Source organism: Cyanobium sp. Cruz CV13-4-11, assembly GCF_024346055.1.
In the GTDB taxonomy this organism is placed as follows: domain Bacteria; phylum Cyanobacteriota; class Cyanobacteriia; order PCC-6307; family Cyanobiaceae; genus Cyanobium.
This window is the reverse complement of the sequence record NZ_JAGQCH010000007.1, coordinates 1-54,189: the sequence shown is the minus strand read 5'-3', so window position 1 is coordinate 54,189 and position 54,189 is coordinate 1. Positions and strand designations below refer to the sequence as shown.

The 54,189-nt window shown below is 70.5% G+C and carries 59 protein-coding genes and 1 pseudogene (1 of these 60 only partly in view); 24 read left to right on the top strand and 36 right to left on the bottom strand.

The window, feature by feature from the left end:
• On the top strand, nt 1-390 hold the final stretch of the coding sequence (wecB, locus tag KBZ12_RS07205) for a non-hydrolyzing UDP-N-acetylglucosamine 2-epimerase (RefSeq protein ID WP_254957240.1). Its footprint begins 732 nt before the window's first position; the window shows 390 of its 1,122 coding nt (coding positions 733-1,122); the start codon falls outside the window, past its left edge; it ends in the stop codon at nt 388-390.
• Here wecB and KBZ12_RS07200 read toward each other — a convergent pair.
• Nucleotides 387-1,493 carry an efflux RND transporter periplasmic adaptor subunit gene (locus KBZ12_RS07200; RefSeq protein WP_254957239.1) on the bottom strand — a complete coding sequence of 369 codons (1,107 nt, stop codon included), beginning with the start codon at nt 1,491-1,493 and terminating at the stop codon, nt 387-389. The genes wecB and KBZ12_RS07200 overlap by 4 nt on opposite strands.
• A gap of 170 nt (nt 1,494-1,663) precedes the next feature.
• Here KBZ12_RS07200 and ychF point away from each other — a divergent pair, with 170 nt between their 5' ends.
• The 6 genes from ychF to KBZ12_RS07170 all read left to right on the top strand — a co-directional run bounded on the left by ychF (nt 1,664) and on the right by KBZ12_RS07170 (nt 8,495).
• On the top strand, nt 1,664-2,755 hold the full coding sequence (gene ychF, locus KBZ12_RS07195) for a redox-regulated ATPase YchF (RefSeq protein WP_254957238.1): 1,092 nt from the start codon (nt 1,664-1,666) through the stop codon (nt 2,753-2,755).
• Nucleotides 2,756-2,767: 12 nt separating this feature from the next.
• Nucleotides 2,768-3,658 (top strand): NAD(P)-dependent oxidoreductase, encoded by an 891-nt coding sequence (locus KBZ12_RS07190; RefSeq protein ID WP_254957236.1) that lies wholly within the window; start codon nt 2,768-2,770, stop codon nt 3,656-3,658.
• 62 nt (nt 3,659-3,720) lie between these two features.
• Nucleotides 3,721-4,440 (top strand): ABC transporter ATP-binding protein, encoded by a 720-nt coding sequence (locus KBZ12_RS07185; RefSeq protein WP_254957235.1) that lies wholly within the window; start codon nt 3,721-3,723, stop codon nt 4,438-4,440.
• Nucleotides 4,437-7,073 (top strand): FtsX-like permease family protein, encoded by a 2,637-nt coding sequence (locus tag KBZ12_RS07180; RefSeq protein ID WP_254957234.1) that lies wholly within the window; start codon nt 4,437-4,439, stop codon nt 7,071-7,073. Before KBZ12_RS07185 ends, KBZ12_RS07180 begins: the two co-directional genes overlap by 4 nt.
• Complete coding sequence (locus KBZ12_RS07175; protein WP_254957233.1) at nt 7,070-8,239, top strand: lipocalin-like domain-containing protein; 1,170 nt, start codon at nt 7,070-7,072, stop codon at nt 8,237-8,239. Before KBZ12_RS07180 ends, KBZ12_RS07175 begins: the two co-directional genes overlap by 4 nt.
• A 34-nt stretch (nt 8,240-8,273) precedes the next feature.
• On the top strand, nt 8,274-8,495 hold the full coding sequence (locus KBZ12_RS07170) for a hypothetical protein (RefSeq protein ID WP_254957232.1): 222 nt from the start codon (nt 8,274-8,276) through the stop codon (nt 8,493-8,495).
• On the opposite strand, the gene KBZ12_RS07165 is transcribed toward KBZ12_RS07170, so the two are convergent.
• Entirely contained in the window at nt 8,469-9,692 is a 1,224-nt protein-coding gene (locus KBZ12_RS07165) for an MFS transporter (RefSeq protein ID WP_254957231.1), read from the bottom strand. The two genes, KBZ12_RS07170 and KBZ12_RS07165, sit on opposite strands and share 27 nt — an antisense overlap.
• Between KBZ12_RS07165 and KBZ12_RS07160 the strand changes: the two genes are divergently transcribed.
• Nucleotides 9,680-11,275 carry an alpha/beta hydrolase gene (locus KBZ12_RS07160; RefSeq protein ID WP_254957230.1) on the top strand — a complete coding sequence of 532 codons (1,596 nt, stop codon included), beginning with the start codon at nt 9,680-9,682 and terminating at the stop codon, nt 11,273-11,275. The genes KBZ12_RS07165 and KBZ12_RS07160 overlap by 13 nt on opposite strands.
• Nucleotides 11,276-11,277: 2 nt before the next feature.
• Here KBZ12_RS07160 and KBZ12_RS07155 read toward each other — a convergent pair whose 3' ends face one another.
• From KBZ12_RS07155 to KBZ12_RS07095, 13 genes are all read right to left on the bottom strand, one after another.
• Nucleotides 11,278-12,297 carry an ABC transporter permease gene (locus KBZ12_RS07155; protein ID WP_254957229.1) on the bottom strand — a complete coding sequence of 340 codons (1,020 nt, stop codon included), beginning with the start codon at nt 12,295-12,297 and terminating at the stop codon, nt 11,278-11,280.
• The gene (locus tag KBZ12_RS07150) at nt 12,294-13,874 is read right to left on the bottom strand and encodes an ABC transporter substrate-binding protein (RefSeq protein WP_254957228.1); all 1,581 of its coding nucleotides are present in this window, start codon (nt 13,872-13,874) and stop codon (nt 12,294-12,296) included. Before KBZ12_RS07150 ends, KBZ12_RS07155 begins: the two co-directional genes overlap by 4 nt.
• Before the next feature lie 132 nt (nt 13,875-14,006).
• Nucleotides 14,007-15,323 carry a homoserine dehydrogenase gene (locus tag KBZ12_RS07145; protein WP_254957227.1) on the bottom strand — a complete coding sequence of 439 codons (1,317 nt, stop codon included), beginning with the start codon at nt 15,321-15,323 and terminating at the stop codon, nt 14,007-14,009.
• Nucleotides 15,324-15,356: 33 nt separating this feature from the next.
• Nucleotides 15,357-15,776, bottom strand: a complete 420-nt coding sequence (locus KBZ12_RS07140) for a SufE family protein (RefSeq protein ID WP_254957341.1) — start codon at nt 15,774-15,776, stop codon at nt 15,357-15,359.
• A gap of 18 nt (nt 15,777-15,794) precedes the next feature.
• Nucleotides 15,795-16,268, bottom strand: a complete 474-nt coding sequence (locus tag KBZ12_RS07135) for a hypothetical protein (protein WP_254957226.1) — start codon at nt 16,266-16,268, stop codon at nt 15,795-15,797.
• Nucleotides 16,269-16,275: 7 nt separating this feature from the next.
• Complete coding sequence (locus KBZ12_RS07130) at nt 16,276-16,461, bottom strand: hypothetical protein (protein ID WP_254957224.1); 186 nt, start codon at nt 16,459-16,461, stop codon at nt 16,276-16,278.
• A 60-nt stretch (nt 16,462-16,521) separates the two neighbouring features.
• Entirely contained in the window at nt 16,522-17,118 is a 597-nt protein-coding gene (locus KBZ12_RS07125; RefSeq protein WP_254957223.1) for a 5-formyltetrahydrofolate cyclo-ligase, read from the bottom strand.
• Nucleotides 17,115-17,597, bottom strand: a complete 483-nt coding sequence (gene ruvC / locus KBZ12_RS07120) for a crossover junction endodeoxyribonuclease RuvC (protein WP_254957222.1) — start codon at nt 17,595-17,597, stop codon at nt 17,115-17,117. Before ruvC ends, KBZ12_RS07125 begins: the two co-directional genes overlap by 4 nt.
• Nucleotides 17,594-18,679, bottom strand: a complete 1,086-nt coding sequence (gene bchI, locus KBZ12_RS07115) for a magnesium chelatase ATPase subunit I (protein ID WP_254957221.1) — start codon at nt 18,677-18,679, stop codon at nt 17,594-17,596. Before bchI ends, ruvC begins: the two co-directional genes overlap by 4 nt.
• Nucleotides 18,676-20,163, bottom strand: coding sequence for a DUF3370 domain-containing protein (locus KBZ12_RS07110; RefSeq protein ID WP_254957220.1), 1,488 nt, complete (start codon nt 20,161-20,163; stop codon nt 18,676-18,678). The genes bchI and KBZ12_RS07110 overlap by 4 nt, the downstream gene beginning before the upstream one ends.
• Nucleotides 20,160-21,227 carry a serine hydrolase gene (locus KBZ12_RS07105; RefSeq protein ID WP_254957219.1) on the bottom strand — a complete coding sequence of 356 codons (1,068 nt, stop codon included), beginning with the start codon at nt 21,225-21,227 and terminating at the stop codon, nt 20,160-20,162. Before KBZ12_RS07105 ends, KBZ12_RS07110 begins: the two co-directional genes overlap by 4 nt.
• A 31-nt stretch (nt 21,228-21,258) precedes the next feature.
• Nucleotides 21,259-22,020 (bottom strand): RNA methyltransferase, encoded by a 762-nt coding sequence (locus KBZ12_RS07100; protein WP_254957218.1) that lies wholly within the window; start codon nt 22,018-22,020, stop codon nt 21,259-21,261.
• Nucleotides 22,017-22,409: a cytochrome c gene (locus tag KBZ12_RS07095; protein WP_254957217.1), complete on the bottom strand. Its 393-nt coding sequence runs from the start codon at nt 22,407-22,409 to the stop codon at nt 22,017-22,019. Before KBZ12_RS07095 ends, KBZ12_RS07100 begins: the two co-directional genes overlap by 4 nt.
• A gap of 108 nt (nt 22,410-22,517) precedes the next feature.
• On the opposite strand from KBZ12_RS07095, the gene petG reads away from it, so the two are divergent.
• The gene (gene petG / locus KBZ12_RS07090; RefSeq protein ID WP_006041770.1) at nt 22,518-22,631 is read left to right on the top strand and encodes a cytochrome b6-f complex subunit V; all 114 of its coding nucleotides are present in this window, start codon (nt 22,518-22,520) and stop codon (nt 22,629-22,631) included.
• Between the two features lie 40 nt (nt 22,632-22,671).
• On the opposite strand, the gene rsmD is transcribed toward petG, so the two are convergent.
• The 7 genes from rsmD to KBZ12_RS07055 form a co-directional block, all read right to left on the bottom strand.
• Nucleotides 22,672-23,271 (bottom strand): 16S rRNA (guanine(966)-N(2))-methyltransferase RsmD, encoded by a 600-nt coding sequence (gene rsmD, locus KBZ12_RS07085; protein WP_254957215.1) that lies wholly within the window; start codon nt 23,269-23,271, stop codon nt 22,672-22,674.
• On the bottom strand, nt 23,268-23,891 hold the full coding sequence (gene hisH, locus KBZ12_RS07080; RefSeq protein ID WP_254957214.1) for an imidazole glycerol phosphate synthase subunit HisH: 624 nt from the start codon (nt 23,889-23,891) through the stop codon (nt 23,268-23,270). The genes rsmD and hisH overlap by 4 nt, the downstream gene beginning before the upstream one ends.
• Complete coding sequence (locus KBZ12_RS07075; protein WP_254957213.1) at nt 23,888-24,859, bottom strand: LOG family protein; 972 nt, start codon at nt 24,857-24,859, stop codon at nt 23,888-23,890. The genes hisH and KBZ12_RS07075 overlap by 4 nt, the downstream gene beginning before the upstream one ends.
• 124 nt (nt 24,860-24,983) lie before the next feature.
• Entirely contained in the window at nt 24,984-25,307 is a 324-nt protein-coding gene (trxA, locus tag KBZ12_RS07070; protein WP_254957212.1) for a thioredoxin, read from the bottom strand.
• Between the two features lie 283 nt (nt 25,308-25,590).
• On the bottom strand, nt 25,591-26,754 hold the full coding sequence (locus KBZ12_RS07065; RefSeq protein WP_254957211.1) for a GuaB3 family IMP dehydrogenase-related protein: 1,164 nt from the start codon (nt 26,752-26,754) through the stop codon (nt 25,591-25,593).
• A 72-nt stretch (nt 26,755-26,826) separates the two neighbouring features.
• Nucleotides 26,827-27,441 (bottom strand): CAAD domain-containing protein, encoded by a 615-nt coding sequence (locus KBZ12_RS07060; RefSeq protein ID WP_254957209.1) that lies wholly within the window; start codon nt 27,439-27,441, stop codon nt 26,827-26,829.
• Between the two features lie 71 nt (nt 27,442-27,512).
• Entirely contained in the window at nt 27,513-28,670 is a 1,158-nt protein-coding gene (locus tag KBZ12_RS07055) for a homocysteine biosynthesis protein (RefSeq protein WP_254957207.1), read from the bottom strand.
• Nucleotides 28,671-28,700: 30 nt separating this feature from the next.
• On the opposite strand from KBZ12_RS07055, the gene gyrA reads away from it, so the two are divergent.
• Nucleotides 28,701-31,298, top strand: a complete 2,598-nt coding sequence (gene gyrA, locus KBZ12_RS07050; RefSeq protein WP_254957204.1) for a DNA gyrase subunit A — start codon at nt 28,701-28,703, stop codon at nt 31,296-31,298.
• Between the two features lie 72 nt (nt 31,299-31,370).
• Nucleotides 31,371-32,603, top strand: a complete 1,233-nt coding sequence (gene crtL, locus KBZ12_RS07045; protein WP_254957203.1) for a lycopene beta cyclase — start codon at nt 31,371-31,373, stop codon at nt 32,601-32,603.
• Here the strand turns inward: crtL and mqo are convergent.
• The gene (gene mqo, locus KBZ12_RS07040; RefSeq protein WP_254957202.1) at nt 32,600-34,087 is read right to left on the bottom strand and encodes a malate dehydrogenase (quinone); all 1,488 of its coding nucleotides are present in this window, start codon (nt 34,085-34,087) and stop codon (nt 32,600-32,602) included. The genes crtL and mqo overlap by 4 nt on opposite strands.
• 73 nt (nt 34,088-34,160) lie before the next feature.
• Between mqo and KBZ12_RS07035 the strand changes: the two genes are divergently transcribed.
• The gene (locus KBZ12_RS07035; RefSeq protein ID WP_254957201.1) at nt 34,161-34,775 is read left to right on the top strand and encodes a PAP/fibrillin family protein; all 615 of its coding nucleotides are present in this window, start codon (nt 34,161-34,163) and stop codon (nt 34,773-34,775) included.
• 27 nt (nt 34,776-34,802) lie between these two features.
• Here KBZ12_RS07035 and xth read toward each other — a convergent pair whose 3' ends face one another.
• Nucleotides 34,803-35,636, bottom strand: coding sequence for an exodeoxyribonuclease III (gene xth, locus KBZ12_RS07030; protein ID WP_254957340.1), 834 nt, complete (start codon nt 35,634-35,636; stop codon nt 34,803-34,805).
• An 82-nt stretch (nt 35,637-35,718) separates the two neighbouring features.
• Here xth and KBZ12_RS07025 point away from each other — a divergent pair, with 82 nt between their 5' ends.
• Nucleotides 35,719-36,093, top strand: a complete 375-nt coding sequence (locus KBZ12_RS07025) for a hypothetical protein (RefSeq protein ID WP_254957200.1) — start codon at nt 35,719-35,721, stop codon at nt 36,091-36,093.
• Here the strand turns inward: KBZ12_RS07025 and KBZ12_RS07020 are convergent.
• Complete coding sequence (locus KBZ12_RS07020; RefSeq protein WP_254957199.1) at nt 36,023-36,832, bottom strand: tetratricopeptide repeat protein; 810 nt, start codon at nt 36,830-36,832, stop codon at nt 36,023-36,025. The two genes, KBZ12_RS07025 and KBZ12_RS07020, sit on opposite strands and share 71 nt — an antisense overlap.
• A 159-nt stretch (nt 36,833-36,991) precedes the next feature.
• Here KBZ12_RS07020 and KBZ12_RS07015 point away from each other — a divergent pair, with 159 nt between their 5' ends.
• The 7 genes from KBZ12_RS07015 (at nt 36,992) to KBZ12_RS06985 (ending at nt 42,014) form a co-directional block, all read left to right on the top strand.
• Nucleotides 36,992-37,705 (top strand): hypothetical protein, encoded by a 714-nt coding sequence (locus KBZ12_RS07015; protein ID WP_254957198.1) that lies wholly within the window; start codon nt 36,992-36,994, stop codon nt 37,703-37,705.
• A 1-nt stretch (nt 37,706) separates the two neighbouring features.
• Nucleotides 37,707-38,348, top strand: coding sequence for a hypothetical protein (locus tag KBZ12_RS07010; RefSeq protein ID WP_254957197.1), 642 nt, complete (start codon nt 37,707-37,709; stop codon nt 38,346-38,348).
• Nucleotides 38,345-39,559 carry a LarC family nickel insertion protein gene (locus KBZ12_RS07005; protein WP_254957196.1) on the top strand — a complete coding sequence of 405 codons (1,215 nt, stop codon included), beginning with the start codon at nt 38,345-38,347 and terminating at the stop codon, nt 39,557-39,559. The genes KBZ12_RS07010 and KBZ12_RS07005 overlap by 4 nt, the downstream gene beginning before the upstream one ends.
• Entirely contained in the window at nt 39,556-40,611 is a 1,056-nt protein-coding gene (locus tag KBZ12_RS07000) for a lysylphosphatidylglycerol synthase domain-containing protein (RefSeq protein ID WP_254957195.1), read from the top strand. The genes KBZ12_RS07005 and KBZ12_RS07000 overlap by 4 nt, the downstream gene beginning before the upstream one ends.
• Nucleotides 40,612-40,643: 32 nt before the next feature.
• Entirely contained in the window at nt 40,644-41,111 is a 468-nt protein-coding gene (locus KBZ12_RS06995; RefSeq protein ID WP_396100789.1) for a Fur family transcriptional regulator, read from the top strand.
• A 122-nt stretch (nt 41,112-41,233) separates the two neighbouring features.
• Nucleotides 41,234-41,827 (top strand): Crp/Fnr family transcriptional regulator, encoded by a 594-nt coding sequence (locus KBZ12_RS06990; RefSeq protein WP_254957193.1) that lies wholly within the window; start codon nt 41,234-41,236, stop codon nt 41,825-41,827.
• A gap of 43 nt (nt 41,828-41,870) precedes the next feature.
• The gene (locus KBZ12_RS06985) at nt 41,871-42,014 is read left to right on the top strand and encodes a hypothetical protein (RefSeq protein WP_254957192.1); all 144 of its coding nucleotides are present in this window, start codon (nt 41,871-41,873) and stop codon (nt 42,012-42,014) included.
• Between the two features lie 24 nt (nt 42,015-42,038).
• Here the strand turns inward: KBZ12_RS06985 and KBZ12_RS06980 are convergent, their stop codons facing one another.
• The 4 genes from KBZ12_RS06980 to KBZ12_RS06965 all read right to left on the bottom strand — a co-directional run bounded on the left by KBZ12_RS06980 (nt 42,039) and on the right by KBZ12_RS06965 (nt 46,154).
• The gene (locus tag KBZ12_RS06980) at nt 42,039-43,601 is read right to left on the bottom strand and encodes an iron ABC transporter permease (RefSeq protein WP_254957191.1); all 1,563 of its coding nucleotides are present in this window, start codon (nt 43,599-43,601) and stop codon (nt 42,039-42,041) included.
• An 8-nt stretch (nt 43,602-43,609) separates the two neighbouring features.
• On the bottom strand, nt 43,610-44,701 hold the full coding sequence (locus tag KBZ12_RS06975) for an extracellular solute-binding protein (protein ID WP_254957190.1): 1,092 nt from the start codon (nt 44,699-44,701) through the stop codon (nt 43,610-43,612).
• Nucleotides 44,702-44,792: 91 nt separating this feature from the next.
• Nucleotides 44,793-44,936, bottom strand: a complete 144-nt coding sequence (locus KBZ12_RS06970; protein WP_254957189.1) for a hypothetical protein — start codon at nt 44,934-44,936, stop codon at nt 44,793-44,795.
• Between the two features lie 87 nt (nt 44,937-45,023).
• Nucleotides 45,024-46,154: a GTP-binding protein gene (locus KBZ12_RS06965; protein WP_254957188.1), complete on the bottom strand. Its 1,131-nt coding sequence runs from the start codon at nt 46,152-46,154 to the stop codon at nt 45,024-45,026.
• Nucleotides 46,155-46,248: 94 nt separating this feature from the next.
• Here KBZ12_RS06965 and KBZ12_RS06960 point away from each other — a divergent pair, with 94 nt between their 5' ends.
• Entirely contained in the window at nt 46,249-46,656 is a 408-nt protein-coding gene (locus KBZ12_RS06960) for a tellurite resistance TerB family protein (protein ID WP_254957187.1), read from the top strand.
• On the opposite strand, the gene KBZ12_RS06955 is transcribed toward KBZ12_RS06960, so the two are convergent.
• Genes KBZ12_RS06955 through KBZ12_RS06935 form a run of 5 tightly spaced genes read right to left on the bottom strand, consistent with a single transcriptional unit; the run spans nt 46,646 to nt 50,597 of the window.
• Nucleotides 46,646-47,047, bottom strand: coding sequence for a Fur family transcriptional regulator (locus tag KBZ12_RS06955; protein ID WP_254957186.1), 402 nt, complete (start codon nt 47,045-47,047; stop codon nt 46,646-46,648). The two genes, KBZ12_RS06960 and KBZ12_RS06955, sit on opposite strands and share 11 nt — an antisense overlap.
• A gap of 10 nt (nt 47,048-47,057) precedes the next feature.
• Nucleotides 47,058-48,425: an Ig-like domain-containing protein gene (locus KBZ12_RS06950; RefSeq protein WP_254957185.1), complete on the bottom strand. Its 1,368-nt coding sequence runs from the start codon at nt 48,423-48,425 to the stop codon at nt 47,058-47,060.
• Nucleotides 48,422-49,129 (bottom strand): TIGR03943 family putative permease subunit, encoded by a 708-nt coding sequence (locus KBZ12_RS06945; RefSeq protein WP_254957184.1) that lies wholly within the window; start codon nt 49,127-49,129, stop codon nt 48,422-48,424. Before KBZ12_RS06945 ends, KBZ12_RS06950 begins: the two co-directional genes overlap by 4 nt.
• Nucleotides 49,126-50,094 carry a permease gene (locus KBZ12_RS06940; protein WP_254957183.1) on the bottom strand — a complete coding sequence of 323 codons (969 nt, stop codon included), beginning with the start codon at nt 50,092-50,094 and terminating at the stop codon, nt 49,126-49,128. Before KBZ12_RS06940 ends, KBZ12_RS06945 begins: the two co-directional genes overlap by 4 nt.
• Complete coding sequence (locus KBZ12_RS06935) at nt 50,091-50,597, bottom strand: 6-carboxytetrahydropterin synthase (protein ID WP_254957182.1); 507 nt, start codon at nt 50,595-50,597, stop codon at nt 50,091-50,093. Before KBZ12_RS06935 ends, KBZ12_RS06940 begins: the two co-directional genes overlap by 4 nt.
• 99 nt (nt 50,598-50,696) lie before the next feature.
• Between KBZ12_RS06935 and hisIE the strand changes: the two genes are divergently transcribed.
• Both hisIE and KBZ12_RS06925 read left to right on the top strand, forming a co-directional pair.
• Nucleotides 50,697-51,359, top strand: coding sequence for a bifunctional phosphoribosyl-AMP cyclohydrolase/phosphoribosyl-ATP diphosphatase HisIE (hisIE, locus tag KBZ12_RS06930; RefSeq protein WP_254957181.1), 663 nt, complete (start codon nt 50,697-50,699; stop codon nt 51,357-51,359).
• The gene (locus KBZ12_RS06925) at nt 51,356-51,721 is read left to right on the top strand and encodes a hypothetical protein (protein ID WP_254957180.1); all 366 of its coding nucleotides are present in this window, start codon (nt 51,356-51,358) and stop codon (nt 51,719-51,721) included. The genes hisIE and KBZ12_RS06925 overlap by 4 nt, the downstream gene beginning before the upstream one ends.
• Nucleotides 51,722-52,100: 379 nt before the next feature.
• On the opposite strand, the pseudogene KBZ12_RS06920 reads toward KBZ12_RS06925, so the two are convergent.
• Together KBZ12_RS06920 and KBZ12_RS06915 are read right to left on the bottom strand one after the other, a co-directional pair.
• Nucleotides 52,101-52,398: pseudogene (locus KBZ12_RS06920) on the bottom strand (ABC transporter); the annotation flags it as partial.
• Nucleotides 52,399-52,474: 76 nt separating this feature from the next.
• Complete coding sequence (locus KBZ12_RS06915) at nt 52,475-52,765, bottom strand: hypothetical protein (RefSeq protein WP_254957179.1); 291 nt, start codon at nt 52,763-52,765, stop codon at nt 52,475-52,477.
• Nucleotides 52,766-52,867: 102 nt separating this feature from the next.
• Between KBZ12_RS06915 and KBZ12_RS06910 the strand changes: the two genes are divergently transcribed.
• Nucleotides 52,868-53,869 carry an integron integrase gene (locus KBZ12_RS06910; protein WP_254957178.1) on the top strand — a complete coding sequence of 334 codons (1,002 nt, stop codon included), beginning with the start codon at nt 52,868-52,870 and terminating at the stop codon, nt 53,867-53,869.
• Nucleotides 53,870-54,189: the final 320 nt, after the last annotated feature.

The following is a 54,189-nucleotide window of genomic DNA, read 5'->3' as shown; positions in this document are numbered from 1 at the left end:
ACGGTGCGCGAGCCCCTGCAGGCCCTGCTCGGCTCCCATCCCCGCGCCTTCCTCACCGAACCCCTCGATTACGACCGATTGGTGGCGGCGATGCGCGGCTGCACCCTGCTGCTCACCGATTCCGGCGGCCTGCAGGAAGAGGCCCCTGCCCTGGGCAAGCCCGTGCTGGTGCTGCGCCGCACCACCGAACGGCCCGAGGCGGTGGCGGCCGGCACGGCCAAGCTGATCGGCACCGACAGCGTGGCGATCCTTGAGGAGGGCAGTCGCCTGCTGGAAGACCAGGAGGCTTACCAGGCCATGGCCCACGCCCATAACCCCTTCGGCGATGGCGAGGCCAGCGGCCGGATCGTGGAGGCGGCACGGCGTTATCTGGGCGTCAGCGCCGGCTAGGGGCGCTTCTTGGCCCAGGGGGGCAGATCGATGAACACCCTGGTGCCGCTCTCCAGGCCCGTGAGGATCTGGGTGTCCTTGCCGCTGCTGGCCCCCAGCTCCACCGGCTGGAACGTCGGTTCCTGACGCTTGCCCACCAGCAGCACCCCGGGGCGTCCGTCCTCGGTGACGATCGCCACGGTGGGCACCACGGTCCTGGCCTGGAGGGTGCCGGTCTGGAAGTCGATGTCTGCGGTCATGCCGATGCGCAGTTCCGGGGCTGGATCGTCCAGCTGGAGCTTCACCTCGAAGGAGGTGACGTTATTGGTCTTCACCGCCCTCGGGGCGATCTGGCGCACCCGGGCCTGGAAGCGACGGTCCGGGAAGGCATCGACCCGCACGCTGGCGGGCAGGCCCACCTTCAGCCGGCCGATGTCGCTCTCGGGCACCTTGGCCACCACCTCCAGGCCCTCGGAGAGTTCCACGATCGAGGAGCTGGTGGCGCCGGCCGTGGCCGAGGCGGTGGTGGTGGGGGTGACGAAGGCGCCGGGCTCGGCGTAGCGCTGGCTGATCACCCCGGCGAAGGGGGCCCGCACGATCAGCTCGTCCTTCTCCACCATCCGCTGCCGCAACCGTTGCCGCGCCGCGGCGGTGGCCAGCCGCCGCACCTCCGCCTCGGAGCGGAAGCGATTCATCGTGTCGAGACTGATGGCCCCCTGGCGAAACAGGGGTTCGTTGCGGCGCAGCTCGCTGTCGCTGCGACGTTGCTCCGATTCCGCCGATTGCACGTTCGACTGCAGTTCCATCAGCCGGTCGCGCAGGTCGCCGTCGTCCATCAGCGCCAGCGGCTGGCCCTTGCGCACCGTGTCGCCCTCGTCGACCATCAGCTGCAGCAGGGTGCCCTGTCGCTTGGGGCTGACGTTCACCCGCTGGACGGCATCCAGTTCGCCGCTGGCGGTGATCACCCCGGGGAGGGATCCTTCGCGGGCCACCACGGTGAAGGGGGCCAGGTCGCGACCGGCCTGCATCCGTTGCCGTTGCCAGATCCCGGCCGAAGTAATCAGGACCAGCCCCACCGCCAGGCCGATCGCGAGACGCCGGCGGGAGCGGCGCTTCGTCACCAAGGGGGCAGCCGGTTGTGCCGGGCTCCGGGTCGGAGCGGGAGCCGGTGGCAGGGGGGTGAGGGCGGGAATGGGCCGGCGTTTCGCTGAAGACAGTTTCGCTCGCCCAGGCAGAGGCTGTGGACGGGGGGAGACCGAATGGGCCCTGGCACGGTGACCCCTAGATTTCGCCCATGCTCAAAGCCGGAATCGTCGGGCTGCCCAACGTGGGCAAGTCGACCCTCTTCAACGCCCTGGTGGCCAACGCCCAGGCCCAGGCGGCCAACTTCCCCTTCTGCACCATCGAGCCCAACGTGGGGGTGGTGGCGGTGCCCGATGAGCGCCTGCAGAAGCTCTCCGACCTCTCCAGTTCGAAGGAGATCGTGCCGACGCGCGTTGAATTCGTGGATATCGCCGGCCTGGTGCAGGGGGCGAGCCAGGGGGAGGGCCTGGGCAACAAGTTCCTGGCCAACATCCGCGAGGTGGATGCGATCGTCCACGTGGTGCGTTGCTTCGAGGACGACGACGTGATCCACGTCTCCGGCAGCGTGGATCCGGAGCGCGATGCCGAGGTGATCAACCTGGAACTGGGCCTGGCGGATCTGGCCCAGATCGAGAAGCGGCGCGAGCGGCTCAAGAAGCAGATGCGCACCAGCAAGGAGGCCGCCGCCGAAGATGGCGCCCTGGCCAGGCTGCAGGCGGAGCTGGAGCAGGGCGGCGCCGCCCGCCGCGTGACCCTGAGCGAAGAGGAGCAGGCCCTGGTGCGCAACCTCGGTCTGCTCACCGCCAAGCCGATCATCTACGCCACCAATGTGAGTGAGGACGACCTGGCCGGTGGCAACGCCTGGGTGAGCGCCGTGGAGGCGCTGGCCGCCCGGGAGGGAGCTGAGGCCGTGCGCATCTCCGCCCAGGTGGAGGCCGAACTGGTCGACCTGGCCGCCGAGGAGCGCGCCGACTACCTGGCCGGGCTGGGGGTGAGCGAAGGCGGTCTGCAGAGCCTGATCCGCGCCACCTACCGCCTGCTGGGTCTGCGCACGTACTTCACCACCGGTGAAAAGGAAACCCGGGCCTGGACGATCACCGCCGGCATGACCGCCCCCCAGGCCGCCGGTGTGATCCACACCGATTTCGAACGGGGCTTCATCCGGGCCCAGACCGTCGCCTACGGCCAGCTGCTGGAGGCCGGCACCCTCGCGGAGGCCCGGAACCGGGGCTGGTTGCGCAGCGAGGGCAAGGAGTACGTCGTGGCCGAGGGGGATGTGATGGAGTTCCTGTTCAACGTCTGAGCAGATCCGCCCGTGGCCCCATCCGTCGCTTTCATCGGCCTGGGGGCGCTGGGGGCTCCGATGGCGGCCAACCTGCTGGCGAAGAGCTTTCCACTGACGGTCCACAACCGCCACCGGGAACGGGAACGGCCCCTGGCCGCCGCCGGGGCCCGACGGGCCGCCACGCCGGCGGAGGCGGCCGGGGACGCCGCTGTGCTGGCGCTCTGCCTGAGCGACGATGCGGCCGTGGCCGAGGTGCTGCTGGGTCGGGACGACGACACCGCTGACGCCGCCCTGGCGGGCCTGGCGCCCGGCGCCCTGGTGGTCGATTTTTCCACCATCGCGCCGGCGTCCTCCCGGGCCATGGCCGCCGCCCTGGCCGCGCGCGGCGTGGCCTATCTGGATGCTCCCGTGACCGGTGGCACCGAGGGGGCCCGGGCGGGCACCCTCTCGGTGCTGGTGGGGGGCGGGGCCGACGACCTGGAGCGGGCCCGTCCCGTGCTGGAGGCGGTGGGCCGGAGGATCACCCACCTCGGCCCAGTGGGGGCCGGCCAGGAGGCCAAGGCCGTCAACCAGGTGCTGGTGGCAGGCAGCTATGCGGCGGTGGCGGAGGCCCTGGCCCTGGGGCAGCGGCTCGGGCTGCCGATGGAGGAGGTGCGGCAGGCGCTGCTCGGCGGGGCTGCCGGTTCCTGGGCCCTGGAGCACCGCGGCGGTTCGATGCTGCGGGGCGAGTTCCCGCTTGGCTTCCGGGTGCTTCTGCACCGTAAGGATCTGGCGATCGCCCTGGGGGCCGCCGCTGCCGGTGGCCTGGAGCTGCCGGTGGCGCGCCAGGTGGCGGCGATGGAGGACGACCTGATCGCGGCGGGTCATGGCGACGAGGATGTGTCGGCCCTGGCCCGCTGGTTCAGCGCCGACTCCCGCTGAGCGCGGCTCCCTCCTTACCTTGGATGCGCTCCTGAGCTGGTGGCCGCAAGGTCTTGGCGTGAATGGCTGAAGCTCCCCAGGCCGCCGCGATCCAACTGCGGGGACTCTGCAAACGCTTTCAGGAGGGCGACACGGAGCGGACGGTGCTGGAGGCCGTCGATCTGGCCATCGGCCCCGGACAGTTCGTCGTGCTGCTGGGCCAGAGCGGCAGCGGCAAGAGCACCCTGCTGCATCTGATCGGCGGCATCGACAGCCCCTCCTCCGGCAGCGTCTGCATCGGCGGTGTGGACCTCACGGCCCTCGACGAGCGTCGCCGCACGCTCTTCCGTCGAGATCGCATCGGCTTCATCTTCCAGTTCTTCAACCTCATCCCCACCCTGTCGGTGCTGGAGAACGTCACCCTGCCCAGCGAGCTGGCGGGGGTGCCCCGCCCGGCCCTGGAGACGGCGGCCCTCGATCTGCTCGGCCAGGTGGGGCTGGCGGAGCGGGCCTCGACGATGCCGGACCGGCTGTCCGGAGGCCAGCAGCAGCGCGTGGCCATCGCCCGCGCTCTGCTGCACCAGCCCCTTTTGATCCTGGCCGATGAACCCACCGGCAACCTGGATGAACATACCGGCGATCAGGTGCTGCGCCTGTTGATCGCCCTCACCCGCCAGCAGGGTCGCACCCTGATCATGGCCACCCACAACGCCGCCATCGCCGCGCAGGCCGACCGGGTGCTGCGGGTGCAGGAGGGCCATCTGCTGGAGGCCGGACCGACGCCTGCGCCGGTGACGGCGTGAGCGAAGCAAGTCGCCTGCCCGTGGTCCGCAACGGCCCCCTCTGGCGCCTGGCGGCCCGCCGTTGGCGTCGTCGTCCCCTGCAGTACCTGCTCTGCATCCTGGGCATCGCCCTCGGGGTGGCGATGCTGGTGTCGATCGATCTGGCCAGCGGCTCGGCCCAGCGGGCCTTCTCGCTCTCCACCGACGCCATCACCGGCCGCACCACTAATCGCCTGGTGGCGATCGGGCCCGGTGGCGTCCCGGACAGCTCCTTCGTTGCGCTGCGCCGCCGCTTCCCGGAGATTCCCGCCGCGCCGGTGATCGAGGCCTACGGCCGGGCCGAGGAACTGGACGGGGAGCTGCTGCGGGTCGTGGGGGTGGATCTGTTCAGCGAGGCACCCTTCCGCGGCCTGCTGGGTGGCGACGGCAATGGTCAGGGGGGCCGCGGCCAACAAGGCGGCAGGGGCTTCGTGCCCTTCCTCACCGAGCCCGGTACGGCCGTGATCGCCACCGAGACCGCCGAGCGCTTCGGCCTCCATCCCGGTGCCAGCGACGGCTCCGGCACCCTGCATCTCGATCTGGCCGGACGGACGACGGCCTTGCGGCTGGTGGGCAACGTCAGCAGTGATTCGGCCCTCGAGCGCAGGGGGCTGGAAACATTGCTGCTGGTTGACATCGCCACGGCCCAGGACCTGCTCAACCCCACCGGTGCCGCCCCGGTGCCGGCGCTTGGTCACATCGATCTGATCCTGGAGAGCCCCGCCCAGGAGGCGGCCCTCAGCGACTGGCTTCCCCGGGGGTTGAAGCTGGAGACGGCGGCGGCCCGCGGCAATGCCGTGCAGCAGATGACCGCCGCTTTTGAGCTCAACCTCACCGCCATGAGCCTGCTGGCCATGGTGGTGGGCATCTTTCTCATCTACAACACAGTCACCTTCAGCGTGGTGCAACGCCGCAGCCTCTTCGGTGTGCTGCGCTGCCTGGGGGTGACCCGGGGCCAGCTGTTCACCCTGATCCTGGGGGAGGCGGCCCTGTTCAGCCTGGTGGGGTCCCTGCTGGGCCTGGCCCTGGGGGTGGTGCTGGGGCGCACCGTCGTCGGCCTGATCACCCAGACGATCAACGACTTCTACTTCGTGGTCTCGGTGCGGCAGATCAGCCTGTCGGGGTTCACCCTGGCCAAGGGGATGCTGGTGGGGGTGGCCTCAGCGCTGCTGGCCTCAGCCCTGCCCGCCTGGGAGGCGATGGCCACACCGCCCCAGATGACCCTGCAGCGCTCCAGCCTGGAGGCCAGCTGGCAGCGGCTGCTGCCCTGGTTCCTGCTGGCGGCCCTCTTCAGCGGCAGCCTCGGGGTGCTGTTGCTCCGCTGGGACAGCAGCGGCTTGGTGCCCGCCTTCGCAGGAGTGTTTGCCCTGCTGATGGGCGCTGCCCTGCTGATGCCGCCGGTGCTGGTCGCCGCGATGCAGGGCCTGGGCTGGGCCAGCCGGGGCCTGCCGGTGGTGGCGCGCCTGGCCCCCCGCGACATCCTGCGCTCCCTCAGCCGCACCGCGGTGGCCGTGGCGGCTCTGATGGTGGCGGTGTCCGTGATTGTGGGCCTCTCGATCATGATCGGCTCCTTCCGGGGCACGGTGGTCACTTGGCTCGACCAGACCCTCCAGGCCGATCTGTTCGTCTCTCCCCCCAGTACCACGGCCAACCGGGTGCTGGGCAAGGTGGATCCCGCCATTGTCTCGGCCATCGCCGAGCGCCCCGACCTGCGGGCCATGGTCACTTACAACAACTTCGATGTGCACCTGGTCGACCAGGACCGGGACATCACCCTGATCGCCGCCGGGGGTGATGTGTCCGCCGGCCGCCGCCCCTACGCCTGGATCCGCCCAGGCCTCGACGACCCCTTCGCCGCCCTGGAGGCCAGAGCGGGGGTGATCCTCTCCGAAGCCGTCTACCTGCGCGATGGCCAGGGCGCCATCCCCGAGCAGGTCAGGCTCGAAAGCCCCGACGGTGAGAGGAGCTTCCCGGTGATCGCCGTTTTTTACGACTATTCCTCCGACCGCGGCAGCGTGCTGATGGACCGTTCCCAGGTGGCGGAGATCTGGCACGACGACAGCGTCGCCTCCCTCGGCCTGTTCCTGGCCCCCGGCGCCGATGCCGATGCGGTGGCCGCCCAGCTGCGGCAGGGCTTCGGCTCCCGCCAGAGACTGCTGGTTCAGACCAACGGCTCCCTGCGCCAGGGATCGCTGGAGATCTTCGATCGCACCTTCGCCATCACCGGTGCGCTGCAGTTGCTCACGGTGCTGGTGGCCTTCATCGGCATCTTCAGCACCCTGATGAGTCTGCAGCTGGAACGGGGCCGGGAGTTCGCCGTGCTGCGGGCCACCGGCATGACACCCCGGCAGCTGGGGCGCCTCACCCTGCTGGAGACCGGCCTGATGGGCCTGCTGGCTGGGGCCTGTTCGATGCCCCTGGGCTATGTGCTGGCCTGGGTGCTGGTGCATGTGATCAACGTGCGCTCCTTCGGCTGGACCCTGCAGATCGCCCTGGAGCCGCGCTTCTTCATCCAGTCGCTGCTGATCGCGGTTGGGGCCGCCGTGCTGGCGGGCCTCTATCCCGCCCAGCGACTCGCTCGGATGAACATCAGTGAGGCGTTGCGGCAGGAATGAAACACCGCCATCCCCTGCCCGTCCTGCTGGCCCTGGTGGCCGCGCTGCTGATCAGCCTGGCTGGCCCCACCCCTGCCAGCGCCAGCAGCAGCATCCAATGGGGGGAGGTGCCGGCGGTCCAGGGTTTCGCCCGTGCCTTCACCCCCCGCCAGTGGCGCTTCCCCGCCGATTTCGGCGCCCACCCTGACCACCAGACCGAGTGGTGGTACTACACGGGCAACCTGGAAACCGAGGCAGGACGGGCCTTCGGCTATCAGTTCACGGTCTTCCGCCAGGCCCTGGTGCCAGAGGATCCCCCGGCGCTGACTTCCGGGGACGGTGGCTCCCACTGGCGCACCCCCCAGGTGTATTCGGCCCATTTCACGGTCAGCGACATCGCCACCGACACCTTCCTGCAGGAGGAGCGCTTCGCCCGCGGCGCTTTGGGCCTGGCCGGGGCCGAGGCCGATCCCTACGCGGTCTGGCTCAACGACTGGCGCATCAGCACCGAGGGTCCCGATCGGGTGCGGCTGCGGGCCGCCACCGACGCCATGGCCATCGACCTGACCCTCCGCCAGAGCCGGCCCCCCGTCCTCCAGGGCCAGGACGGCCTCAGCCGCAAGGGGCCCGAACCAGGCAACGCCTCGCATTACTACTCCCTGGTGCAGCAGCCCACCGAAGGCACGATCACGGTGGCGGGCCGCGACCATGCCGTCCACGGGGTCAGCTGGAAGGACCATGAGTTCTCCACCAGCGTCCTCAGCCCAGGTACCGTCGGCTGGGACTGGTTCTCCGCCCAGTTCGAGAACGGCTCCGCCCTGATGCTCTATGGCCTGCGCCGGGAGGATGGCCGTAAGGAACCCTTCAGCGGTGGCCGCTGGATCGATGCTGATGGGGAGGTGGAGCTCGGCGCCGACGACTACACGCTCACGGTGAAGCGCACCTGGCGGAGCCCCCACAGCGGCGCCCGCTACCCCGCCGCCTGGACGCTCACCATTCCACGGCTGGACCTGGAACTGGTGATCACCCCCCAGATGGCCGACCAGGAGCTGAGCACCGCCTCGGCCACCTACTGGGAAGGGGCCCTGGGCTATCGGGGCCATCGCGGCGAGCAATCGCTGCTGGGCCGGGGCTACGGGGAACTCACCGGTTACGCCGACCGTCTCGACAGCCTGCGGGGTGGGTGATCGGCGAGGATGGCTCCACCAGGAGCGCAGGGCCATGGCAGCAACGGACCACCCCGAGATCCCGTCTCCCCTGCCCGCCGACCCCGGCGGGACCCCGGAGCATCCCCACAACTTCGAGGCCCAGAAGGAGATCCACCGCCGCATCCGCAACGATCCGGATTACGACGACTGGGAATACGGCACCGAGCCCCTGCCCCACGAGGCCTGGATCGAGAAGCAGGCGGCCGCTTCAGCCGAACGTCCTGCGGGGAGCTAGGCCGCGCACCAGCGGCAGACCCCCCAGGCAGGCCAGGGCCATCAGCAGCCACAGGCCGGTGCCATGGCCCTGGCCGTCGAGCAGCCGCCCGGCGATCAGCGGTGCCCCGAAGCCGCTGATGGCGAAACACTGGGACAGCAGCGCCATGGCCAGCCCCTGGTGCTCGAGTGGGCAGCGCTCCACCACGGCCTCGGTGGCGGTGGGCAGGAAGGCGGTCACCCCGAGGGCCAGCGGCAGCTGGGCCAGCAGCAGCAGCCCCAGGCCCCGCTCGCTGAAGGCCGAGGCCGCCAGCAGCAGGTTGCCGGCGGCGAAGCTGAGCAGGCTGACATTCAGACCCGTCGTCACCGGCCGCCGGGCCAGGGCCTGACCCACCGGCCACTGGAGCAGCAGCACCAGGCCCAGCTGCAGGCCGATGGTGAGGGCACCGAGGCTCACCGGCAGGGCACGCCGGTGCAGGCTGCCCCGCACCAGTTCCAGCGGCAGGGCGCTCTGCATGAGGGCCGGCATCGCTGTGGCCAGCACGGCGATGGCCAGCAGCGGCACCAGGTCGAGGATCCACTGGCCCCAGGGGTTGGGGTGGGCCAGGGCCTCCCTGGGCCTGGGATCCGGCAGGCCCTGGCGCAACAGCACCAGCAGCAACAGGAGCATGCAGCCGATGTCCACGGCATAGATGCCCCGCAGCCATCCCCGACCGGCGAGCAGGGCCCCCGCCAGGGCCCCGGTGGCGATGCCGAGGGCATCGGCGCTGCGGGCCAGGGCGAAGGCCCGCCCCGAGCGCATCGGCGCGCAGCTCAGGGGCACCGCCAGCTCCACCGCGGGCCAGTAGACCCCCATGGCCATGCCGAGCAGCACCTGTCCCTGCAGGTAGCCGCCGAAGGAGCCGGTGCCCATCAGCCGGGCATCGCCGGCGATGGCCATCAGGGCCGCCAGCAGCACCGGCACGGAACAGTTCAGGCCCCGATCCAGCAGCAGCCCACTCAGGATCCGGCCCAGGGTGCCCGCCACGGCCGCCAGGGCCAGTCCTTCGGTGACCCTGCCGGCACTGAAGTGCGCCTGGTGGAACACCATCGGCGTCAGATAGAGCACGCCACCGGCCCCGAGCATGGCGATCGTGCGGATCAGGGCCAGTTCGCGCAGGGCTGCTGGAAACTGGGTGAACCAGGACCGTACCCTGGCCCATCCCTGTGCCTGTCTCACGCCGCCTTCGCCAACTCAAGGGCCTGCTGGCCAGTCTGCTGATCGCGGTGCCGGGCCTGGCAACGGCGGCCGGTGCTGCCGAGGTGCTGGAGCTCCGCTTTGACGGCCTGGAGCTGCCCCTGAACCTGGAGCAGCTCGATGGCTGGTCCAGGAGTCCGAGCGGGCGCCCCGGCGCCGGCGGCGACCTGGCGGTCTGGCTGGATCTGCTCGATCCCCGCAGTCGTCAGGACCTGAAGATCCTGTTGCGTGCCCCCCTGCTGCGAGACACCAGCTTCGGTCAGCAGCTTCTCGACAGCTGGGCGGGCAGCCAGATGCTGGCCCGCCTGGGCGACCTGCTCACCACTTCCGACGGCCACAGCTCCACGGGGGTGCTGCAGACCACCCTGCGGCGTCTGCTGGAGACCCGTCAGGACGTCTCCACCATCGGCCTGCTGCGGGCCCTGCCGGTGCAGCGGCTCAGCCTCCAGCTCGATGGCCTCTATGACCTGGCCCTGCAGTGGCGCCAGCAGATCGAGCTGCAACGCCAGGCCCTGCGGCGCCTCAAGGCCCTGGCGCTGCCGGAGCGCCGCACCGTCCCCTTCGCCTTCGGCGAACGCACCTCCCTGAGGGCCCGCCGGCAGGGATTGGTGGTGGCGCACCGCCCTCTGCCCCTGCCCCTGGAGATCTGGTCGGCGCCGGCGGGGGTTCGGGGGGCTGTGGCGGACCGGCCCTGGCTGCTGCTGATGCCCGGGCTGGGGGGCAACGCCGACCAGTTCGGCTGGCTGGCCGGTGAGCTGGCCGAACGGGGCTGGCCGGTGGTGGTGGTGCAGCATCCCGGCAGCGATGGCCCCGCGCTCAAGGCCGCCCTCGACGGCCAGCAGCCCCCACCGGGAGCCGAGACCCTGGCCATCCGGCTGGCCGACATCAACGCGGTGCTGGCGGCCCAGCGCCGGGGTGAGCTGCCGGTGCAGGGCAAGGGTGTGGTGCTGCTCGGCCATTCGATGGGGGGCCTCTCCGCCCTGCTGGCGGCCGGGGTGGTGCCGGAACCCGGCCTCGGGGAGCGCTGCCGCAAGGCCCTCGATCGGCTGCCGATCGCCAACCCCTCCCGGCTGCTCCAGTGCCAGCTTCCCAGCACCCAGCTGCCGGAGCGCTCCGCCCCCCCCGCCGACTTGCGGGGGCTGGTGCTGCTCAACGGCTTCGGCAGCCTGCTCTGGCCCCGTCGGGGTCTGGCCTCGCTCGGGGTGCCGGTGCTGATGGTGGGGGGCAGCCTCGATCTGGTCACGCCCCCCCTGGAGGAGCAGCTGCGCCTGTTTCTCCAGGGGCGGGATCCCCGCAGTCGCCTGGTGATGGTGGAAGGCGGCAGCCACTTCTCCCCCGTGCGGCTGATGCCCACCGATGAGGTGCTCTTCCAGCTCGATGCGGAGCTGGTGGGGGTGGACCCGGCCAGGGTGCAATCGGCGCTGCTGCGCCTCACCACCGAGTACCTCCACACCCTGGAGCAGCCCCTGCTGCTGCCCGCCCAGCGGCGGGTGCATCAGGGGGTCACCCTCGAGGTGCTCGATGCCGCCGCCGCCCGACGCTGGAAGGCCGGTCTGAAGCCATGAACTCAGAAGCGGATGCGTGGATCCAGCAGGGCCACCACCAGGTCGACAAGCACCGACACCAGCACCACCAGGGCCGCCACCACCACCACGATGCCCTGCACCAGGGGGTAATCGCGTTGGGCGATCGCTTCCTGCAGGCGGAAGGCGATGCCGGGCCAGGAGAAGGTGACCTCGATCAGCAGGGCGCCGCCGATCAGGGAGGCCACCGTGATGCCGGTGATCGTGAGCACGGGCAGCAGGGCGTTGGGCAGGGCATGGTGCAGCACCACGCGCCGTTCGCTCAGGCCGCGGCTGCGGGCGGCCTCCACGTAGTCGGAGCCGAGGGCGCGGCGCAGGTTGAGCCGCAGGGCATTGGTGAAGATGCCGCTCAGCAACAGGCCCAGGGTGGAGGCGGGCAGCACCAGGTGGCGCAGGCTGCCGCCCAGCTGCTGCCAGTCGCCGGCCCTAAGGCTGTCGAGCAGGTAGAAGCCCGTGCCTTGCGGGGGCATCAGGGTGGCGGGGAAGCGCCCGCCCACCGGCAGCCAGCCCAGCCAGACGGCGAACACCAACTGCACCACCATGGCGGCCCAGAAGGGGGGCAGGGCGTAGGTGCCGATGCCATAGAGCCGGCCGGCCAGATCGAGGCGCCCCTCGGGGCGGGCGATGCCGCTGAAGCCCACCGCCAGGCCGACGATGGCGGCCAGCAGCAGTGCCACCACCCCCAGCTCCAGGCTGGCCGGCAGGCTGTCCTGGATCAGGCGGGTCACCGGTTCGCCGTTGGTGAGGGACTGGCCCAGGTCGCCCCGTAGCAGGTGGCCCAGGAAGCGGCCGTACTGCTCGGCTAGGGGGCGATCCAGGCCGAGCTGGGCCCGCAGGGCGGCGCGGGCCGCCTCCGGGGCGCGGGTGCCCAGCAGGGCATCGATCGGATCGCCGGGGGCCACCCGCAGCAGGAGGAACACCAGCGAAGCGATCAGCCAAAGCATCAACGGTGCCAGGGCCAGCCGGGAGGCCAGGTAGCGCGCCAGGTCGGAACGGCGGCTCATGGCACCCGGGCTCCGTCGGCGGCGCTCAGACGGCGCAGTTCGCCCAGCCGCACCCGGCCGGATCCGTCGAAGCGGGGCTGGCTGACACCCAGACCGCCCCAGGCCGCCGGGGCGCTGAGCCATACCGGCAGATAGGGGTTGGCCGCGGCGACGCGGCGCTGGATGGCCACCAGCAGGGAGACCCGCTCGGGGCCGTCCAGCTGGCTGCTGCGCTGCAGCTCCGCCTCCAGACCCGGCGCCGTCCAGAAGCTGCCGCCCAGGACGCTGTTGCCCTTGAGACAACGGTCCCCCTCGGCCTTGCTGCAGGACAGCAGCGGCATCAGGAAGTTCTCCGCATCGGGATAGTCACCGATCCAGTCGTAGAAGAGCATGGTCAGGGCGCCCTTGTCGAGCTGGGAGTAGGCCGTGGTGGCCTCCATGCCGGTCACCTCCAGGGTCACGCAATCGGCCAGGTCGCGGCGCAGCTGGGCCTGCCAGGTGAGGGCAAACAGACGGTCGGTGGGGATGTCGGAGCGGTAGGTGAGCGGCAGGGTGAGCACCTTCCCCTGGCAATAGCCCGCCTGGCGGTAGAGGATGCGGGCTTTGGCGGGGTCGTAGGCCGGCCAGGCGCTGGGATCGGAGCCCGGCAGGTCCGGGGGGATCAGCTGCCGCTGGGGGGAGCGCAGCCCCAGGGTCACCCGCCGGACGATGGTGGCCCGATCCAGGCTGCGGGCCACGGCCTGACGCAGGACAGGGCGGTTCAGCGGCGGCTGGTCGCTCAGCAGCGACACCAGGGCGATCTCCTGGGACGGACCGATGGCCTCCCGCAGGCGACCGGCGGCGGCGTCCCGGTGCAGGGCCTGCTGATGGTCGATCTCCAGACCGCTGTTGAGCAGCAGGTCGACCTCGCCGCTGCGCAGGGCCCCGAACAGGGCCGTGGAGTTGCTCAGGGTCACCAGGTCGATGCCCGCGTTGAGCGGCCGCTTGCCCCAGTAGCGGGGCCAGGGGGTAAGCCGCTGCTGCTGGCCGCCGAAGAAGGCCAGGGCGTAGGGGCCGGTACCCACGAAGCGGTCATTGAGGGGCTTGTCGCGATGCCGCCGATAGGCGGTGGGGGACACCGGGGTCAGGAAGATGGCGCTGAGCAACCGTGGCAGCGGGCTGAAGGGGCGCTTCAGCGCCAGCTCGATCTCGTAGGGAGCGGTGACCCGCACGCTTTCAACCCGTTCGCCCAGCTGGTAGCCCAGGGTGCCGATCGCCATGAAGCGGCGCAGGGAGAACGCCATGGCGTCGGCATTGAAGGGGGTGCCGTCGTGGAAGAGCACCCCCTGGCGCAGGGGGATCCGGGCCCGCAGTCCGTCGTCGCTCAGCACCGGAAGGGCGGTGGCCAGCCGCGTCTCAAGCCGGCCGTTGCTGTCGATCGCATAGAGGGGGTCGCCGAGGCCGCTCAGCACCTGCATCACGCCGATGCGGGAGGCCTGCACCGGATCGAGGGAGTCGATGCGACTCTTGGTGGCCACGATCAGCGACGGGCTAGACCGCCTCGGCTGACAGGCCGCGAGCAGCGGCAGAGCCAGCAGGGTGGCGAGGCAGGCCGCCATCGCGGCTGGTCCGCGTCCTGTTCTCCCCCTGGCCGTCGGCAAGACCCTGCGATCCGGTGGGACCCATTCAAGCGGCCAGCCCGCGGGAGGCTCGCTGCGGGTGGTCAGGGGGCGCGTCGGTTCGGCTCCGGCTCAGAGGGTCCGCAGGCAGGCGGCCACCCGCTCCACCCCCTCCAGCGCCTCGATCGCGGCCAGGGCTTCGCGGAACCGGTCTTCGCGCACCTCGTGGGTGATGACGACGATCTCCGCCTCCCCTTCCCTGGCGTCGAGCTGCACGATCGACTGGATCGACACCTCCGCCGCTCCGAAGCAGGTGCCGATGCGGCCGATCACACCGGCCTCGTCGCGGGTGCTGAGCCGCACGTAGTTGCGGTGCCGGCTCAGGGAGCCGTCGACCAGGGTGCAATGGCGCCAGCTGCTGGCGGCCAGCAGGGGATCGAGGCCGGCCTGGGGGCCGCCCACCTGGCGGATGCCGGCGATGTTGAGGATGTCGGCCACCACCGCTGAGGCGGTGGGTCCCGCCCCGGCGCCGGGCCCGAAGAACATCACCTGTCCCACCGGATCCCCTTCCACCAGGATCGCGTTGTTGACGCCATGGACCCCCGCCAGGGGGTGGTGCTTCGGCAGCAGGGTGGGATGCACGCGCACGTCCAGGGACACCCCATCCGGCGGCCCGGCCGGGGCGTCGTCCTGCACCCGTTCGGCCACCGCCAGCAGCTTCACCACAAAACCGAGCTGGGCGGCATAGGCCACGTCACGGGCATCGAGCCGATCAATGCCCTCGGTGGCGATGCCGCCGCGCTCCACCGGCCCGCCGTAGGCCAGCCCGGCCAGGATGGCGATCTTGTCGGCCGCATCTCCTCCCTGCACATCGGCGGCGGGATCGGCCTCGGCATAGCCGAGGCGCTGGGCGTCGGCCAGCACCTCGGCGTAGGCCGCCCCCTCATCGGCCATGCGGCTGAGGATGTAGTTGGTGGTGCCGTTGATGATGCCGCTGACCCGTTGGATGCGGTTGCCGCCCAGGGACTGCTTGATCGGCTCGATGATCGGGATGCCGCCGCCCACGGCGGCTTCGATCAGCACGTAGACGCCCTGCCTGGCGGCGGCGGCGGCGATCTCCTGGCCATAGCGGGCGATCACCGCCTTGTTGGCCGTGACCACGGGCTTGCCGGCGGCGATGGCGCGCAGGATCAGGCTGCGGGCCGGCTCCAGGCCCCCCATCACCTCCACGACGATGTCCACCTTCGGATCGTCGATGACCGCCTCAGGGTCGGTGGTGAGGCGCTCCGGGGGCAGGGTGAGCGGGCGGGGGCGCCTGAGGTCGCGCACCGCCACCCTTTCGAGCACCAGGTCGCCGACCAGCGGATGCCGGCCCTGGGGACTGGCCAGGATCGCCGCCACGCCGCTCCCCACCGTGCCCAGCCCGAGCAAGCCGATGCCGATGGTCATGGGCTGCAACCCCACAAACCACCATCCTAGAAATCAATCGGCCTGCAGCTGCCTGGCCTGGGCCTGCATGGTGCGCAGGATGTTGAGAAAACCGTTGGCCCGTGAGGGCGTCAGGCTCGCCTGCAGGCCCGTCGCGGCGATGAAGGAGGGATCCAGCGCGGTGGCCTGCTCCGGGGTCAGGCCCTCCAGCCCCTCGATCAGCAGGGCCAGCAACCCCTTGGTGATCTGGGCATCGGAATCACCGCGCCAGTGGAGCTTTCCCTCCTCCAGGTGCCCCACCACGTACACCTGGGAGACGCACCCTTTCACCTTGAAGGCGTCCAGGCGCAGGTCGTCGGGGAAGGGCTCGAGTTTCTTGGCCAGCCAGAGCACGTATTCATACCGGCGGCGCGGGTCGCTGGTACTGCCGAGGCGTTCCACGATCCGATCGAGAGCGGCGCTGCCGGTGGCCATGGACGACAAGGAAGGGACTCAGGACGGACGGCGCGGTCGCAGCATCCCGGCCAGTCCGGCCACGGCGAGCACGCCGAGGGGGGGCAGATAGGCCCATCCCTCGGTCCGAGGGTAGGGATGGGAGCGGCTCACCCGTGCGGGCGCCGAGGGGGTGGCCTCCGGTTCCGGCAATTCGAGGTAATCGCGATGGCCCGGTCCCCCATCCACCTGCACCTCCCACTGGCGGCTGGCCTGGGGCGGCAGGGTGAAGACGATGCTGCCGGCGGCGTCGGTGCGCCCCAGTTCGATCGGCGTGCCACCGTCCGGGGGCACGAGGCGCACGACGGCATCGCTGGCCGGCTGTCCGCTGGAGAACTGACTCTCCAGGCGCAGGGAGTTGCTCAGGCTGGTGAGCCGCTCCAGGCTGCTCTCGATGGCGTGGGCTCGCACCTGGGAGGGGGCCAGCACCAGAGAGGCCAAGCCGATCAGCCCAGAAACGAGGAGGGGTTTCATCCGCGAATCAGTTGGATTTCCACCGACTATCGCTGCTTTTGCCCGCCTGGACCATCCTGGCGACCGAGCTGACCATCATCGAGAGGGCGTCGCTGGAGGCGCCACGGGTCTGAAATTCGGAGGTCATCACCCGCTCGGCGGCCGTCAGGGGACGGTTCTGGAGCGACGAGAGGATCGAATCCAAGGACAGCACGAATGCACTGCGCCGATCCTGGCAAACGAACGGGGGATTGGCCCGATGGCGGCGCCATCGTTACGAGCTTGCAATCTTCCGGTGCCCCGCTTCGGTGAGGTGACAGTCCCGTTCATCGATCCAGCCGTCGAAGGGGATGTCCCAGGGATCACGGGGCAGACTTGCCTCCGTGCAGGCGGCGGGGAGCACCGCCAGGGCCGGCACCGCGGCCCAGAGCGGGTCGGCCCGCAGCCGGTCGTACCAACCACCGCCCGAGCCCAGCCTCAGGCCGCAGGGGGTCACCGCCAGGGCGGGCACCAGCAGCAGGGCCATGGCCTCAGGCGTCCGGTGCGGCCCGAGCGGTGCGGGAATGCCGCAGGCGTCGTCGGCGAGGGGATCGCCCGGTACCCAGGCCCGGTACACAAGCGCACCGCCCGCCACCGACGGCAGCGCCAGCTGGCCGCCCCAGACCTGCGCCAGGGGGCGCAGGTCGGGCTCGCTGCCCTGGGGCCAGTAGAGCCCGAGATCGCCGCCACGCCCAGCCACCAGGTCGCCCAGGTGTCGTTGCGCCGTCGCCAGGATTCCGGCGGCGGCCAAGGGCAGGCTCAGCTGCCGCCGCCGGCGAAACAGGCGCCGCAGCTCCTCCTTGGAGCTGTCTTCGCCGGCGGGCGTGCTCACCGCTGAAACCAGCCGGTCAGCGCCACCGCCAGGGCGTCGGCGGCGTCGTCGGGGCGGGGGGGGTGCTCCAGATCCAGCTCCCGCATCACCGCCGCCAGCACCTCGTCCTTCTCGGCGTGGCCCGAACCCGCCAGGGCCAGCTTGATCTGCATCGGCGGGAACTCCACCACCGGAATGGCGAAGCGGGCCAGGGTCATCATCACCACCCCCCGGGCCTGCACCACCGCGATCGTGGTGCTGGAGCGGTAGAAGAAAAACTTCTCCACCGCCGCCAGCTGGGGCCGCCAGCGGCGCACGATCACCCGCAGATCGTGGGCGATCTCCACCATCCGATCCCCGTCGCTGCGGCCCGGTTCGGTGCGGATCATGCCGCAATCGAGCAGGCGCTGGTGGCCGGCGCCGGCGGCGGAGCGGCCTTCCACATCGATCACCCCGTAGCCGACGCGCGCCAGCCCGGGATCGATGCCCAGAATCCTCACCCCGCCAGGGCCAGCTGGAAGGCGGCGGGGTCGCCTCCGGAGTGGTCGAACACCTTGCAGAACATCTTCACCACCCGATCGCCGGAGTCGATCTGCTCGAGGGGGTCCTTGCGCAGCCGGTGGCGCAGGCAGCAGGCCACGACGCGGGCCACGTCGTCGTCGCTCACCTCCAGGTGGCCCTCGAAGGCCGCCAGGGCCCGGGCGGCCCGGTTGGTGACGATGTCACCCCGCAGGCCGTCCACATCCAGTTCGCCGCAGACCGCCGAGATGCGGATGCGCAGCTCGTCGTCGATGGCCACCTGGGGCAGCCGCTCCTGGGCCTCCACCACGCGGGCCTGCAGGGCCTCCTGGGTGCTCTGCAGCCGGTCGCTGAAGCTGTCGGGGTCGGCATCGAAGCTGGTGCGCTGATCCACCACCTGCACCCGCAGCTCGGGATCGCGCACGGTGCGCACCTCCACGCTCATGCCGAAGCGATCCAGCAGCTGGGGCCGCAGCTCGCCCTCCTCCGGGTTGCCGGAGCCGATCAGCACGAAGCGGGCCGGGTGCCGCACCGACACGCCCTCCCGCTCCACCGTGTTCCATCCCGAGGCTGCCGAATCCAGCAGCACGTCCACCAGGTGGTCGTCGAGCAGGTTCACCTCATCCACGTACAGCAGGCCGCGGTTGGCCTTGGCCAGCAGCCCCGGCTCGAAGGCGCGCACGCCCTCGCTGAGGGCCTTCTCGATGTCGATCGTGCCGCAGAGACGGTCCTCGGTGGCCCCCAGCGGCAGGTCGACCATCGGCACCTGGCGGGCCTCCACGGGCAGCGACTCGCCCCGTTCGGCCCGCTGGCGCACCTCGCTGCTCTGCAGGTCGGGGTCGCTCGGGGAACTGTTGTAGGGATCCCCGGCCACCACGTCGATCGCCGGCAGCAGGTCGGCCAGCGCCCGGATGGTGGTGGATTTGCCCGTGCCCCGGTCGCCCATGATCATCACCCCGCCGATGCGGGGATCGATCACGTTGAGCAGCAGCGCCAGCTTCATCTCCTCCTGCCCCACGATGGCGGTGAAGGGGAAGACCCTGCGCTTCCTGGTTGGCGTCACGGGCTGGTTGCGGTCGGAGCCACGGATTGTTTCACAGCCGCCCCTGGCGTCACCGCCAAGGGCACGGGGATCAGGGACAGCACCTGGGGCGGGGTGGCGTCGGCCGGGTAGATCAGCCGCACCCGCAGCTGCCGTTCCTGCCCGGGACGCAGGCTGACCGTGCCCAGGGTGGGTCCCTCCTGGCCGGCCCGCAACACCAGGTGGAAGCGGCGCCGTCCGCCGGGACCTCCCGCTTCGTTGTCGAGGCCGCTGACCTCCACGGTGCCCCGGAACATCACCGCCCGCGCCGGCGTGGTGTTGAAGCGCAGGCCGCCCAGGGGCTGGTCGGTCTTGATCGGCGATTCCAGGGCCAGGGCGAGCCGCTTCGGTGTGCTCGTGTCGTTGCGCAGCGGCAGGCTGAGGTCGTAGGTGACGCCATAGTTGCCGTGGGCGGCCCAGGCAGTGCCGGGATAGAAGGCGCGCAGGGGGGCCGTCTGCACCTGGCCCGTGCCGAGGGTGCCCCTCTCCAGGGAGCTGATCGGCCAGGAGATCGGCGCCCGGCTCACCGAGAGGGTCGGGCGGCCCGGATCGGTGATCCGCCCCTGCCAGGCACTGCCCACCTGAACCCCGCTGACCCGGGAATAGACCATCGGGCCACTGGCCCCCCGGGGGCTGGGGCTGTGCTCCTTCGGGCTGAGTCCGCCCTGCAGCAGGCGCTGCCAGACGGCCGGATCCGGGGGCCGGTCGACCGGACCGAAGGCCGCCAGGGTGGCCACGTCCACCGGCCCGTCGCTGTTGAGTCGCAGCTGCAGGTTGAGGCCGTTCAGCAGCGGATCGAGGCCCCGCACCGGCAGCGGCAACACCATCAGGGTGCTCAGCTGCCTAGGCGGCAGGGTCCAGCCTTCCGGCACCAGGGGGCTGCGCTGCCGTGCCAGCAGCTCGGTGGCCACCCGGCTGCCGGGGCCGGCCCAGATCGGTGTGCTGCCTTGCTCCATCAGGGCCGGCAGGGGCAGGAAGGGGGCCGAGGGCTGGTCGGGGTTCACCGACTGGGACAGGGCGGTGGAGCCCGCCACGGTCCGCAGCTTCACCGGGCCATTGCCCCGCGGGGCCGCCACCACCGCCAGCCACAGGGTGGAGTCGAGGCTTTCGGGAGTGCCGGCGTAGATGTGGTGGCTGAACAGCTCGAAGGGGCCGCTGACGGCCGCATTGAGGTGCGCCGAGGGCTCACCCAGGGGCCGGCCGGCGTAGCCCCGCTGGCCATCGAAGGTGGAGAGCAGGATGCCGGGCCCCTTGATCACCTCGGGGTTGTTGTCGTTCAGCATCGGCACCGCATCGAGCCGGCCGGGAAGGGGCGCCACCGTGCCTGGGCGCAGCACCGGTGGCGTCGGGGCTGCCTGCGGCGCTGGGGCGGGCTTCGGGGCTGGGGACGGCTGCGGCTGGGCCAGCAGGGGGCTGGCCAGGGCGGTCAGCCACGGCAATAGCAGGGCGGGGATGGCGGCTCTCACTGGCTCTTGACGAGGGTTTTGGCGACGGCGCCGGCCATCGCCCGGATCAGCTCGGCCGAGCGGGGATCGTTGAACGGACCCTTCACCATGAAGGCCGCCACGGCACGCTGGCCATCCGGCAGCTGGATCAGGGCGGCATCGGCGTAGGCGATGCCGATGTCGCCGGTTTTGTTGTAGACGGTGATGCCCCTGGGCAGCAGCTCGCTGTCGGGATCGGGGGCGTCCTTGCCCATCCCCATCAGCAGGCCGAGGGGGATCAGGGTGTTGGTGCGGGACGTGGCCATGATTTCCCGGAACAGATCCCGGGCCCGGGGGGTGAGTTTGTCGCCGGTGTCCACCAGGGCGATGGAGCGGGCCAGGTCGCGGGAGCTGGTGGTGTTGGTGCCGTCCAGGTCCGGCAACCAGTTGTTCACCTCCGTGGCGGGCAGGCCGAGGCTGCGGAAGCGGCTGTTGAGGGTGGTCTTGCCGCCCAGCTGGCGGATCAGCAGGTTGGTGGCGGTGTTGTCGCTCACCCGGATCATCTCCGTGGCCGCCTCGAAGAAGGGGAAGCGGGTGCCGAGCGGCTTGTTGGCCATCCAACCGGCCCCACCCCCCACCACCTCCTTGGTGAGGGGCATGGGCTCGTTCCAGCGCAGCTTGCCGCCATCCAGGTCCTCCAGGCTGGCCAGCAGGATCGGCACCTTGATGGCACTGGCTGCCGGCAGGGCCAGATCCGGCTGCAGCTGGGCAAAGCGACCGTCATCGAGCACCAGCAGGAAGCCGCTGGCGGTCAGATCCTTCTGGGCGGCGGCCAGCCGCGTCCACTGCTGGCTGAGGCCGACGAGCTCCTGGCGCGGCTCGAACCGTCCTAGGGCCATGGCCCCGCTGCCTGGCTTCTTCAGCGCCGGCGCAGGGCCCGGTGCGGGCGTACCGATCGCCCCCTGGACGAGGCGTGGCTCCAGCAGCTTGAGGGCGGTGCCCACAATCACACCCAGACCTACCCCCAGCACGATCAGCCGCAGCACCAGACCCACTGGGCGAAGCCAGGGGTTGCCGGGGGGACGGGATGGACGGCCAGCACTCACGGACAAGGGGCTCTAGGGCGATGTGTCGACGCTAGTGGTCCTGGGAAGAAGGGAAAGGGCGACGGCTCGCCCAGCGCAACTGGCACACCAGGCCCCGCAGCAGGGCCACCTCCGGGGCACTGACCTGGCCGCGCTGCAGCAGGGCCCGCAACTTGGCCATCCGGGCATGGGCGGTGTGGGGCAACAGAAACCCGACCTCCAGCAGCAGCTCCTCGGCGTCGCTGAGCATGGCTTCGAGCACCCCCCGGGGGCAGGGGGGCTGGGCAACGGTGACCACGGACGGTGCCGGTGCTTGCCGGACGGGGGTGCCGCGGCGGGCTGGCCGGTACAGGTCGTGCAGCACCACGGCCACCGCATGGGAGAGGTTGAGGGAGCCGTGGGGGGTGGGGGTGGGGATCTGCAGCAGCCGGCCGGCCTGCAGCAGCTCGTCGTTGCTCAGGCCCCGGTCCTCCCGGCCGAACACCAGGGCCGACGGCAGCTCCGGATCGCCCGCCAGCAGCCAGGCCAGGGGGTCATCAGGGTCCTCCAGGGGCAGGGGCTCTCCCTCCGGACGGCCACTGGTGGCCACCACCCGACCGCAGTCGGCCAGGGCGGCGGCCAGGGTGGGGAACAGGCGCGCCTGCTGCAGCAGGGGCAAGCCCTTCACGGCCATCAGCCGGGCCTCGTCGCCCAGGGGGTCACAACGGGGGGCGACCAGCCGCAGCTCCTCGATGCCATAGGTGCGGCAGAGCCGGGCGACGCTGCCCACGTTGAAGGGGCCGGCCGGTTCGACCAGGACCAGCTTGGGGCTCAAGGCAGCGCGTGCAGAAACGCCAGCAGATCAGCCATGGCCTGGGGCTCCGGCTGGAAGCTCGGCATCGGCGGGGTGCGGCCACTCACCACCTGCTGGATCAGCTGGCGATCGTTCTTGCGTCGATCGACGCCGTGCAGGTTGGGGCCCACCAGCCCCTGGGCCGCCAGGCCGTGGCAGCCGGCACAGTTGAGCCGGAACAGGCTGCCGCCGTCCGTGGCCGAACCGGTGAGATCGAGGGTCTGGCGGGTGTAGGGATCGCTGCGCGCTGCCGGCAACACCACCAGCACCAGGAGGATGCAGGCCACCGCCGCCAGCGTCGCCAGGGCCGCCACGAGGCTGCGGCGCTGGGCGGGGGGCTGGTTGGCCTCGCTAAGGGGGGCGGACGCCACGGCGGAGGGGGGTGTGGGGGACGGGCTGATCACAGTGCTGCGGTGGGTCTCGCGTTGCCGGCGGGAGTCGTGGAAGAATTGTGCATCGCCTGAAGCTTCCGCCTCTCCATGATCGAACCCCTCCTCTGCGGCATCGTGCTTGGCCTGATTCCCGTCACCCTGCTGGGGCTGTTCGTGGCGGCCTGGAATCAGTACCGCCGGGGCAGTGCCCTCGGGGGCTGATCCGGGGCCTGGATCCCTGGCAGTGCAAGGGAAGGGATGGTCAGGGGAGTGAACCGTCCTGGAGGGAGGTTACGGCTATGTCAGGCAGTTCATGGAGTAACACCAGTGTAGTGCCGCCATAGCGTCGACAGTCCCGCCGTTGCCAGCCCGGCGGGTCCGGCGGAATCCCGTCCGAGGCGCATTCCCAGATCAGGGTGCCCCCCGGCGCCAGCCATCCTTCCGCTCGAACCGCTGCGGCGATCGGCCCGTGTAGCCCAGCCGCGTAGGGAGGATCCGCGTAGATCAGGTCGAAGCGGATGGGCGGGGGTGCACTTGGCCCCGTTGCCAGCCAGCGCAGAATGTCGGCCTGCACCACCTCCCCCCGTTGGGCCGCCCGGCCGCCGAGGGTCGCCTCCAGGTTGTGTCTGGCCACCGCCGCGATGCGGCGATCCCGCTCCACCGCCACGACCTGTGAAGCCCCTCGCTGCAGGGCCTCACAGGCCATCACACCGCTGCCACAGCACAGATCCAGCCAGCGGCTGCCGGGGACCTCGGCAGCCAGCAGGTTCATCACCGCCAGCCGCACCCGGGCGGCGGTGGGCCGGGTAGTGCTGCCTGGGGGGCTCTGCAGCCGACGCCCCCCGCTGACCCGCAGAGTCACAGCTCAGCCACCCAGTCGAGCCAGCGGCGCAGCATCGCCTCCCCCACCGGCCCCGATTTTTCCGGGTGGAACTGGCAGGCGGCGATGGTGCCGTGCCAGACCGCCGCCGTGACCAGGGTGCCGGCGTAGTCCACCCGGGCTGTGGTGGCGGCGGCCTCGGCCGGCTCAGCGGCAAAGGAATGCACGAAGTAGACCCAGGCCTCCGGGGTTTGGCCGTCCAGCAGCGGACTGGCGGTGGCCGGGATCAGGGGGGCCCAGCCCATGTGGGGCAGGGGGTGGCCGGCCACCCGCGGCAGGGTCGTCACCCGGCCGGCCAGCACCCCCAGTCCTTCGGCCTGGCCCTCCTCGCTGGCTTCGAACAGCAGCTGCAACCCCAGGCAGATCCCGAGCAGCGGTCTGCCGCTAGCGCAGGAGCGGCGCAGGGCCGGCTCCAGCCCCGCCGCCCGCAGCCGCTCCATGGCCGGATCGAAGGCCCCCACCCCCGGCAGCACCAGGGCGTCACAGGGCTCGAGGTCCGCCGGGCCGTGCACGCTGACCAGCTCGGCGCCGAGCCGGGCAAAGGTGCGTTGCACCGAGTGCAGGTTGCCCATGCCGTAGTCGATCAGGCCGATGCGACTCATGGCTGGCTGCCCGTGGGGACCCGCTCGGCCGGATGCTCCAGGGCCGATGAGGCCGGCAGATCGAGGCCGTTGAGGTGATCGATGAACTGGTAGAGACGGCCGACGCGGCGTTTGTCGAAGCGCAGTTGCAGGCAGGGCCGCAGCAGGCCGTTGTCGTCGACCCCCTCGCCGCTCTGGATGGCGCCCTGGTCCAGCAGATCGGCGAAGCTCCGATTCAGCTCCGGCAACAGGGCGCGCGGCACCTCGGCGTTGAGCAGCAGTTCGATGCGGTCCTGGCCCAGCTGGGCGCTGTGGAACACCCGGTAGAAGCGGCAGATCTGGGCCACCGCCTCCTCGGCGCTCGAGGCTTCCACCATCAGATCCACATCCTCCGGTGAGATCAGTTCGCGGCTGGCGAGTTCGTTGTGCACATTGCGCTTCCAGACCTTCCAGAAATCGTCCCCCGGTGGGCAGAGCAGCACCAACGGGATCGGGGACGTGCGTCCCGTCTGGATGAGGGTGAGACACTCGAACAATTCATCGAGGGTGCCGAATCCCCCCGGCATCACCACGAGGGCATCGCTCTCCATCAGGAAGAACAGCTTGCGGGTGAAGAAATAGCGGAAGTAGAGCAGGCGGTCGTCGCAGGCACTGACGTACGGGTTGGGATGCTGCTCGAAGGGCAGATCCACGTTGAGGCCGATGCTGTGTTCACAGCCGGCACCGCTGTTGGCGCCCTCCATCACGCCGGCCCCCGCACCGGTCATCACCTCAAATCCGGCTTGCACCGCCAGGCGGGCGACCGCTTCGGCCAGGTGGTAGCAGGGATCGCCCTGGCGGGTGCGGGCCGAGCCGAACACGCTGATCTTGCGGGCGCGGCGACGGGGACGGAAGACCTCCAGGGCTTCGCTGATGTCAGCCAGGCAACCGGCGATCAGGCGCCATTCCTCCTCTTCCTTCTCCTGGCGAGCCACCTGCAGCAGCGACACCACCGCCCGCTCAATCTGGCGGCGCTGGGGGTGGCCTTGGAGTTCGTCGGCGAGGGCCTGAAGGGGGCTTCTGCCCGCCTCCGGCGCTGGGTTCGGGGAGAGGGGCGGCGTCAGCGGAATGGAATCAGAGGTATTTGGAAATGGTGCCGGAGAGGGTGTTCTTGGGGACGGCACCGACGACGGTGTCGACCTTCTGGCCGCCCTTGAACAGCATCAGGGTGGGAATGCTGCGGATGCCGTACTGGCTGGCGACGTTGGGGTTTTCGTCGGTGTTGAGCTTGTAGACGCGGATCTTGCCTTCGTATTCCTTGGCAATCTCATCGACGATCGGCGCCACCATGCGGCAGGGGCCGCACCAGGGGGCCCAGAAATCAACCAGCACGGGCACATCACTCTTGAGCACGTCTTGCTCGAAGGAGGCGTCGGTGACGGCAGCGGAGCTGGACATTCCTTGCAGACTCGGGATGAATTGAATCTAGCAACCGGGTTCGGCTGCTATCCCCTGGGATCGAGTCAGCGTTGCAGGCCGTAGCGGAACCGGTCGCCCCAGGCGGCGGGGCTGCGCATGGAGGGGTGGGAGAAGACAAAAAGCCCGGACTCGCCGGGCCGGGGGGTGTGAGGAGTGTGCGAGCCGGAGCCCCCACATGCAGAGGTTAGCCTCCATCTCGCCTTGAGGCAGTGTTGTCCAGGCCTGCGACAGCTTGGTCGGATCCGTTGCGGGCCGCGCCGTGCTATTTGCCCATGCCCAGCTGCTGGGCCTTCTGGTACACCTTGCCTTCGGTCAGCAGGGACGGGGCCACCACCACCTCCACCTCCCGCATCTCCTTGAGGGTGCGGGCCCCCAGGGTGCCCATCGAGGTGCGGATGCAGCCCAGCAGGTTCTGGGTGCCGTCATCGAGGCCCGCCGGACCGCGCAAGATCTTTTCGAGGCTGCCGGTGGTGCCCACCTTGATGCGGGTGCCCCGGGGCAGCACCGGGCTGGGGGTGGCCATCCCCCAATGGAAGCCGCGGCCGGGCGCTTCGGCGGCCCGTGCGATCGGGGAGCCGATCATCACCGCATCGGCGCCGCAGGCCAGGCATTTGCAGATGTCCCCGCCGGTGACGATGCCGCCATCGGCCACCACCGGCACGTAGCGGCCGCTTTCACGCTCGTAGTCGTCCCGGGCGGCGGCACAGTCGGCCACGGCCGTGGCCTGGGGAATGCCGACACCGAGCACGCCCCGGGAGGTGCAGGCGGCGCCGGGGCCGATGCCCACCATGACGCCGGCGGCCCCCGCCCGCATCAGCTGCAGGGTGACGTCATAGGTGACGCAGTTGCCGATCACCACGGGCACGCCCAGGTCGCGGCAGAGGACGGCCAGGTCGAGGGTCTGGCGACCCTCGGGACCGATGTGTTCCGTGGAGACCACCGTGGCCTGCACGAAGAACAGGTCGGCGCCCGATTCAGCCACCGCCGCGCCGAAGCGCAGGGCCGCCGCCGGGGTGGCGCTGACCGCCGCAATGCCGCCGCCGGCCTTGATCTCAGCAATCCGCTGACGCACCAGGTCTTCGCGCACCGGCTGGCTGTAAAGGTCCTGCATCAGGCCCACGAACGCGTCGCGGCCCACCGAGGCGATCCGGTCCAGGATCGGTTCGGGATCGTCGTAGCGACACTGGACGCCCTCCAGGTTGAGCACCCCCAGGGCCCCCAGCCGGGTGAGTTCGATGCACATGCCCACATCCACCACGCCGTCCATGGCGCTGGCGATGATCGGAATCTCCCGCTGGATGCCCCCCAGGCTCCAACTGCTGTCGGTCACTTCCGGGTCGACGGTGCGACCGCCCGGGACCAGGGCGATTTCGTCGATGCCGTAGGCGCGGCGGACGGTCCTGGAGCGACCGAGCTGAATGTTCACCGTTGGACGGACACAGTGGGCACAAACTATCAACCGGGCCGCGAGTGATAGGGCCCGATCACGGTCGGGACATCACTCCCTGCCCCGGAAATCGTTCCAGCGGCGGCTCCAGTCAGCGAAGACCTGCTCCCGGTCGCTCTTGCGCACCAACTTGGTGAAGGTGAAACGGACCGCGGCGATCAGGCCCACAAGCTCCAACAGGCCGCCCACCAGGGGCAGGCTGTCCAGGGTGCCGATGAGGGACGCGTAGACCCGCAGCAGCAGCACGGCGCCGATGAGGATCGCCACCCCCTTGAGGGGTCCGCGGAACCGCTGCCACTGGGCCTGGAGCTCGCCGCTGCCGAGCCAGTCCCTGATCTTCTGAAGAAGGAGTTCGAATTCGCCGCCGCCGTCCGCAGCGGAATCAGGGGAACTCTCCAGGGGAGGCACCTCAAAGGTGGCCACGATGCCGGGCTCCGGGGCGCTCACTGGCTCCATGAACGGCTCAGGGGCCACCGCCTCAGGGGCGTCATCCTCGGGATCCGGCCCGGCCAGGAGCGGTTCCTGCGAAGGGGTGACGGGCTCCGGCGTTGCCTCGGCCGCGTCAGTGGGCCAGGGTTCCGGTGCCGCACCGTTCTCCTGTGCCTCGGGGCTGGAGGGGGGCTCGAGGCTCAAGGGGGGCTCGGGGTTGAAGGGGGTCTCGGCCATGGCTGGCGCCGGTAGCTTACGGCGGAGCTTACGGCCGTTTTCCGCCCCAGCTCCAGAGGTGTGCAGGGATTTCAGCTGTCGAGGGGAATCAGGCCGCCGCGACCCGAGAGCGGCCGGACCGGCAGGCCCAGGGGAAAGCGACCGTCCTGGAGCCAGGTGATCAGCTCCGCGGCGATCGCTGCGGCCAGCCGCGGGCTGTGGGCAGGAGCGGCGGTGACGCGGCGCCCCTCCACCTGGATCAGGCCGGATTTGAGCCGGGCATAGCTGACGGAGCCGAAGCGGGGCCGCAGGCGCCGCGGAATGGCCATGTCCAGCACGGGCGCCTCCAGCTCTCCGTCGCCGCAGGCGGCCTGGCGGGCCACCGCTTCGTTGATCAGGGGGACCGGGGCCGCCAGGCCCACCAGCAGGCCGGCCCCGTGGCCCTCGAAGAAGCAGGGCCGCAGCCATTCGGACCGCAGGCCATGGAGATCCACGCTCACCGCTGCCACCGCCCCCGGACTGAGGGCGTGGCCGCTGGCGGAGCGAGGCACGCCCGGCTGGTGGCCGCTGCCGCTGCCCACCACCCAGCCGATGGCCCCCGCCACCAGCACCGGCGAGCCCGGCCCCAGCAGCGCCAGCCCCGGCATGGTGAGGCCGATGCTGCCGGCGCCGCCGCAGCCGTAGAGCGCGTTGCCGAACGGCCCCAGCACGGGCCCCCAGGGACTGCGCAGCACCCCTTCGGCGCTGCTCACGGCCACGACGCCGTTTTCGCTGATGGCCCGGTGCAGCAACAGCCGGCCGGAACCGATGCGCTCCAGGTCGAGCTGGGCCTGCAGATCCCGCCGCGGGTGCAGGGCGGTGATCTCCCCGGTGGCGGTGAGGGTCAGGGAGTCGCCCTGAAGCAGCCGGTCGAGCAGATGGGCTCCCCCCTGCCGCTGGGCTTCCCCGAGGCCGCCGCCGATGGGCAGCACCAGGTCGCCGCCACCGCCGCCGCCCTGGGCGGCGAGGCCCTCCAGCTGGGCCTCCCGCAGGCGGATCGGTGGATCGCTGGGGCCGATGTTGAGGTGCAGCGAGCCCTGATCGGTGAATTCGGCGTTGGCGGCCACCACCACGTCGGTGTTGTCATAGGCCTCCGCCAGCCCGGCCTCTGCCACCAGCGCGCGGAAGTCGGCGGCGGCCCGCACCCGCAGCAGCCCCTTGCGCTGACGCTGGCGCAGGGCCGATTCACTCCGGGCCGGCAGGGTCTTCATTAGAGTGGGCTGTGCCCCATACGGTCTTGCATGGCGGATCCAACCGGACCCGGTGAATCCGACGGACGGATCATCCAGACCGACCTTCGCAATGAGATGTCGCGCTCCTACCTGGAGTATGCGATGAGCGTGATCGTGGGCCGGGCCCTGCCCGATGCCCGCGACGGCCTCAAGCCCGTGCACCGGCGCATCCTGTACGCGATGTACGAGCTCGGTCTCACCAGCGACCGGCCCTACCGGAAATGCGCCCGCGTGGTGGGGGAGGTGCTCGGCAAGTACCACCCCCACGGCGACACGGCCGTCTACGACGCCCTGGTGCGCATGGCCCAGGACTTCTCCATGCGCATGCCCCTGATCGATGGGCACGGCAACTTCGGCTCGGTCGACAACGACCCGCCGGCTGCGATGCGGTACACCGAATCACGGCTGCAGGCCCTGACCACCGACAGCCTGCTGGAGGACATCGAAGCCGAAACTGTCGATTACATCGACAACTTCGACGGCTCCCAGCAGGAACCCACGGTGATGCCGGCCCGGGTGCCGCATCTGCTGCTCAACGGCTCCTCCGGCATCGCCGTGGGGATGGCCACCAACATCCCCCCCCACAACCTCACCGAGCTGATCGACGGCCTGCTGGCCCTGATCGACAACCCGGAGATCGAGGACCGGGCACTGATGGCGATCATTCCCGGACCCGATTTCCCCACCGGTGGCCAGATCCTCGGCCGCCGGGGCATCCGCGAGACCTACACCACCGGCCGCGGCTCGATCACGATGCGGGGCGTGGCCTCCATCGAAACGGTGGAAGCCAAGGGCCGCCCCGACCGGGACGCGGTGATCATCACCGAGCTCCCTTACCAGACCAACAAGGCCTCCCTGATCGAGCGCATCGCCGAGCTGGTCAACGACAAGAAGCTCGAGGGTATCGCCGACATCCGCGACGAAAGCGATCGCGACGGCATGCGGATCGTGATCGAACTGCGCCGCGACGCCTACCCCCAGGTGGTGCTGAACAACCTGTTCAAGCTCACACCGCTGCAGAACAACTTCAGCGCCTACATGCTGGCCCTGGTGAAGGGGGAGCCGGTGCTGCTCACCCTCGGCCGCATGCTGCGGGTCTTCCTCGAGTTCCGCATCGGCACGATCGAGCGGCGCACCCGTTACTTCCTGCGCAAGGCCGAAGAGCGCGACCACATCCTGCAGGGTCTGTTGCTGGCCCTCGACCAGCTCGATCCGATCATCGCCCTGATCCGGGCCGCCCCCGACACCGCCACCGCCCGGGCCCAGCTGCAGGAGCGCCACGGCCTCAGCGAGATCCAGGCCGACGCCATCCTGCAGATGCAGCTGCGGCGCCTCACGGCCCTGGAGGCCGACAAGATTCGCCTCGAGCACGACGATCTCGTCGCCAAGATCGCCGATTACCAGGACATCCTCGGCCGCAAAGAGCGGGTGCTGGGGCTGATCCAGGAGGAGCTCCAGGTGCTGCGCAGCCGCTACGACTCCCCCCGCCGCACCGAGATCCTCGATCTCGAAGGTGGGCTGGAAGACATCGATCTGATCGCCAATGAGCGCTCGGTGGTGCTGCTCACGGAGAACGGCTACCTCAAGCGGATGCCGGTGAGTGAGTTCGAGGCCACCAGCCGCGGCACCCGCGGCAAGGCCGGCACCCGCAGCCAGGGCGAAGAGGCGGTGAAGCTGTTCATCAGCTGCAACGACCACGACGCCCTGCTGCTGTTCAGTGACCGGGGCGTGGTGTATTCCATTCCCGCCTACCGGGTGCCTATCTGCAGCCGTTCCGCCAAGGGAACTCCGATCGTGCAGTTGCTGCCGATTCCGCGCGAGGAGGCGATCACCTCCCTGCTGGCGGTGAGCGCCTTTGAGGACGACGTGCAGCTGGTGATGCTCACCAGTGGCGGCTACATCAAACGCACCCGGTTGTCGGCCTTCAGCAACATCCGCTCCAACGGTCTGATCGCCATCTCCCTTGAGGACGGCGACGCCCTGCGCTGGGTGCGCCTCGCCTTGCCTGGCGACAGTGTGTTGATCGGCTCCCTCAAGGGGATGACGATCCACTTCCGCCTCAGCGACGAGGAATTGCGGCCCCTGGGCCGCACCGCCCGCGGTGTGCGGGCCATGAACCTGCGCCCCGGCGATGAGCTGGTGAGCATGGATGTGCTCACGGCGGAACTGGCGGACCGTGTCGCCAGCTCCGCTGACGCCGCCGGTGCCGACGAGGAGGAGGGTGACGAGGTCGCCCCCAGCGAGGGTCCCTGGGTGCTGGTGGCCAGCGCCAGTGGCCTGGGCAAGCGGGTGCCGGTGAATCAGTTCCGGCTGCAGCGCCGCGCCGGCATGGGTCTGCGGGCGATCAAGTTCCGCCGCGACGGCGACGTGCTGGTGGGCCTCAAGGTGCTCGGCGCCGGTGAGGAGCTGCTGCTGGTGAGCGAGCGGGGGGTGATCGTGCGCATGAAGGCCGATGCCATTCCCCAGCAGTCCAGGGCGGCCACCGGTGTGCGGCTGCAGAAACTGGATTCCGGTGATCGCCTCACCGAGGTGGTGCTGGTGCCGCCGGCGGCCGAGGAGGAGGACACAGCTCCAGCCGCTGACGAGACCCCAGGCACGGACGACTGATTGCGTCCAGGCGGGGATCGGCGCTCGCAGACCGGGCCGTGATGCAGGATGTGCCTTCACCGTACCGGCGAGATGGCGAGGGACGTGCTGGTGCTCGGAGGCGGCCCCGCCGCCCTCTGCATCGCGGCGGCCCTGGCGGCGGAAGGGCTCCAGGTGGCCCTGCTGGCGCCCCAGGATCTGCGCGCCCCCTGGCCCAACACCTACGGCATCTGGGGGGATGAGGTGGATGCCCTCGGCCTGGGCCACCTGCTGGAGCACCGCTGGAGCCACACGGTGAGTTACTTCGGGGCGGGCGATCCTGACCCTGCGGCTGAAGCCAACCGCCCCACGCTCCATGGCCGGGATTACGGCCTGTTCAACCGCGAGGCCCTGCAGCAGCACTGGCTGGAGGCCTGCGGGCGTGGCGGGGTGGAGCTGCTGCAGGGGCTGGCCACGGGCTGCCAGGCCGTTGGTGCCCTCAGTGAGGTGGTGGGGGCGGTTGGTGGCCCGTGGCAGGCGCGGCTGGTGGTGGACGCCACGGGCCATCAGCCGCGGCTGGTGCGGCGGCCCGACCGGGGCCCGGTGGCGGGCCAGTCGGCCTATGGCGTCGTCGGCCGCTTCTCGGCGCCGCCGGTGCAGCCCGATCAGTTCGTGCTGATGGACTACCGCGGCGACCACCTCAGCGAGGCGGAGCGGGCCGAGCCCCCCACCTTCCTGTATGCGATGGACCTGGGCGGGGGGCGTTTCTTCGTCGAGGAGACGTCGCTGGCCCTGGCTCCGCCGGTGCCTTTTGAGGTGCTCCAGCAACGTCTCCACCGGCGCCTGGCCCAGCGGGGCGTGCAGGTGCTGGAGGTGGAGCACGAGGAGTTCTGCCTGTTCCCGATGAACCTGCCCCTGCCGGATCTGCAGCAGCCGGTGCTGGGCTTCGGCGGGGCGGCCTCGATGGTGCACCCGGCCTCGGGTTACATGATGGGCGCCCTGCTGCGCCGGGCTCCGGCGGTGGCCGCGGCGGTGGCGGCGGCGATGGCGGCGGCGGAGGCTCCCTCGGTTCTCCTGGCCCAGGCGGGCTGGCGGGCCCTCTGGTCCCCGGAGCTGCGCAGCAAGCACGCCCTCTACCAGTTCGGGCTGGGCAAACTGATGGGCTTTCCCGAAGCCGAGCTGCGCCAGTTCTTCGCCAGTTTCTTCCGCTTGCCCGGTCCGCAGTGGGCTGGCTTTCTGGCCAACACCCTGGAGGTGCCGGAGTTGCTGGCGGCCATGCTGCGCCTGTTCGCCCTTTCCCCGTGGGCGGTGCGGGCCGGCCTGCTGCTGCCGCCGCGCCGGCCCTAGCCCGGTGCCGGCAGCCCCAGCACCTCGGCACTCTGGCTGCGGATCCGCCGGCAGAGCTCGGCATCGTGGCGGAGCGATTCGCCGTAGGAAGGCAGGATCCGCTTCAGGGTCCGCTCCCAGCCATCGGGCAGCTTGTCGCGGAAACAGGAGCGCAGGATCTCGAGGCTGATCGCCACGGCGGCCGACGCGCCTGGTGAGGCCCCCAATACCGCCACCAGGGAGGTGTCGGCCGCATGCACCACCTCGGTGCCGAACTGGAGCACCCCGCCCCGGCTGGGGTCGCCCTTGATGATCTGCACCCGCTGGCCTGCCACCGCCAGTGACCAGTCGCAGGGCCGGGCGTTGGGGTAGAAGTCGCGCAGGGCCGCGAAGCGTTGCCCGGCGCTGGCGAACACCTGGCCGATCAGGTATTCGGTCAGGGGCAGGTTGTCCCGGGCCACCGCCAGCAGCGGCAGGAGGTTGCCGGGCCGCAGGGAACCGGGCCAGTCGCAGAGGGAACCGCTCTTGAGGAACTTGCTGGAAAACCCCGCATAGGGCCCGAACAGGATCCACTGCCGGCCATCGACAAGACGGGTGTCGAGGTGGGGCACCGACATCGGCGGCGAACCGGCGGCCGCCATCCCATAGACCTTGGCGTGGTGGCGGCTGGCCACGGCCGGATCGCCGCAGCGCAGCCACAGGCCGCTGACGGGGAAGCCGCCGTAGCCCCGTCCTTCGGGGATCCCCGCTTTCTGCAGCAAGGTGAGGGCGCCGCCACCGGCCCCGAGAAACACGGTGCCGGAATCGATCAGGCGGGTCTCACCCCTGGCTTGATCGCGACTCTCCAGGCGCCAGCCCCCCTGCTGCCGGCGCCGCAGGCCCGTCACCGCCGTGGAGAATCGTGCCTCAAACGGCGGGCTGGCCCGCAGGTGAGCCAGCAGCTGGCTGGTGAGGGCCCCGAAGTTCACGTCGGTGCCCGACGCGATGTGGGTGGCGCCGATCGCCTGGGCCGGATCCCTCCCTTCCATCAGCAGCGGCACCCAGTCCGCCACCTGGGCGGGGTCCTCGCTGTAGGCCATGCCCCGGTAGCAGTGGTGGGCGGCCATCAGCCGGTGGCGTTCCCGCAGGAAGGCCCGCCGCTCCTCCCCCAGCACGAAGCTCATGTGGGGGACGCCCTGGATGAAGGCCTGCGGGGAGCCCAGGGACCCGGTCCGCACCAGGTGGGTCCAGAACTGGCGCGAGAGGTCGAAGGCCTCGTTGATGTCGAGCGCCTTGGTGAGGCTGATCGACCCGTCCGCCGCCATCGGCGTGTAATTCAGCTCGCAGTTCCCCGCGTGGCCCGTGCCGGCGTTGTTCCAGGCGCTGGAGCTTTCCTGGGCCTCCATGGGGAGCCCTTCGAGCAGGAGGATGCGCAGCTCCGGCCGCAGTTGCTTGAGCAGGGTGCCCAGGGTGGCGCCCATGATCCCCGCCCCCACCAGGGTCACATCGACGGTGGTCAGCGTCACGGGGTCTGCGTTGGATCGGATCGGCGATGGGGCCGGGCGACACGGTATCCGATGGCCTCCTGGACCTGACAGCATGGGTCCTGACGCGCCCCTTGCCATGGCCGATGGCCCGATCGCTGCTGCCGGCGACGCCCCGGTCTGCCGGAAGGAACTGCTGGGGTTGCTGCGGGCCGGATCCCCCGGCGCTCCAGCTCCGGCCGCCAGTCGCATTGAGGCCCTGATCGAGCGGCTGGAGCAGCTGCAGCCCGCCGATCTCTCCGCCCAGACCGCCCAGTTGGCGGGGGTATGGGAGTTGCGCTGGAGCAGCAGTTCCCAGCCCTACCTGGCGGTCCAGCCCTGGCTGGAGAATCTGCAGCTGCTCGATCCCGCCGCCGGCCGGGCCCTCAACCTCCTGCGCCTGGCCGGCCCCCTTGGTCCGCTGGCGGGGATCGGGGTGCAGGCCCGGATCACCGTGGAGCCCGCGCCGCCCCACCAGCGGGTGTCGGTGCGCTTCGAGCGCGGCGGCTGGCTGGGGCCCCAGATCGGAGAACGGCGACTGCAATTGTTCCGGGAGGTGCAGCAGAGCTTTCCAGCCTGGCTGGATATCACCGTGATCGATGACGAGCTGCGGATCAGCCGCGGCAATGCCGGCACGCTGTTCGCCCTGGTGCGGCGGCCGGACCTCGCGCTGGCGGCGTTCCTGGCCTGAGGTCACCGGGTCCGTCACCAGCCGCCGTCACCAGCCGTCGTCTTCGCCGTCGGCCGCCTCCTGCGGCGGCCAGGCCAGGTGCACCATCACAGGCGCATGGTCACTGGGCTGCTCGTTGCCCCGCACCCCCTTGTGGATCACGCAGCCCGTGGCGCAGGCCAGCAGCTCTTCAGAGAGATAGATGTGGTCGATGCGCCAGCCCCTGTCCCTATCCCAGGCGCCGGTGCGGTAGTCCCACCAGCTCCAGTGCCCGCCCTCCGGTTCGAAGACGCGGAACACATCGCTGAGGCGATCGCCGAGGGCGGCGCTCAGGGCCTGCCGCTCCGGATCACTGGCCATGATCCCGCCGCTGAGGCGCTCCGGGTCGTGGATGTCGCGGGCCTCCAGGGCGATGTTGAAGTCGCCCACCATCGCCAGGGGTTCGCCTTCGGCGTCCTGGGCCTCCAGGTAGCGCCGCAGGCAGGCCAGCCATTCCAGCTTGTAGGGGTATTTCTCCGAGGTCAGGGCTGATCCGTTGGGCACGTAGAGATTGAGCACCCGCACCCCCTCGATCGAGGCACTGATCACCCGTTTCTGCTCGCCCAGCCCCTCGGCCGCCGGATCGTCCGGCAGCAGGGCGGCGAAGCCCACCCGCACGTCCTCGATCGGCAGTCGGCTGAGGATCGCGACGCCGTTGTAGGCCTTCTGGCCGCTGATCACCGCCCGGTAGCCCAGGGCCTCGAAGGCGGCGTGGGGAAACAGCGCGTCGGCCACCTTGGTTTCCTGCAGGCAGAGCACGTCGGGCCCCTCGGCCTCGAGCCAGGCGGCCACCTGATCGAGTCGGGTGCGTACCGAATTGACGTTCCAGGTGGCGATCCGCAGGGCCATGGCAACGGGCCGGTCCACCGGCTGGGGGCCCTTATCATGGGCCTACTGGTAAGACGTCCCCTAGCCGGCAGGAGCCATGAACCGTTCGATCTCTCTTCGTGCTTCTGTCGCCCGTGTGGGCTCCCTGGCGGCCATCGTCCTGCCTGCGGCGCTTGCTGTGCTGCCGGCCGGTGGGGCCTCGGCCCAGCAGGCCGGCTACGGCCAGACCCTCGGCACCAGCACCCAGGAGCGCCAGCTCTACGACTACGGGCCGGGTAAATCGGGATCTGGCAGCGGTTCGATCATCGACAGCACCAACCCGCTCGACCTGCTGAACAAGCTGAAGCGCAGCACGGCTCTGGACGACGCCACCCCCCCCAGTTCCGCCATCGATCAGGCCCTCAGGGACTTTGACGCGAAGGCGCCGAAGCCTGCACCGGCGGGGACTTCGGGGCAGCTGAAGGGGATCTGAGCGGTTCGAGCCCCCAGCTCGCCGCCAGCTTGTCGAGCCTCGGGTCGGGCTTGTCCGGATTGGGGGTCCGCAACCGGGCCTGGGCCAGGGCCTCCTGGGCCCCTTTGCCATCCCCCTGGTCGTGGCGCAGCATCGCCAGACCCAGCAGGGGACGCTGGTCCTGGGGGAAGAAGTTGGCCAGCTGCAGATAGGTGGCCGCCGCTGTGGCGGCCTGGTCGCGCTTGAGCTGGAGTTCCGCCAGGAGCAGGCCGATCCCGAGGGCCTCCGACTGGACGTCGGGTTTGATCGCCAGGCCGTAGGCCGCCTTGACGCGGGCCTCGGCGGCAGCGCCGCGACCCTGCTCCAGGTTGAGCAGGCTGAGCAGTTGCAGGGCCTCCACCTGGGTGGGGCGCAGGTTGAGGATCTGGCGCAGTTCCCGCTCGGCGCCGCTGCGGTCGCCCTGATCGCGCCGCAGTTCGGCCAGCATCAGCCGCAGCGACCAGCGCTCGGGTTCCCGGTCCGCCATCGGCTCCAGCAGGCCGATGGCCTCCGCCTTGCGATCGAGGGCCACCAGCAGCTCCAGCAGCCGCTGGCGGTCGGCCGGACCCGCTTCGTCGGCGTCGAGCCGCAGTCGCAATCGGGTGGCCTCCTTGCTGAGCAGCGTCAGCTTCGGGTCGGCGCTGGCCTGGGTGGCTATCTGGCGCTGGCCCAGCCACCAGCCTCCCCCGAGGGCCAGCAGGCCCACCAAGCCGGCCGCCAACAGCGGCCAGAGGCCGGGAAGGCTTCGGTTCGGGGAGGGCATCCGCTGACGGAGAGAGCTCAGGGTCGCGTCCGAGTCTGGCCTGGGCATCACGCTTCCGCTGCTGCTTACATTGACCCGGGCCATTCCAGGCACCGCCACGGGGTTTTTCCTTTCACCATGCGCCAGCATCCCATTTCCCCGGTCACCGAGCCGATGCAGTACCGGGCCATCGGAGTGGTGCGCGGTTGCTACGTGCCCGCCGATCCCGACCAGCTCACCCGGGGTCTGATCCGCACGGAGGATGGCACCGAGATCGAAGCGGTGGTGCTCGGGCGCCTGCTCACGCTCATGCGCCGCCACCTCGACCTGGCGACACCCCATCTGTGGGTCGTCTACCCCCGCTCCCGGGAGGAGAACCAGCTCCACCTGCAGATGGTGGGCGTGTGGGAACCCAGCACCCTCGCCGCACCCACGGACTCCGAGGCCACGGAACAGGAGACCTCCTCCGCTGACACCACCGACGCCCCTGACGCCGACCAGCTTCCCGAGGGCGATGACTACTTCTCGATCCGTGGCGAACTGATCTTCACCCGCCCCGAAACCGGCGATCTGGTCATCAAGGTGCGGCAGCAGCCCCGCCCCGACGGCAACCGCCCGGTGCCGTTCAAGCTCCAGCTGCGGGGCGACATTCCCCTGGAGCACCTGCGCCACTTCGTCTCCCTCGACCTGCGCCGCCAGGTTCAGCAGCTCGCCGTCGAGCGCTTCGAGGTCATCGGCCCGGTGGCCGAACGGGGCAACCGCGGCGGCAAGGCCCGCCGCCCCGGCGGTGACAAGGGCGGCCCGGCCAAGCCCAAGGGCCATGGCCGGGCCGTGACCCGCCAGGGCCGCTGAGATGACCGGCGGTGCCCTCACGGCCGGGGTCGTGGTGCTGCTGGTCAGTCTTGGCGCCGTGGCGGGCCCGCTCGTCGGGCTGTCCCCCTGGTGGCTCACGGTGTTCGTGGCCCTGGGCCTGGGATCCCTCACCCTGGATGCGGCCCGCTACGGCGGCCGCGGCGGCCATCTGCTGGCGGAAGTCCTGCCGGGCGGGCAGGGGCGCCTGCGCCGTATCGCCATCCATGAAGCCGGCCACGCCCTGGCGGCGAGCCGCGATGGTCTGGTGGTGCAGCGGGTGCTGGTGGGCAGCCTGGCCTGCCTGCGGGCCGGGGTCGACAGCGGCGGCTGCACCGAGTTCGCCCTGCCCGAGAGCGTGAAGCTCTCCGCCGAGGATCTGCGGCGCTGGAGCCGGGTGCTGCAGGCGGGCATGGTGGCCGAGTCGCTGGTCTACGGCGGCAGCGTCGGCGGCGATGACGACCGGGCCCTGCTGGGCCGCCTCTGGGGCCTGTCGGGTTTCGATGTCGCGACGGCCCGCATGGAGCAGCGCCGGGCACGCCGGGAGGTGGAGCAGGACCTGCGGGCCCGCCGCAGCGAGATGGAGGCCGAGGCCGAACGGCTGCTGCAGGCGGCCCCCCGTTTCGGCCGGCGGCCGCTGCCATGACCCTGGCCCTGCTGGATTGCCCCACCGGCCTGGCCGGCAACATGCTGCTGGCCGCCCTGCTGGATCTTGGCCTCCCTGAGGCAACCATCGAAGCGCCCCTCGCCGCCCTGGGGCTGGAGGGGCGCTACCGGCTGCGCATCGAGGAACGGCGCAGCGGGGGGCTGCGGGGCCTGCATCTGGACGTGGAAGCCCTGGAGGCCCAGCCGCACCACCGCCCCTGGGGGGCGTTGCGCCAGCAGATCCAGGCGGCTCGCCTGGCGCCGGCGTTGCGGCAGAAGGTGCTGGCGGTGTTCGGCCTGCTGGCGGAGGCGGAGGCGAGCGTCCACGGCCAAGCCGCCGAGGCCGTCGCCTTCCATGAGGTGGGGGCGATCGATGCCCTGGTGGACATCGTGGGGGTCTGCGCCGGCCTGCTGCACCTGGGGGTGGAGCACTTGGTCTGCGGCGTGCCGCCAGCGGGCCACGGCAGCGTGACCACCGCCCACGGGGCCCTGCCGCTGCCGGCCCCGGCGGTGCTGGAGATCGCCCGCTCGCGGGGCCTGCCGCTGGCCTCCAGCCAGGGGTTTCCCCCAGGCGAACTCACCACCCCGACCGGGTTGGCCCTGATGGCCTGCTGGGCTGACCGTTTCGGCCCCTCCCCTGGGGCCGTGCCGCTGCGGGTGGGGGTGGGTCTGGGCACGCGCCAGCTGGATCGGGCCAACCTGCTGCGCCTCACCCTGGCCCGCCCCCTGGGGGACGATGGCGCTAGCGGAGCTAACGAAGTGAGCGAAGTCCTGTTGCAGCAGCAGGCCCAGATCGACGACGCCAGCGCCGAAGACCTGGCCTACCTGGCGGAGGCCCTGCGTCAGGGCGGGGCACTCGAGGTGTTCAGCCAGCCGGTGGCGATGAAGAAGGGCCGCACCGGCACCCTGCTCACCGCCCTGATGCCCCCGGAGCTGGGGCCGGCGCTGCGCCAGGTGTGGTGGTGTCACGGCACGACGCTGGGGGTGCGGGAGCAGCTGCAGAACCGCTGGATCCTGCCCAGGCACAGCGCCACCCTGGCCACCGCCCTGGGTCCGGTGCGGATCAAGTGGGCCAGCCTGCCCGACGGTCGCCGGCGGGCCAAGGCGGAACACGCCGACCTGGTGGAGCTGGCCGGACGCCTGGGTCGCTCCATCGAAGAGGTGCGCGACGAGGTCCGCCGCGCCCTGGCCTCAGAGGGTGAAACGCCATGAGCCCCTGGTCCCCTCCCAGCCTCGAAAGCCTGCGGCGCCGACTGCCGTCGCCACCGAAGTGGCTGGCCCTGCCGGCCCTGCCGGGCGGTCTGCGCCCCTGGATCACCCTAGGCAGCATTGGTTTTGTCATGGCGGCCCTGCTCAGCCACGGCCGCCAGCTGGTGCAGCTGCGCCTCGATGGCCAGGGTTGGCTGTGGCTGGTGCTGGGCGTCGGGGTGAGCCTGCTCAGCCTGCTGATCAATGGCGTCGCCTGGGGCGTCGTGCTGCATTGGCTGGGCCTGCGGCCCGCCTGGGCTGGGGTGGTGGAACTGCACGTGGCCACCAACCTGCGCAAGTTCCTGCCGGGGGGCCTCTGGCACCTGGCCTCCCGGGTGCAGCGGCTGCGCAGCGAGGGCGCGCCCCTGGCGGCCCCCGTGGGCACCAGCATGGCCCTGGTGGCGGTGCTGCTCGATCCCCTGGTGGCGGCGGTGGCGGCCCTGGCCCTGGTGCCCCTGGGTGGCTGGCAGGGTGGGCTGGGCCTGGCGTGCCTGCTGCCCCTGGCTCTGCTGCTTCCCCGCTGGCTGGATCCCCTGCTGGGGCGGCTCGAGCGGCGTCGGGCCCGCGACCTGGGCCTGGAGGAGGAGCTCCAGCAGGAGCTGGCGCAGGGGGCGCCCCTGGGGCGCCTCAGCGGGCTGCGGGGCTATCCCTGGCAGCCGCTGCTGGCGGAACTGGCCTTCGTGCTGCTGCGCTTCGCCGGCTTCTGCTGCTGCATCCGGGCCTTTGATCTGCCCCTGGGGAGCGACGCCCCCCTGTGGCTGGCCGGATTCGCCCTGGCCTGGACCGCCGGCCTGGTGGTGCCGGGGGCGCCGGGCGGGCTGGGGGTGTTCGAGGCGGTGCTGCTGCTGCGCATGGGGCTGACCCTGCCGGAAGCACCGCTGCTGGCGGTCGCCCTCAGCTACCGCCTGATCGTCACGCTGACTGATCTGCTGGCGGCCGGCCTGGTGGCCCTCGACCGGCGCCTGGTGCGGGAGCCGCTTGTGGCGACACCGCCATCAGGCACTCCTTCTCAATAGGTTCTAGTTTTGCGACCATCTGGGATCGCGTGGTGAACACTCCCCCCACGGGTCTGGCGAAGCCCAGCAGCCTGCGCACCACCCTCAACGATCGGGGCCAGCGGCTCACGCCCCAGCGCCAGCGGGTGCTGGATCTGTTCGAGCGGATCGGTGAGGGCAGCCACCTGAGCGCGGAGGAAGTGCACCTGCGGCTGGTGCGCGGCCAGGAGCGGGTGTCCCTGGCCACCGTCTACCGCACCCTGCGGCTGTTGAGCTCCATGGGGCTGCTGCAGGAGCTTGAACTGCCGGAGGGGGGGCGCCGCTTCGAGCTGGCCGGTGACGCCCACCGTGACCATCACCACCTGCTCTGTGTCCGTTGCGGCCGCACCGAGGAATTCGAGAGTGGCCCCGTGCTGGCCGCCGGCGAAGCGGCGGCCGGGGCCTTCGGTTTTCGCTTGCTGGAGTGTGTGCTCAACGTGCGGGCCCTCTGTCCGGCCTGCGCGGCTGAGGAGCAGGGTTGATCGGCCCAGCCGCCCGGCGCCCCGCCGCTTCGCAATCCCCAGCTGCTATTGAGAATCGCTTGCAAAAGGGCCCCTTCGGCGTCTAGGTTGCGAGCAGTTCGCAATAAGGGCGCTCCTCTCCGATGCGCTACCGCTTCCTTCCCGACGACCCCGTCAGCGCCGTGCGCATGCCGGCCGGCCAGACGGTGCTGCTCGACACCACCCCCAGGCCCGGTGGTTCCTGCCTCGAAGTCCTCGATGGCATTGCCCGCGTCTACTGCCCCTGCGAGGAGACCGAGGGCATGACCCTGGCCTTCCTCCAGTCCGGCGACCAGCTGCGCACCGACCGGCTCTGCAGTGAAGGCGTCTGCGTCGAGGCCCTCACCCCCCTCTGTTTCCGCAGTGATGCCGAACCGATCGAGGGCCATGGTTTCGATCCAGTCAACGAGTGGACCCTGCAGTTGCTGCGCATCCGCCATCTCGGCAGCGCCGAGCAGCGGCTCCATGCCCTGTTCTCCTTGCTCGTACGCCGCCTCGGCCGCCGTTGCGGGCCCTGGTGCGATCTGCCCTTCCGCCTCACCCACGAGCGCATCGGTGAACTGATCGGTACCACCCGGGTCACCACCACCCGGCTGATCTCCCGCATCCGGGCCGCCGAGCTGCTGCAGGTCCCCAGTGGTGAAGCCGGCCTGCGTCTGGCGCCGGCCCTGGTCGATGGCGCTCCCCTGGCCGCCTGAAGCCTCTCCTTTTTCTCCCCGCCCGTTCTTCGTCGCCCCTCCCATGGCCCCCTCCCTCGGCAGCCTCCCCGACAGCCCCGCCGCCATCAGCGTCCGCGGTCCCCAGCCCCAGGCCAAGAAGAAGGGCTGCCGCCAGAAGAAATGCTCCAAGTGGAAAGGCGGCAAATGCTGCTGCGGCCGCGACTGAGGCCCCACGCCCGCTGGCGCCGCTTCAGCCCCCCTTGCCCTGGCGCTCCAGGCTGGGCATCAGGGCCACCGAGGCCGCCAGCCCCAGGGCCAGGATCAGCAGCGCCGGCACCAGGGCCGCCCCCACCCGTTCGTCGCTGGCGTACTGATAGACCCGCACCGAGAGGGTGTCGAAGTCGAAGGGGCGCAGGGAGAAGGTGAGGGGCAGTTCCTTCACCACGTCGACGAACACCAGCAACGCCCCCACCAGCACCGGACCCCGCAACAGGGGCAGGTGAACGCGGCGCAGCACCGCCAGCCAGCTGCAGCCGAGGCTGGTGGCGCATTCATCGAGGCTGGGGGGGATGTGCTCGAAGGCGGCGTCGAGTCCCTGTTTTGAGACGGCCAGGAAGCGGTCGCCGTAGCCCCAGAGCAGAAGCAGCAGGGGGCTGAGCTGCAGGGGGCCGCCGATCAGCATCAGGGCCAGGGCCAGCACGGTGCCGGGCACGGCGTAGCCCATGCCGGCGAAGAAGGTGAGCCGGCCCAGCAGGGGATGGGCGAGCCAGCGGCGGCTGATCGCCAGCAGCAGGGCCGCCGCCACCGTCAGCAGCGCGGCGGCCAGGGCCAGGCCGAGGCTGCGCGCGGTGAGGGCCAGCAGATCCTCGAGCGGATCGCTCTGCAGATGGTCACGGCTCAGCACCAGCCAGGTGAGCGGGATCCCCAGGCTGGCCAGGGGCGGCAGCAGGGTGAGCAGCTGGGCCAGGTGGCAGCGCCAGCCCCGCAGGGGCCACTGCAAGGCGTCGGCACCGTCCTGGCCGATGGTCCAGCGGCGGCTGCGGTGGCGCATCCAGCGTTCGGCCCCCACCAGCAGGCTGACCAGCACCAGGGCGATCAGGGCCAGGCCCACGGCCCCCTGCAGGTCGCCTTCGCCTTGCCAGCGCTGCAGGATGCCCCGCGACAGGGTGGGAACGCCCAGCAGTTCCACGGCGCCGAGCTCATTGACCACCTCCATGCCGCTGAGGGCGACGCCGGCGCCGATGGACGGCAGTGCCAGGGGCAGGGCGACGCGCCGGAAACTGCCCCAGGGGCCCACGCCCAGGCTGCGGCAGGCCTCCAGCTGGCGCTGCCCACTGCCGGAGAAGCTCTCGGTGGAGAGCAGGAACACATAGCTGTAGGTGGTGAGGCTGAGCAGCAGCACGGCCCAGCCGATGCCGTGCACGCGAAAGCCCCAGCGGCTGCCCAGGTCGACCAGCACGGCGGCCAGCACGAAGGCAGGCGCCGCCAGGGGCAGCACCTGGGCCAGCCGCAGCCAGCGGCGACCGGGAAACTGGCAGCAGGCGGTGAGCCAGCCGTTGGCGGTGCCGAGCAGGGCCCCGATCAGGCCCACGGCCAGCACCAGCACCAGGGTGTTGGTCAGCTGCTCGAGGCCTTCGGCCCCCAGCCACAACTGGCTGGAGCCGGCATCCCGCAGGGCAAAGCCAGCCAGGACCAGGAACGGCAACAGGGCCAGTCCGCAGACCAGGAGCACCGCCGCCGCCAGGGGGGCACGCCGCAGTGGCGGCCCGCTCCTGTTGGCTGTCGCCCGCTCGGCCGTTGCCAAAACCCCCATCCGGTGACCTACTTCCAGCCGTTCGATTCCATCATCAAGGTGGCCGCCCTGCTCTTGGATCCGATCTGCTCCACCGAGACGCCATCGGCCCGGAAGGGGCCGAACCGCTTGAGGATGGGATTATCCCCGAAGCCCTTGAGGGGGTATTCGTTGTTGGCTTCGGCGTAGCCGCGACCGCCGGTGGGGGAGGCCAGAAATTCGATCAGCTGGATCGCCGCCTGCGGATGTCTGGCGTGGCGGGTGACGCCGGCCCCGGTGATGTTGACGTGGGAGGGGTTGAGGTAGACCACCTTCAATTGCTGGGCCAGTTGCTTGTCCTGCGCGCCGGCTTCACCGGAGAGCATGCGAGCGATGTAGTAGGAGTTCACCACACCCACGCCGCACTCTCCCCTGGCGACGGCCCGGGCCAGGGGGGTGTCGGAGGTGAAGAAGGGCTGGCTGACATTGGCCACCATGCCGCGAATCCAGGTGCGGGTGGCGGCATCACCGTTGAGGATCATGCGGCTGGCCACCAGCGACTGGTTGTAGGGACTCTTGCGTTCCCGCAGGCAGAGCTTGCCTTTCAGGGCGGGCTTGGCCAGGTCGGCATAGGTGCGGATCGTGGCGGGATTCACCAGCTTCGGGTTGACCACCACGGCCCGCACACGCCGCGTCAGGCCATACCAGCGGCCCTGGGAATCGCGCAGGTTGGCGGGCACGTCCCGTTGCAGGGCGGCGGAACGCACGGGTTGGAACAGGCCCTGGTCGGTGGCGGCATCAAGGCGGGCGGCGTCGACGAGCACCAGCACATCGGCGGGGCTGTTCTTGCCCTCACTCCTGAGCCGCTCCAGCAGGGCGTCATCCTTGGCCTCCAGCAGGTTCACCTTGATGCCGGTGCGGGCGGTGAACTGGCGATAGAGCTCCTTGTCGGTGTTGTAGTGGCGGCCGGAGTAAACGCCGATGGTGGTGCCGGCCTGGGCGATGGCGGCAGCGTTGCCCTGGGACTGGCCGCTGGCCGGCAGGATGCCAGTGGCGCAGAACGCCATGGCCGCGCCCCCGACAGCAACGGACCCCGCGGCGGCAAGCCAAAAACGACGAAGGGGGAGCCTGGAGCTGGGCATCGGGAGGAACGGGCGTGTGCCCGGACCCTATGAAGGCCCCCCGGTGGCAGACGGAACAAACGACGCGAAGGCGCGTATCAATGCTTACGTCTCAGTAGGACGTGGAGCGGCGCACAGGGATCAGGGCGGGCTGCATCAGGCCACCGCCGCCGTTGTCGTCGTCGGAATCCATCGCCATCCACAACACCAGACCGAGAAGGGCGAGAACGCCCATCATCAGGAGGAACTCGGTCATGGGAAAGGGTCGTAGGACGTCACCTTAGCGGCGCCAGCCGGTGGTTCCGTAGTGGTTGCGGCATTCCAGCCGAAAGGGCCGGGGCGATCAGGCGAAGCCCTTGCCTGCCTCCCTGGCCACACAGGCCTGGAGTTGCTGGCGCAGCCGCTTGTGGTCGAGGTCCTTGCCGATCAGCACCAGCTGGTTCTTGCGCTCCCCCGGCCAGTCGCTGTCGTCGATGGAGAAGCGCTTGCCGGCCAGGTGGAAGACGTGGCGGCGCTCGCTCTCGTTGAACCAGAGGATGCCCTTGGCGCGGAAGATGCCGGCCGGCATCTGGTTGTCGAGGAAGTTCTGGAACTTGCGCAGGGAGAAGGGGCCGTCGCTGCTGAAGGACAGGGAGGTGAAGCCCTCGATCGCCTGGTGATCGGCATGGCCGCCGTGGTCATGGCTGTGGTCGTGGTGATGGCCCGCGGCCTCCGGTTCGTGCTCGCAGTGACCGTGGTCGTGGTCGCAGTGGCTGTGGTCCTCGCTGGCGTGATCGTGGCTGGGGGCGGGGGCCTGCTGCTGGGCCACCACCTTGTCGGTCTCGAACAGGCCCACGCTGAGCAGCAGCGGCAGGGGCACCGCCCCCTTCACCGAGCGCAGGATGCGGGCCTCGCTCTTGATCGCCCGCAGTTCGTGTTCGAGGGCCTCCAGCCGCTCCTCGCTGACCAGGTCGCACTTGTTGAGCAGGATCATGTCGCCGTAGACGATCTGGGAGCGGCCCACCTCCCCCTGCAGCGTCTCGGGGCCGAAGTTCTCCGCGTCCACCAGGGTGATGATCGAATCGAGCCGGGTGAGGTCGCGCAGGTCGCTGCCGAGGAAGGTCATGGCCACGGGCAGGGGATCGGCCAGGCCGGTGGTCTCCACCACCAGGTAGTCGACCGGTTCGGGGCGCTCCAGCACCCGGTACACGGCCTCCAGCAACTCGCCGTTGATCGAGCAGCAGATGCAGCCGTTGCTCAGTTCCACCATGTCGTCGCCGGTGGCCACGATCAGCTCGTTGTCGATGCCGATCTCGCCGAATTCATTCACCAGCACCGCGGTCTTGACGCCTTCCTGGTTGCTGAGGATGTGGTTGAGCAGGGTGGTCTTGCCCGCCCCCAGGAACCCGGTGAGGATCGTCACCGGCACGGAGATCGGCCTGGCCTCGCTGACCGCAGCCGCCGTTGTCGGGGCATCCAGGTTCGTGCTGGTCATGGGGAGCGGGCAAGGCGTTGTGGGGATTCTGACGGCGCGCCCGCCCCACCAGCACGGCGAAGGCTGCTGGAATGGCGGCCGATGAACCCGTTCGATGAACCCCAGCGAAGCCTTCGCCGCCATCGGCCTTGCCGCCGTGGCCTGCGATGGCGCCCTCGACGCCGATGAGGCCGCCATGTTGCGCCAGCTGCTGGAGGTGCGATCGCCCTACAGCAACCTCGGTGAAGACGTGATGGGGGCGATGTTCGACGGCCTGCTGGGGCGGTTGCGCACCGGCGGCTGGGAGACGCTGCTGATGGAGGCCGCGCCGGTGCTGACCGAACCCCAGCAGGAGACGGCCTACGCGATGGCGGCCCTGCTGGTGCACACCAACCGCAGCTTCAAGCCGGTGGAGCAGCAGATGCTGCAGCGGCTGGGGGAACTGATCAGCGTGCCGCCCGAACGCTGCAGCCAGATCCTCGCGGTGATGGCGGTGTTGCACCGCGACAGCCTCAGGACCTGAGGCCCCGACAGCGTTCGCACAGCCCGAAGAATTCCAGCGTGTGATAGAGCGGCAGGAAGTCGCCCAGCTCCGCCTCCGGCAGGTGCAGGCCGTGCACCGGGCAGTGGCTGAGCACCCGGGTGCTGCCGCAGTCGACGCAGGTGAGGTGGTGCTCGTCCCGCTCGGTCGGGGCATAGAGGGCCTCGCCGCTGGGCAAGTGGCGGCAGCGCACCAGGCCCCGCTGCTGCAGCTGGCGCAGGTGGCGGTAGACGGTGGCCAGGCCCATGGCCGCGGGGCTGTTGCGCAGCCGGGCGTGCAGATCCTGGCCGCTCAGCTCCCCGTCGGCCTGGCGCAGCTCCGCCAGCAGAGAGGCCTGGCGGGGGGGGAGATCCGGGGCGGGAGGGGCCTGCATGGTCCCGTTTCTACCCTGCCGGCAGCCAGATGGCCTGGAGGGCCTCCTGCTGGAGGGGCACAGGGGTGAGGCTGGTGGCCTCGATCAGCACCACCTCCGCCGGAGCTGGGGGCCCCTGGCCCTGTTCCAGCGGGCGCAGCACCACGGCCAGGCGGTCGCTGGTGGGGTCGTAACTGAGGCCGGTGCCGGGTTCGAGCTCCCAGCCGGCCAGGCGCCGCGAGGCCAGCACGGTGCCGCGCCGGTCGAGGGTCACCAGGGTGAGGACGGGGCGGCCCACCCCTTCGATCAGCAGCGCCCAGATCCGTTCGCCGCCGCGGCTGCAGGCCGTGGCCACAAGGGCCTGGGGGCCGATCCAGAGCTGGCGAGGGGCCAGGCCCGGCTCCACCAGCTCCAGGGAACGGCGGAAATCGGGCCAGTGGCGCACCAGCAGGGCTCGCCCCGCCCGGGAACAGAAGCCGCTCAGGTCGCGGCTGCCGGGCAGGGTCTGGCGGCGGGGTGGCCGGGGCGGCAGGTCCTGGAGGCTGAGGCCGTCGATCTCCGGCACCACCGCCGAGCCGCCTTCCGGCAGCAGGCGTACGGCGCCGCTGGCCTCCAGCGGCAGCACCCGGGGGCCGCCGTGGGCGGGCCAGAGGCTGATGCTCACCTGGTCGGGCTGCTCACCGCCGGCCTGCACCAGCAGGTCGCCGCGGCGGTTGCCGCTGATGTGGGCGAAGACCATCTCGCCGGCGCCGATGGGCTGGGGCGCTCCGGCCTGCACGGGGGCTGGCGCCGCCGGGCGCCCGCGGCCCAGGGGCCGCAGGGGCTGCTGGCGCAGGGGCACCCGCCAGACCCGGAAGCGGCCGGCCTCGGAGCGCGACACCACCGCCACGGCCTCGCCACCGCCGAGCGGTTCGACCATGGTGATCCGCGGCCAGACCGGCGTGATTGGCTGCCAGCGGCCGTCGTGCTCGCGCAGCTGCACCTGCTCGCCGCTGCCCACTGGCACCACCGCCAGCAGCCGGGGCCGCGGATCCCACTGCCAGCGCTGGGGGGGCAGGGCCAGTCCGCGGCGGTCGCGGCCGGCCAGCTGCAGCAGCAGGGGGGAGTTGATCCGCTGGTCGGGGGCCAGGTTGAGCAAGAGGGTGTCGCCGTCGCCGAGCCAGCGGTGGGCCAGGGGCGGGGAGAGGCTGCTGGCGGCCTGGAGGCTGGCCGGGTCCATGGGCCGGCTGAAGCGGGCCTGCAGGGCGGCCGGGCCTGAGCTGGCGGCCACCGGCGTGAGCCGCTCGAGCCGGGGCGGGTGGTTCAGCAGCAGCTGCTGCTGGACGAGGGCCAGCAGGCCGGCCAGGGCCAGGGTGAGCGGCAGGGGGCCGGCCCAGGGGAGGCGGGAGAGCGGGCTCATGGTTCCAGGGGCCGGGCGGGCCGGGGGATCGGCCGGATGCGGCTGGGGACCACCTCCAGCCGCTCGCCACCGCCGGGGGCGGGCCCCAGGCCCATCACCCCATCGATGGCCAGCCACTGGTCGGCGGGGAAGGGCGCCTGGCCGGCGGGCCAGTGGACGGGAAGGCCCACCGGGGAGGCATCGGCCAGGCAGCAGCGCACCAGCAGCCGGGCCAGCTGGGGAGGCTCGCCCTCCATCGGCAGCACGAAGCCGCTGATGCGCACCGGATCGCCGGCGAACAACTTGGGATCGGGCTGGCTGCGCAGCAGCCGCACCCAGTCGGTGAGGCTGCGCTGGGCGGGTGGCAGCACGAAGCTGAGCTCGCTCTCGGCGGTCTCGTCGCGGGGGCGCTGGCCGGCGAGGTCGGCGAAGGAGGGGGCCGGCGGCAGCAGCAGCACCAGCAGGGCGATGGCGGCGGTGAGCAGCAGGGTGCGGGCCTGGCGCCGGTCGCCCCGCTCCTGCCGGCCGGGCCCGAAGGCCAGGCGCAGCTGCAGCAGGGCGACGAGCAGCAGCAGCAGGCCGGCCAGGGCCACCAGGGGGTGGAAGACGGCCCGCAACAGCAGGTCGAGGCGGCCGTCGACGCTGCTGTAAAGCATCACCAGGGCCCAGAGGCCGAGGCTGGCGGCGCGCCAGAGCGCGGCCCGCTGCAGGAGGGGGGGAGTCACAGGCGCCACAGGTTCACCCACTGGCCGATCAGGAGCACCATCAGGGCGGCCCCGGCGGTGGTGAGCACCAGGCCGCGGGGGCGGAACAGCAGCCCGAGCAGGCTGACGAGCTTGAGGTCGATCACCGGGCCCAGGAGCAGGAAGGCGAGCAGGGCCCCGGGGGTGACCTGGGCGGCGAAGCTGAGGGCCAGGAACGCATCCACGCTCGAGCACACCGACACCACCAGGGCCAGCAGCATCAGGGCCAGGATCGAGAGGGTGGGGGCGCCGCCCACCGCCAGCAGCCAGCTGCGGGGCACGAAGGATTGCACCAGGGCGGCGATGACGCTGCCCATCACCAGCAGCAGGGCCAGGTAGAGGAACTCCTGGCTGGCGTGCTTCATCAGCTCGGCCAGGGGCGGCCGGACCGGGGCGACCTCGGCGCTGAGGGCCGACGCTGGCGGCGCCCCCACCAGCCCGCTGGAGCGCTCCAGCAGCCCCACCGCCGCCAGGGGTTGGTGCAGGCGCCGTTCGGCCAGCAGGTCGGCCTGGAGCAGGAGGGCTTCGGGCACCAGGCCCAGCAGCAGGGCCAGGGCCACGGCCACCAGCACGGCGCCCAGGGGACGGGCCAGCAGCAGCCAGGGCTGGTCGGGGAAGGCGGCCCAGGTGCTGGCGATCACGATCGGGTTGAGCACGGGGGCGGCGAACAGGAAGCCGAGGCCGGCGCCGAGGGGCGCGCCGCCGCTGAGCATGCGGCGGGCCACCGGCACGTTGCCGCATTCGCAGGCGGGCAGGGCGAAGCCGAGGGCGGCGCCGGTGAGCGGCCCCAGCAGGGGATGGGACGGCAGCCGCCGCAGCCAGCGGCCGCCGGGCGCGAACCAGCGGGCGCCGGCGGAGATCAGCACACCGATCAACAGGAAGGGCAGCGCCTCGATCAGCAGCCCCTGGAACAGGGCCCAGGCGGTGGCGAGGCGCGTGAGGATCACGGCGCCGGCCAGGGCTCCGGGCTGGAGGGGGTGGCGCCGGCCTCAAACCAGTCGGGGATGGCCCGGAAACAGGCGGCATTGGCCTCGTTCTCGCGGGCCTCGACGCGCCAGCAGCAGCTGCGGCCGCCATCCCGCTGGTGCAGCATCTCGTTGGCCCAGCCCCAGGCCAGTTCGGCGCTGGCCTCCATGCCCACGTTGGCCATCACCCGCAGGTCGAGGGCACCCTGCCCATGCAGGGCCTGCCACTGGGCCAGCAGGGGGTCGTCGTGATTAACGAGGAAGGTGTGGTCGAACTGCTGCTCGAGGCGGGCCCGCAGGGGCTGGAGGCTGGAGAAGTCGACCACGAAGCCGTGGACGTCGAGGTGGTGGGCGGCGAACCAGAAGGTGAAGCTGCGGCTGTAGCCGTGCACGAAACGGCAGTGGCCCGGGTGGCGCCACTGGCGGTGGCAGCAGGGGAAGCCGCCGTAGCTCTTGCTGCAGGTGTGGGCGGCGGGGGTGGACATGGGGGAGGATCACTGCAGCCGACGTCGCGTCCCTTGGGGGCTCCATCCGCCGCTTCCCCTGGATCCTGTCACCCGCCGTCGCCCGGTGGGGGGGGGCAGTTGGCGGGCCCTGAGCTGATCGCCAGCCTGCGCTTCGACGGGGCGGGGCTGATTCCGGCGGTGGCCCAGGACTGGCTCGACGGGGCGGTGCTGATGGTGGCCTGGATGAACCGGGAGGCGATCGAGCGCAGCCTCGCCACGGGCGAGGTGCACTACTGGAGCCGCTCGCGGCAGGAGCTGTGGCACAAGGGGGCCACCAGCGGCCATTTCCAAACGCTGAAGGGCATCCGCTACGACTGCGATGCCGACGTGCTGCTGCTGACGATCGAGCAGGTGGGCCAGGTGGCCTGCCACACCGGCGCCCGCAGCTGCTTCTACGAGGAAGGCGCAACGGCCAGCGCCGGCGGGCCGGACGCCCTGCCGCCACCGGCGGATGTGTGCACCGAACTGGCGCGGGTGATCAACGGGCGCAAGCAGAGGCCGAAACCGGGCAGCTACACGAACAAGTTGCTGGAGGGCGGCGACAACCGGATCCTCAAGAAGATCGGCGAGGAGAGCGCCGAGTTCGTGATGGCCTGCAAGGACGACGACCCGGACGCGATCGCTGGTGAGGCGGCCGATCTGATTTTTCATGTGCAGGTGGCCCTGGCCCACCACGGCGTCGACTGGCGCCAGGTGCAGGAGGTGCTGGCCGAGCGGCGCGGGGCGCCCAGGCGCGAATGAGCCGCCTGCAGCGGGAACTGGCCTGCCGCCGGCGGCTGGGCAATGGATCGGGCGAACGCTGGCTGTGGGCCCTGGGCTCGAGCCTGCCCTGGGTGGGGCTGGCGGTGCTGCTGCTGCACGGGCTGACGCGGCGCACGATCACACCGTTTCTCTATGGCCTCACGGCCCTGGGGGCGGTGGGCTTCCTGGTGCTGACGCTGGGGGGCCTGCCGGACGACCTGGCCAACCGCAACCGGCTGCCGTCGGGGACGGTGCCGGCGGCGATCACCTTGATCTGCGTGGCGGCGTTTGCCTTCGGGCACCGGCAGGGGCAGGAGAAGGCGGCGGTGGAGGCGCGGAAGTGGTTGGAGTTGGATCGGTGAGGGGCGGGCTCGGCGAGGGCGTTAACCGTCCCTTGTTGCTCGGCACATCAGGGTTGAGTCGCGGGCCCAGCAGGCTCAGTGGCGCAGCGGACTTGCTTTAGCGAAATGCACAGGTCAATTCAGCAGGAGCTAATCTCACTTTTCACGTCAGGATTCTGACCTCGTACCGAGCTGGCCTTTGCCGCAGTTCTCGGCAGGGAGTGACTGCCGACAGTGGTTCAAGGAAACTACCAAATTAAAGGTAGGCCGGACTCGTCAGTATGCGGGCGTCGTCCCGCACGGCAGCGGCATAGGGCTGTTTCACGGTCGGCGAGTTGACTCCCTGGTGGACGGATCAGATCGAGCGGACTTCTTTGCTGACAGTGGGGGCTGCGTCGGGGAGGGGATCGCATCGTTCGGGGCTTACCTGGCGGCGAGGCGCGAGCGTTGGTGAGCTGGCGCAGTCTTCCGTCGTGGAAGAGGCCGCCATGGTGGATGAGCAGCACGGTGGCGCCGGTGCGGCGGTTTTTGACGGCCAGGAAGGCGCTTACGCGTGCCTGGGCGTCTACGACGAGCCAAAAGGTGGGTTCATCGAGGAAGTTCAGCGCCTGCTGATGCAGCAGGGCGGCAAGCAATTCGGCCTTCATGCATTGTCCGAGGGAAAGCTTGCGCACGGGCCGGGTGCGTTCGGGTCTGAGGAACCCCATCAACTCGCCGGGTTCCACCGTGCAATACGCCAAATTGTCGGCTTCTACAGATAGGATCATGCCGGGTTCAGCCTTGGTCGTCGGACCCCGCCCCAGTGAGAGCCGCCGCGAAAGCCGCGGAGCTGAAGGCTTCATCGTTCCGCAGGCTTCGGGACAAAGCGGTTAGCACGAAGGTGGTGGATTCCTCCTGGCAAGCGAGCAGACCGCGCCGCATCAGGTCGTAAAACAGGGCTTTTGTTTCCTCCATGCCCATGCCGAGCGAGTCCGCCACCTCGCGAGGCGTGGCGCCGCCGTTTTCCACCAGCACGAGCACCTCGAGGTCGTCAAAACTCAGGGTGTGGGCAAAGGGTTGGTTCATGGGTGGTGGGTGCCCCTACCGGGCGGTGGCTGATGGGTGCTCTCAGCATGGCGCCGCAACCGCGGCTGGGAATGCTGAGGGGAAAGATGAAAAAGGATGAATGTGGCCCCACCTGAACCCCCATCCGGCCCCCCGCCAGTTGGCTCCCGCCCCCCGGGCCTGATCCAGCGCTACCGGGAGGAGCTGCAGGCGCGTCACTACGCGAAGCGCACTGTGGCGACCTACGAGCAGTGGCTGCGGCGGTTCCTGCGTTTCCATGGCAGGCGCCATCCGCGGGAGATGGGCAGCGCGGAGGTGAACGCCTTTCTCACCCATCTGGCAGTGGAGGGACAGGTGAGCGCCTCCACCCAGAACCAGGCGTTATCGGCACTGCTGTTTCTGTATCGGGTGCTGCTGGAGCGTGATCTGGATCTGGAGGGGGTGGTGCGGGCGAGAACAAAACGGCGCTTGCCGGTGGTGATGACCATTGAGGAGGTGCGAGCCGTACTGGAGCGACTGGATGGCGTGGAGGCCCTGGTGGCTGGCGTGCTGTACGGGGGAGGGCTGCGGTTGATGGAGGCGTTGCGATTGCGGGTGCATGACGTGGACTTCCAGCGCCGCCAGATCACGGTGCGCCAGGGGAAAGGCGGCAAGGATCGGCGAACGATGCTGCCTGCAACGGTCGGAGAGAAGCTACGGTTGCATCTGGAAGCGGTTCGCAGGATGCATCGCCAGGACCTTGCCGAAGGGTATGGAAGGGTCCAGCTGCCGAACGCATTGGCGAGGAAGTATCCCCATGCTCCGGTGGAGTGGGGCTGGCAATGGGTGTTTCCGCAACACCACCGCTGGACCAATGCCGACAGTGGAGAGCAGGGGCGGCACCACCTGGATCCCAGCCTGATCCAGAAGGCGGTGCGACGGGCGGTGCTCGCATCGGGAATCGTGACACCTGCCACATGTCATACCTTCCGGCACTCGTTCGCTACCCACCTGCTTGAGCGGGGGCAGGACATCCGCACGATTCAGGAGCTGATGGGCCACAACGACGTGAACACCACCATGATCTACACGCACGTGCTGAACCGGGGCCCATTGGGGGTGGCCAGCCCCGCCGACCTTTTGTAGCATCTCGAACTGTTATGGGCGGATCCGCCCATCAAACCCGAAAAGACTCCGACTTGGGTAAGGTACCTAGCGGCGCAGGCGATCCCAAGGACGCCAGCCTGACGACCCACGTGCATAAGCGGCAAAAACGGCGCACCAACACTTCATACGAGGATCCGTCCATTTAGCGTTATACGGAGCCTAAGACAAGGGCTTGCACACGAGATCGCCGTCTCGCACTCTTTGGCAACTTGCCGGTTTGACGCTATAGTTTACAAATGCCAGTTATCAGCCGCTTCCTTGGGATCGCGATAGCCATCCTGTATCGAGATCATGATCCA

What these genes read in the sequence shown, in the direction of transcription:
- ychF (WP_254957238.1), top strand. Translation starts at nt 1,664, where the DNA reads ATGCTCAAAGCCGGAATCGTCGGGCTGCCCAACGTGGGCAAGTCGACC.
- KBZ12_RS07185 (WP_254957235.1), top strand. Translation starts at nt 3,721, where the DNA reads ATGGCTGAAGCTCCCCAGGCCGCCGCGATCCAACTGCGGGGACTCTGC.
- KBZ12_RS07175 (WP_254957233.1), top strand. Translation starts at nt 7,070, where the DNA reads ATGAAACACCGCCATCCCCTGCCCGTCCTGCTGGCCCTGGTGGCCGCG.
- KBZ12_RS07170 (WP_254957232.1), top strand. Translation starts at nt 8,274, where the DNA reads ATGGCAGCAACGGACCACCCCGAGATCCCGTCTCCCCTGCCCGCCGAC.
- KBZ12_RS07155 (WP_254957229.1), bottom strand. Translation starts at nt 12,297, where the DNA reads ATGAGCCGCCGTTCCGACCTGGCGCGCTACCTGGCCTCCCGGCTGGCC.
- KBZ12_RS07150 (WP_254957228.1), bottom strand. Translation starts at nt 13,874, where the DNA reads ATGGCGGCCTGCCTCGCCACCCTGCTGGCTCTGCCGCTGCTCGCGGCC.
- KBZ12_RS07145 (WP_254957227.1), bottom strand. Translation starts at nt 15,323, where the DNA reads ATGACCATCGGCATCGGCTTGCTCGGGCTGGGCACGGTGGGGAGCGGC.
- KBZ12_RS07140 (WP_254957341.1), bottom strand. Translation starts at nt 15,776, where the DNA reads ATGGCCACCGGCAGCGCCGCTCTCGATCGGATCGTGGAACGCCTCGGC.
- KBZ12_RS07135 (WP_254957226.1), bottom strand. Translation starts at nt 16,268, where the DNA reads ATGAAACCCCTCCTCGTTTCTGGGCTGATCGGCTTGGCCTCTCTGGTG.
- petG (WP_006041770.1), top strand. Translation starts at nt 22,518, where the DNA reads ATGATCGAACCCCTCCTCTGCGGCATCGTGCTTGGCCTGATTCCCGTC.
- hisH (WP_254957214.1), bottom strand. Translation starts at nt 23,891, where the DNA reads ATGAGTCGCATCGGCCTGATCGACTACGGCATGGGCAACCTGCACTCG.
- trxA (WP_254957212.1), bottom strand. Translation starts at nt 25,307, where the DNA reads ATGTCCAGCTCCGCTGCCGTCACCGACGCCTCCTTCGAGCAAGACGTG.
- KBZ12_RS07060 (WP_254957209.1), bottom strand. Translation starts at nt 27,441, where the DNA reads ATGGCCGAGACCCCCTTCAACCCCGAGCCCCCCTTGAGCCTCGAGCCC.
- KBZ12_RS07055 (WP_254957207.1), bottom strand. Translation starts at nt 28,670, where the DNA reads ATGAAGACCCTGCCGGCCCGGAGTGAATCGGCCCTGCGCCAGCGTCAG.
- gyrA (WP_254957204.1), top strand. Translation starts at nt 28,701, where the DNA reads ATGGCGGATCCAACCGGACCCGGTGAATCCGACGGACGGATCATCCAG.
- crtL (WP_254957203.1), top strand. Translation starts at nt 31,371, where the DNA reads ATGGCGAGGGACGTGCTGGTGCTCGGAGGCGGCCCCGCCGCCCTCTGC.
- KBZ12_RS07035 (WP_254957201.1), top strand. Translation starts at nt 34,161, where the DNA reads ATGGGTCCTGACGCGCCCCTTGCCATGGCCGATGGCCCGATCGCTGCT.
- KBZ12_RS07025 (WP_254957200.1), top strand. Translation starts at nt 35,719, where the DNA reads ATGAACCGTTCGATCTCTCTTCGTGCTTCTGTCGCCCGTGTGGGCTCC.
- KBZ12_RS07015 (WP_254957198.1), top strand. Translation starts at nt 36,992, where the DNA reads ATGCGCCAGCATCCCATTTCCCCGGTCACCGAGCCGATGCAGTACCGG.
- KBZ12_RS07010 (WP_254957197.1), top strand. Translation starts at nt 37,707, where the DNA reads ATGACCGGCGGTGCCCTCACGGCCGGGGTCGTGGTGCTGCTGGTCAGT.
- KBZ12_RS07005 (WP_254957196.1), top strand. Translation starts at nt 38,345, where the DNA reads ATGACCCTGGCCCTGCTGGATTGCCCCACCGGCCTGGCCGGCAACATG.
- KBZ12_RS07000 (WP_254957195.1), top strand. Translation starts at nt 39,556, where the DNA reads ATGAGCCCCTGGTCCCCTCCCAGCCTCGAAAGCCTGCGGCGCCGACTG.
- KBZ12_RS06990 (WP_254957193.1), top strand. Translation starts at nt 41,234, where the DNA reads ATGCGCTACCGCTTCCTTCCCGACGACCCCGTCAGCGCCGTGCGCATG.
- KBZ12_RS06985 (WP_254957192.1), top strand. Translation starts at nt 41,871, where the DNA reads ATGGCCCCCTCCCTCGGCAGCCTCCCCGACAGCCCCGCCGCCATCAGC.
- KBZ12_RS06980 (WP_254957191.1), bottom strand. Translation starts at nt 43,601, where the DNA reads ATGGGGGTTTTGGCAACGGCCGAGCGGGCGACAGCCAACAGGAGCGGG.
- KBZ12_RS06975 (WP_254957190.1), bottom strand. Translation starts at nt 44,701, where the DNA reads ATGCCCAGCTCCAGGCTCCCCCTTCGTCGTTTTTGGCTTGCCGCCGCG.
- KBZ12_RS06970 (WP_254957189.1), bottom strand. Translation starts at nt 44,936, where the DNA reads ATGACCGAGTTCCTCCTGATGATGGGCGTTCTCGCCCTTCTCGGTCTG.
- KBZ12_RS06965 (WP_254957188.1), bottom strand. Translation starts at nt 46,154, where the DNA reads ATGACCAGCACGAACCTGGATGCCCCGACAACGGCGGCTGCGGTCAGC.
- KBZ12_RS06960 (WP_254957187.1), top strand. Translation starts at nt 46,249, where the DNA reads ATGAACCCCAGCGAAGCCTTCGCCGCCATCGGCCTTGCCGCCGTGGCC.
- KBZ12_RS06955 (WP_254957186.1), bottom strand. Translation starts at nt 47,047, where the DNA reads ATGCAGGCCCCTCCCGCCCCGGATCTCCCCCCCCGCCAGGCCTCTCTG.
- KBZ12_RS06950 (WP_254957185.1), bottom strand. Translation starts at nt 48,425, where the DNA reads ATGAGCCCGCTCTCCCGCCTCCCCTGGGCCGGCCCCCTGCCGCTCACC.
- KBZ12_RS06935 (WP_254957182.1), bottom strand. Translation starts at nt 50,597, where the DNA reads ATGTCCACCCCCGCCGCCCACACCTGCAGCAAGAGCTACGGCGGCTTC.
- KBZ12_RS06925 (WP_254957180.1), top strand. Translation starts at nt 51,356, where the DNA reads ATGAGCCGCCTGCAGCGGGAACTGGCCTGCCGCCGGCGGCTGGGCAAT.
- KBZ12_RS06915 (WP_254957179.1), bottom strand. Translation starts at nt 52,765, where the DNA reads ATGAACCAACCCTTTGCCCACACCCTGAGTTTTGACGACCTCGAGGTG.